At 66.1% G+C, this 57,472-nt stretch carries 49 protein-coding genes (2 of these 49 cut by a window edge); 26 read left to right on the top strand and 23 right to left on the bottom strand.

What is annotated here, in order from left to right; genetic code table 11:
- The 3 genes from AB4Y98_RS03835 to AB4Y98_RS03825 all read left to right on the top strand — a co-directional run.
- Positions 1-504: the end of an ATP-binding protein gene (locus AB4Y98_RS03835; protein WP_442243806.1), read on the top strand. Its footprint begins 1,353 nt before the window's first position; 504 of the gene's 1,857 nt are visible here — the last part of the coding sequence; its start codon lies beyond the left edge, outside the window; its stop codon occupies positions 502-504.
- 51 nt (positions 505-555) lie between these two features.
- A complete protein-coding gene (locus AB4Y98_RS03830; protein ID WP_442243805.1) occupies positions 556-2,862 on the top strand; it encodes a hypothetical protein in 2,307 nt (768 codons plus the stop codon).
- 95 nt (positions 2,863-2,957) lie between these two features.
- Entirely contained in the window at positions 2,958-3,422 is a 465-nt protein-coding gene (locus AB4Y98_RS03825; RefSeq protein WP_442243804.1) for a hypothetical protein, read from the top strand.
- A gap of 108 nt (positions 3,423-3,530) precedes the next feature.
- Here AB4Y98_RS03825 and AB4Y98_RS03820 read toward each other — a convergent pair whose 3' ends face one another.
- Positions 3,531-4,325, bottom strand: a complete 795-nt coding sequence (locus AB4Y98_RS03820) for a cytochrome C assembly family protein (protein ID WP_312111422.1) — start codon at positions 4,323-4,325, stop codon at positions 3,531-3,533.
- A 122-nt stretch (positions 4,326-4,447) separates the two neighbouring features.
- Here AB4Y98_RS03820 and ffh point away from each other — a divergent pair, with 122 nt between their 5' ends.
- The 11 genes from ffh (at position 4,448) to AB4Y98_RS03765 (ending at position 11,954) form a co-directional block, all read left to right on the top strand.
- On the top strand, positions 4,448-5,824 hold the full coding sequence (ffh, locus tag AB4Y98_RS03815) for a signal recognition particle protein (protein ID WP_025873824.1): 1,377 nt from the start codon (positions 4,448-4,450) through the stop codon (positions 5,822-5,824).
- Positions 5,825-5,879: 55 nt separating this feature from the next.
- Positions 5,880-6,314: a hypothetical protein gene (locus AB4Y98_RS03810; RefSeq protein WP_025873823.1), complete on the top strand. Its 435-nt coding sequence runs from the start codon at positions 5,880-5,882 to the stop codon at positions 6,312-6,314.
- 88 nt (positions 6,315-6,402) lie between these two features.
- On the top strand, positions 6,403-7,479 hold the full coding sequence (locus AB4Y98_RS03805) for an NAD(P)H-dependent flavin oxidoreductase (RefSeq protein WP_442243803.1): 1,077 nt from the start codon (positions 6,403-6,405) through the stop codon (positions 7,477-7,479).
- A complete protein-coding gene (locus AB4Y98_RS03800; RefSeq protein WP_442243802.1) occupies positions 7,476-8,258 on the top strand; it encodes an aminotransferase class IV family protein in 783 nt (260 codons plus the stop codon). The genes AB4Y98_RS03805 and AB4Y98_RS03800 overlap by 4 nt, the downstream gene beginning before the upstream one ends.
- A gap of 148 nt (positions 8,259-8,406) precedes the next feature.
- Positions 8,407-8,667 (top strand): 30S ribosomal protein S16, encoded by a 261-nt coding sequence (rpsP, locus tag AB4Y98_RS03795; protein WP_025873821.1) that lies wholly within the window; start codon positions 8,407-8,409, stop codon positions 8,665-8,667.
- A 45-nt stretch (positions 8,668-8,712) separates the two neighbouring features.
- Positions 8,713-9,225: a ribosome maturation factor RimM gene (gene rimM, locus AB4Y98_RS03790; RefSeq protein ID WP_312786069.1), complete on the top strand. Its 513-nt coding sequence runs from the start codon at positions 8,713-8,715 to the stop codon at positions 9,223-9,225.
- A gap of 8 nt (positions 9,226-9,233) precedes the next feature.
- Positions 9,234-9,992, top strand: coding sequence for a tRNA (guanosine(37)-N1)-methyltransferase TrmD (trmD, locus tag AB4Y98_RS03785; RefSeq protein ID WP_312107544.1), 759 nt, complete (start codon positions 9,234-9,236; stop codon positions 9,990-9,992).
- Between the two features lie 152 nt (positions 9,993-10,144).
- The gene (gene rplS, locus AB4Y98_RS03780) at positions 10,145-10,546 is read left to right on the top strand and encodes a 50S ribosomal protein L19 (RefSeq protein WP_223494549.1); all 402 of its coding nucleotides are present in this window, start codon (positions 10,145-10,147) and stop codon (positions 10,544-10,546) included.
- Between the two features lie 81 nt (positions 10,547-10,627).
- Positions 10,628-11,002, top strand: coding sequence for a DUF6404 family protein (locus AB4Y98_RS03775; RefSeq protein WP_442243801.1), 375 nt, complete (start codon positions 10,628-10,630; stop codon positions 11,000-11,002).
- A gap of 76 nt (positions 11,003-11,078) precedes the next feature.
- Complete coding sequence (locus AB4Y98_RS03770; RefSeq protein ID WP_312107548.1) at positions 11,079-11,513, top strand: DUF1801 domain-containing protein; 435 nt, start codon at positions 11,079-11,081, stop codon at positions 11,511-11,513.
- A 33-nt stretch (positions 11,514-11,546) separates the two neighbouring features.
- The gene (locus tag AB4Y98_RS03765) at positions 11,547-11,954 is read left to right on the top strand and encodes a DUF1801 domain-containing protein (protein WP_442243800.1); all 408 of its coding nucleotides are present in this window, start codon (positions 11,547-11,549) and stop codon (positions 11,952-11,954) included.
- An 82-nt stretch (positions 11,955-12,036) separates the two neighbouring features.
- On the opposite strand, the gene AB4Y98_RS03760 is transcribed toward AB4Y98_RS03765, so the two are convergent.
- The gene (locus AB4Y98_RS03760) at positions 12,037-13,509 is read right to left on the bottom strand and encodes an MATE family efflux transporter (RefSeq protein WP_442243799.1); all 1,473 of its coding nucleotides are present in this window, start codon (positions 13,507-13,509) and stop codon (positions 12,037-12,039) included.
- A 62-nt stretch (positions 13,510-13,571) separates the two neighbouring features.
- Here AB4Y98_RS03760 and AB4Y98_RS03755 point away from each other — a divergent pair, with 62 nt between their 5' ends.
- From AB4Y98_RS03755 to AB4Y98_RS03745, 3 genes are all read left to right on the top strand, one after another.
- Positions 13,572-13,811: a hypothetical protein gene (locus AB4Y98_RS03755; protein ID WP_394196071.1), complete on the top strand. Its 240-nt coding sequence runs from the start codon at positions 13,572-13,574 to the stop codon at positions 13,809-13,811.
- Between the two features lie 9 nt (positions 13,812-13,820).
- Positions 13,821-14,228 carry an RNA-binding S4 domain-containing protein gene (locus tag AB4Y98_RS03750; protein WP_223494551.1) on the top strand — a complete coding sequence of 136 codons (408 nt, stop codon included), beginning with the start codon at positions 13,821-13,823 and terminating at the stop codon, positions 14,226-14,228.
- A gap of 213 nt (positions 14,229-14,441) precedes the next feature.
- Positions 14,442-15,638 carry a glycoside hydrolase family 5 protein gene (locus AB4Y98_RS03745; protein WP_442243798.1) on the top strand — a complete coding sequence of 399 codons (1,197 nt, stop codon included), beginning with the start codon at positions 14,442-14,444 and terminating at the stop codon, positions 15,636-15,638.
- 145 nt (positions 15,639-15,783) lie between these two features.
- Here the strand turns inward: AB4Y98_RS03745 and katG are convergent, their stop codons facing one another.
- From katG to mutS, 3 genes are all read right to left on the bottom strand, one after another.
- A complete protein-coding gene (gene katG, locus AB4Y98_RS03740) occupies positions 15,784-18,024 on the bottom strand; it encodes a catalase/peroxidase HPI (protein WP_442243797.1) in 2,241 nt (746 codons plus the stop codon).
- 144 nt (positions 18,025-18,168) lie between these two features.
- Positions 18,169-18,786: a DUF937 domain-containing protein gene (locus tag AB4Y98_RS03735; RefSeq protein ID WP_223494554.1), complete on the bottom strand. Its 618-nt coding sequence runs from the start codon at positions 18,784-18,786 to the stop codon at positions 18,169-18,171.
- A gap of 119 nt (positions 18,787-18,905) precedes the next feature.
- On the bottom strand, positions 18,906-21,527 hold the full coding sequence (mutS, locus tag AB4Y98_RS03730) for a DNA mismatch repair protein MutS (RefSeq protein WP_394196065.1): 2,622 nt from the start codon (positions 21,525-21,527) through the stop codon (positions 18,906-18,908).
- A gap of 136 nt (positions 21,528-21,663) precedes the next feature.
- On the opposite strand from mutS, the gene AB4Y98_RS03725 reads away from it, so the two are divergent.
- Positions 21,664-22,122: a hypothetical protein gene (locus AB4Y98_RS03725; protein ID WP_312786076.1), complete on the top strand. Its 459-nt coding sequence runs from the start codon at positions 21,664-21,666 to the stop codon at positions 22,120-22,122.
- Positions 22,119-22,664: an Imm57 family immunity protein gene (locus AB4Y98_RS03720; RefSeq protein ID WP_442243796.1), complete on the top strand. Its 546-nt coding sequence runs from the start codon at positions 22,119-22,121 to the stop codon at positions 22,662-22,664. The genes AB4Y98_RS03725 and AB4Y98_RS03720 overlap by 4 nt, the downstream gene beginning before the upstream one ends.
- A gap of 93 nt (positions 22,665-22,757) precedes the next feature.
- Here the strand turns inward: AB4Y98_RS03720 and AB4Y98_RS03715 are convergent, their stop codons facing one another.
- Positions 22,758-23,150 carry a ribonuclease inhibitor gene (locus AB4Y98_RS03715; protein ID WP_223494561.1) on the bottom strand — a complete coding sequence of 131 codons (393 nt, stop codon included), beginning with the start codon at positions 23,148-23,150 and terminating at the stop codon, positions 22,758-22,760.
- A 369-nt stretch (positions 23,151-23,519) separates the two neighbouring features.
- On the opposite strand from AB4Y98_RS03715, the gene AB4Y98_RS03710 reads away from it, so the two are divergent.
- From AB4Y98_RS03710 to AB4Y98_RS03685, 6 genes are all read left to right on the top strand, one after another.
- Entirely contained in the window at positions 23,520-25,196 is a 1,677-nt protein-coding gene (locus AB4Y98_RS03710) for a ShlB/FhaC/HecB family hemolysin secretion/activation protein (RefSeq protein WP_312786081.1), read from the top strand.
- Positions 25,197-25,217: 21 nt separating this feature from the next.
- Positions 25,218-36,671: a hemagglutinin repeat-containing protein gene (locus AB4Y98_RS03705; protein WP_442243795.1), complete on the top strand. Its 11,454-nt coding sequence runs from the start codon at positions 25,218-25,220 to the stop codon at positions 36,669-36,671.
- Between the two features lie 59 nt (positions 36,672-36,730).
- Positions 36,731-37,306, top strand: coding sequence for a hypothetical protein (locus tag AB4Y98_RS03700; RefSeq protein ID WP_442243794.1), 576 nt, complete (start codon positions 36,731-36,733; stop codon positions 37,304-37,306).
- A gap of 551 nt (positions 37,307-37,857) precedes the next feature.
- Complete coding sequence (locus AB4Y98_RS03695) at positions 37,858-40,080, top strand: methyl-accepting chemotaxis protein (protein ID WP_442243793.1); 2,223 nt, start codon at positions 37,858-37,860, stop codon at positions 40,078-40,080.
- A gap of 154 nt (positions 40,081-40,234) precedes the next feature.
- The gene (locus tag AB4Y98_RS03690; RefSeq protein WP_025873797.1) at positions 40,235-40,603 is read left to right on the top strand and encodes a glycine zipper 2TM domain-containing protein; all 369 of its coding nucleotides are present in this window, start codon (positions 40,235-40,237) and stop codon (positions 40,601-40,603) included.
- A 219-nt stretch (positions 40,604-40,822) separates the two neighbouring features.
- The gene (locus AB4Y98_RS03685; protein ID WP_442243792.1) at positions 40,823-42,109 is read left to right on the top strand and encodes a hypothetical protein; all 1,287 of its coding nucleotides are present in this window, start codon (positions 40,823-40,825) and stop codon (positions 42,107-42,109) included.
- A gap of 44 nt (positions 42,110-42,153) precedes the next feature.
- Here the strand turns inward: AB4Y98_RS03685 and AB4Y98_RS03680 are convergent, their stop codons facing one another.
- The 5 genes from AB4Y98_RS03680 to AB4Y98_RS03660 all read right to left on the bottom strand — a co-directional run bounded on the left by AB4Y98_RS03680 (position 42,154) and on the right by AB4Y98_RS03660 (position 47,837).
- Positions 42,154-43,281 carry an ABC transporter permease gene (locus AB4Y98_RS03680; protein WP_442243791.1) on the bottom strand — a complete coding sequence of 376 codons (1,128 nt, stop codon included), beginning with the start codon at positions 43,279-43,281 and terminating at the stop codon, positions 42,154-42,156.
- On the bottom strand, positions 43,278-44,465 hold the full coding sequence (locus AB4Y98_RS03675) for an ABC transporter permease (protein ID WP_353100652.1): 1,188 nt from the start codon (positions 44,463-44,465) through the stop codon (positions 43,278-43,280). Before AB4Y98_RS03675 ends, AB4Y98_RS03680 begins: the two co-directional genes overlap by 4 nt.
- Entirely contained in the window at positions 44,450-45,463 is a 1,014-nt protein-coding gene (locus tag AB4Y98_RS03670; RefSeq protein WP_442243790.1) for an HlyD family secretion protein, read from the bottom strand. Before AB4Y98_RS03670 ends, AB4Y98_RS03675 begins: the two co-directional genes overlap by 16 nt.
- Positions 45,456-46,832, bottom strand: coding sequence for a TolC family protein (locus AB4Y98_RS03665; RefSeq protein ID WP_442243789.1), 1,377 nt, complete (start codon positions 46,830-46,832; stop codon positions 45,456-45,458). Before AB4Y98_RS03665 ends, AB4Y98_RS03670 begins: the two co-directional genes overlap by 8 nt.
- Positions 46,833-46,943: 111 nt before the next feature.
- Positions 46,944-47,837 carry a LysR family transcriptional regulator ArgP gene (locus AB4Y98_RS03660; protein WP_394195839.1) on the bottom strand — a complete coding sequence of 298 codons (894 nt, stop codon included), beginning with the start codon at positions 47,835-47,837 and terminating at the stop codon, positions 46,944-46,946.
- A gap of 104 nt (positions 47,838-47,941) precedes the next feature.
- On the opposite strand from AB4Y98_RS03660, the gene AB4Y98_RS03655 reads away from it, so the two are divergent.
- Positions 47,942-48,556, top strand: a complete 615-nt coding sequence (locus tag AB4Y98_RS03655; RefSeq protein ID WP_394195837.1) for a LysE/ArgO family amino acid transporter — start codon at positions 47,942-47,944, stop codon at positions 48,554-48,556.
- Here AB4Y98_RS03655 and map read toward each other — a convergent pair.
- The 12 genes from map to AB4Y98_RS03595 all read right to left on the bottom strand — a co-directional run.
- Positions 48,553-49,335, bottom strand: coding sequence for a type I methionyl aminopeptidase (gene map / locus AB4Y98_RS03650; protein WP_394195835.1), 783 nt, complete (start codon positions 49,333-49,335; stop codon positions 48,553-48,555). The genes AB4Y98_RS03655 and map overlap by 4 nt on opposite strands.
- A 10-nt stretch (positions 49,336-49,345) precedes the next feature.
- Complete coding sequence (locus tag AB4Y98_RS03645; protein WP_025873788.1) at positions 49,346-49,558, bottom strand: ParD-like family protein; 213 nt, start codon at positions 49,556-49,558, stop codon at positions 49,346-49,348.
- Positions 49,559-49,625: 67 nt separating this feature from the next.
- Positions 49,626-49,985, bottom strand: coding sequence for a bleomycin resistance protein (locus AB4Y98_RS03640; protein WP_394195833.1), 360 nt, complete (start codon positions 49,983-49,985; stop codon positions 49,626-49,628).
- A gap of 137 nt (positions 49,986-50,122) precedes the next feature.
- Positions 50,123-51,007, bottom strand: coding sequence for an arginase family protein (locus AB4Y98_RS03635; RefSeq protein ID WP_442243788.1), 885 nt, complete (start codon positions 51,005-51,007; stop codon positions 50,123-50,125).
- Between the two features lie 3 nt (positions 51,008-51,010).
- Positions 51,011-52,075 (bottom strand): GNAT family N-acetyltransferase, encoded by a 1,065-nt coding sequence (locus tag AB4Y98_RS03630; RefSeq protein WP_442243787.1) that lies wholly within the window; start codon positions 52,073-52,075, stop codon positions 51,011-51,013.
- A gap of 32 nt (positions 52,076-52,107) precedes the next feature.
- Positions 52,108-53,508: an aspartate aminotransferase family protein gene (locus AB4Y98_RS03625; RefSeq protein ID WP_442243786.1), complete on the bottom strand. Its 1,401-nt coding sequence runs from the start codon at positions 53,506-53,508 to the stop codon at positions 52,108-52,110.
- Positions 53,509-53,556: 48 nt separating this feature from the next.
- Positions 53,557-54,243, bottom strand: coding sequence for an MtnX-like HAD-IB family phosphatase (locus AB4Y98_RS03620; RefSeq protein WP_363730785.1), 687 nt, complete (start codon positions 54,241-54,243; stop codon positions 53,557-53,559).
- A 152-nt stretch (positions 54,244-54,395) separates the two neighbouring features.
- On the bottom strand, positions 54,396-55,598 hold the full coding sequence (locus tag AB4Y98_RS03615; RefSeq protein ID WP_442243785.1) for a DegT/DnrJ/EryC1/StrS family aminotransferase: 1,203 nt from the start codon (positions 55,596-55,598) through the stop codon (positions 54,396-54,398).
- Entirely contained in the window at positions 55,595-55,993 is a 399-nt protein-coding gene (locus AB4Y98_RS03610) for a DMT family transporter (protein WP_312108830.1), read from the bottom strand. Before AB4Y98_RS03610 ends, AB4Y98_RS03615 begins: the two co-directional genes overlap by 4 nt.
- Complete coding sequence (locus AB4Y98_RS03605; RefSeq protein WP_025873780.1) at positions 55,990-56,349, bottom strand: EamA family transporter; 360 nt, start codon at positions 56,347-56,349, stop codon at positions 55,990-55,992. The genes AB4Y98_RS03610 and AB4Y98_RS03605 overlap by 4 nt, the downstream gene beginning before the upstream one ends.
- A gap of 1 nt (position 56,350) precedes the next feature.
- Positions 56,351-57,187: an alpha/beta hydrolase gene (locus AB4Y98_RS03600; RefSeq protein ID WP_312108833.1), complete on the bottom strand. Its 837-nt coding sequence runs from the start codon at positions 57,185-57,187 to the stop codon at positions 56,351-56,353.
- Between the two features lie 79 nt (positions 57,188-57,266).
- Positions 57,267-57,472 carry the final stretch of a sensor histidine kinase gene (locus tag AB4Y98_RS03595; RefSeq protein WP_312786692.1) on the bottom strand. It continues 1,174 nt past the right edge of the window, so only the last 206 of its 1,380 coding nucleotides appear in the window; its start codon lies off the right edge, out of view; the stop codon is at positions 57,267-57,269.

Raw genomic sequence — 57,472 nt, 5'->3', positions numbered from 1 at the left:
CTGGTCGAACTGGGTACCGAGCAGGGCAATCGCGCACTGTTCCGCACCGACGACAGCCTTGACGATGCGCAGCTGGCCTGGCTGCGCGAACACCTGGGCGATGGCGAACAGCTGCTGCCCGCGCGGTTCAGCCCCGAGGCGCTGCCGGTGGTGGTGGTGCCCGACCGCGAGGCCGAACTGAAGCAGCGCCTGGAAGACGACGAGAACGACAAGCGCGTATCGATGGCGGCACTGCGGCTGGCGCGCCAGTTCACCGCGCGCATCGAGGCGCGTGCGCCGTCGCGGCTGTACCTCAACCTGGACAATCCAGCGGTGCAGGCGTTGCTGCAGGCCCAGCGCGAGGGCCACCCGCAGGCCGGAGCGGCCGCGCGCCTGCTGCGCTCGCTGAAGATCATCGTGTCCGCACAGGGCCGGCCGCTGCAGCAGAGCGCGGCGACGCCGGGCCCCGATCTCAATGGAGCATTTACCGATATTGCCGGTGCCCTGCAGCAGATGCTGCGCTGAGCACCGCTACCCCCTCTCATCCAGCCTTCGCTAGACAGGAGCATTACCCCCATGGATATCTGGAACTGGGTCGAAAAACTGCAGGAAGACCTGCGCCAGGCAGGCCAGGCGCAGAACGCCCACCTGCTGACCCGCCTTGCCGATGAAGTCAGTGAACTGCAGGTCGACCGCGTCGATGCACTGCTGCCCGAAGCGCGCGCGCTGGGCAAGGCGCTGGACAACCCCTGGGTCGACGTCTATGTCGGCCATTGGGCGCTGCGCAACCGCGTCGGCAACCGCGTGGAAGGTGAAAGCGCGCTGGGCGAGTCGGTGGCGCTGTTCGAGCGCGCACACCGTGCCGATACCCTGGACTGCCCGCAGTCGATCTGCGTCACCCAGGATCTCGCCGCCTGCTACGGCAACATCGATGGTCCGGGCTGGGTGCCCGAACGCATCGAGGTCTGCGACGAGACGCTGGGCCGCATCGACCCGAGCTGGGCCTGCTTCCAGTGCCTGAGCTGCGAGAAGGCCGACGCGCTGCTGGACGACGGCCGCGGCCAGGATGCGCTGGATTACCTGCAGGTGCAGGCGGCGGCGATCCAGGCGCGCGGCAAGGAAGTGTTCGACAGCTTCCCTGAAATGCAGATCAAGATCCTGCTGGCCAGCGGCCGTGCGCAGGAAGCGCTGGCGCTGATCGAGAAGCGCGAAGCCGAAGTGGCCGCTGCGGGCGAATACGAGCCTGCCAACTGCACGGTGCCGCGCCGGCTGTCCAAGGCCTGGGCACTGGCCCAGCTGGGGCGCGATGAAGAGGCGCTGCAGCAGCTGGTGCCCTGGAGCGAGCTGACGCCGAATCACTGGCGGTTGTGGGCCAATACGGCTTCGACACTGTGCAGCCGTGATGCCGCCCGCAACACTTGGGATCTGGGAACGCGCTTCAACACGATCATCGAGCACTTCGCCGCTGTCGGCGCGCATCGCCTGGTGATCGAGATCGCCGCGTTGAGCCTGGAGCTGGCCCTGCAGCGCGGTGCACGCTGGGTGGCGCAGCGCCAGCTGGGTCTGGCCCGCACCCATCTGGCGCAGCTGCGTCAGGACCGCGGCGCTGCCGCGCTGGTGGCCGGTCTGGCGGCACGCATCGAAGCGCTGCCGCAGATGGCGCCGCTGCCGGTGCCTGCCGCTGAGCTGCTGGCGTGGCTGGAAGCGCAGGGCGAACAGAACCAGTCGCGCGATCCCGAGCGCGAAGCGCAGTGGCTGCTGCAGGCGCACGCCGAGCGGCCGGACGACGGCGCGCTGGCCGAGGTCGCCGCCTCGGCGCTGCATGCGTGTGGCGCGAAGACCGAAGCGCAGGCACTGCTGTGGGACTTCGTGCGCGGCCACGCACAGGAAGACGGCGCGGCGGCCTACACGCTGATGCGTTGGCTGGCCGAGCAGGGCGATGATGATGGCCTGCGCAGGCTGGCCGCGACCTACCGCGACAGCGTGCCGGTGTTCGCGCACTGGTGCGAGGTGCAGCGCGCACGGCGCGCGTCCGACTGGCCGGCACTGGAACAGGCCGCGCAGGCGTTGCTGGCGTTGTCGCCGGGCTCGAATGGCGCACGCGGGACGCTTGCCCGCATGTACATGGAGACCGGCCGCTTCAGCGAGGCGCAGGCCTGTTACGCGCAGCTGGTGGAACTGCTGGAAGAGCCAAACGGCGCACACTGGGACCACATGAGTGCGGCCAGTGCGGCGCGCGACTGGGACGCAGTGCGCCGCTCGGCAGCAGCGATCGGTATGGAACTGTCCAGCCAGCAGGGCGTGGTCGAAGAGCCATGGGGCTGGGTGATCATCCGCAGCGAAGAGGGCGGCGAGCCGATGGAGTACTACGCCCGCCGCAGCGGCCCGGTGACCGCGCGCATCGTCGAGAACGCACCGGCCAACCGCGCACAGCAGGTGGGGGACTGGGTGGTGTTCGACGCCGGCCTGGTACACCCCGCACCAGAGGACGAAGCGGAGCGCGAGCACTTCATTCCGACCTATGCGCAGGTGCATGTGCTGGAGCGGGGTGGTTTCGCGCGCAGCTGGCTGGTCGACGGCGCGCACCCGGGCGAGGAGGCATGGAACGCTTTCGTGGAGGCAGCCGAGGCACAGGGCTGGAAGGTGTGGTCGCACAGCCGTGCGGACTACACCGTGACCGATCCGGACGCGGAAGACGGCACGCTGCCGGGTCTGTTGTTCACCGTCGCGCAGCCGCAGGACCATGCGCCGCTGGCGCTGCACCGCTTCCTGCAGCAGGCCACGGCGGATTGGGCACATCCACACTGCTGGCTGCGCCTGGCCGAGGCCTGCGACCAGGACCGCCAGCCGCATCTGGACGCGATCGAACGGTACGGGTTGTAATCCGCCGATATCGGGGGTGCCAGCCGCTGGCCGGCAACCCCATGGAATCACGCGTTGCCGGCCAGCGGCCGGCACTACCACCAGGGAATTGGAACATGCGGAAGACAGGGATGTGGGTGATCATCGGCCTGCTGCTGGCCCCCACCGTGCAGGCCGCGCCGGCCTGCCAGCAACCGGCTGACGTGGCGCGGGCCTTCTTCGAAGCGACCACCGGCAAGGGCGACCTGCTGGAGCCGCCGCAGGCACTGGTCAGTGCGGCGTTTGCCAAGGCGCTGCACGGCGAGCGTGCCTGCCAGGTGCGCGAAGAGGGCATCTGCACGATCGATTCCGATCCGTGGCTGGATGCGCAGGACGGGGAGATCGACAGCCCGGTGCGCTACAACTGGAAGCAGGCCTCAGCCACGGCCGGCCAGGTCGAAATGCGTTATCCGGTCTGGGGCAAGGCGTACGTGACCCGCGTGCCGATGGTGCGCAAGGGCGAGGGCTGCTGGCAGGTCGATGACATCCTCACCAACAGTGGTCGCTCGGTGCGCAGGATCCTGGCCCAACCGCTGCCTTGAGCTGGGGCATCCACGCATGGCGTGGATCTACTGTGCTCCGATTGCCGGCCGGCGGCCGGCACTACCAGGTGATGTTGGGGTGGGTGCCGACCGTTGGTCGGCACGCCTCTATCGCGAATGCCCGAACACCAGCTCGATCACGAACTGGCTGCCGAAGAACGCGAGCAGCAGCAACAGCATCGCCGTCAGCGTCCAATGCACTGCCTTCGTGCCGCGCCAGCCATAGCGGCGGCGGCCGATCAGCAGCACGCCGAACACGATCCACGACAGCACGCTCAGCACCGTCTTGTGCACCAGCTTCTGCGCCAGCAGGTCGTCGACGAACAGCACGCCGGTAACCAGGGTCAGGGTCAGCAGGGCGAAGCCGACGGTGATCACCCTGAACAGCAGCGATTCCAGATCGGCCATCGGCGGCAGCGCACGCAGCCACGGACGGAATTCACGGCGCCGCAGCGCACGTTCCTGCAGCCACAGCATGATCGCCAGCAGCGCGGCGATGCTCAGCGTGGCGTAGGCCAGCAGTGCCAGCCAGGCGTGGCTTGCCAGGCGCCAGCCCAGCAGCTTGCTCGGTTCATGGCCGTAGCCGTGGTAGACCACCAGCAGCAGCGCGGCCAGCGGGAACACCACCACGCCCAGGGTGGACATGCGCCCGCGCGCGCCCACCAGCGAGGTCAGCCACGCCATTCCCAGGCCGACCAGCGACAGCGCGGCGAAAAAGTGCATGTCCGGGCCGCCGGTCGTGCGCATCGCCACCAGCACGTGATAACCGCCATGCAGCAGCATCGCCGGCAGCGCAGGCCACAGCCACGCGGGCGAGGTCACCCCGTCGTTGCGACCAAGGGCACGCACCAGCAGGGCGCTGGCGGCCAGGTAGAGCAGGACGGCGATGAGAACGATTGTCATCGTTGAAGTTTCGCATACCCCCGCGGTGCTGGCGACGGGCGTGGCGTCGCAGTCCGGGGAGCGCGATGGACCCGTTATACTGTGGGCCTTATTGTCCCCCGCTTTCAGACAGGTTGCGCCGCATGTTCGAGTCCCTGACCCAGCGCCTTTCCGGCACCATCGAGCGCCTGCGCGGCCGTGGCCGCCTGACCGAAGAGAACATCCGCGAGGCGACCCGCGAGGTCCGCATCGCGCTGCTCGAAGCCGACGTCGCGCTGCCGGTGGTGCAGGCCCTGATCGAGCGCATCAAGGTGCGTGCGGTCGGCCAGGAAGTGCTGAAGTCGCTGACCCCGGGCCAGGCCCTGATCAAGGTCGTGCGCGACGAGCTGACCGCGGTGATGGGCGCCGAAGCCAGCGACCTGAACCTCAACGTTCCCGCGCCGGCCATCATCCTGATGGCGGGCCTGCAGGGCGCCGGCAAGACCACCACGGTCGGCAAGCTGGCCAAGCACCTGAAGGAAAAGCGCAAGAAGAAGGTGATGGTGGTCTCGGCCGACGTCTACCGTCCGGCGGCGATCGAGCAGCTGAAGACGCTGGCCGACCAGGTGGGCGTGCTGTTCTTCCCGTCCAGCGCCGAGCAGAAGCCGGAGGCCATCGTCCGCGCCGCCATCGATGACGCGCGCAAGTCGTTCGTCGACGTGCTGCTGGTCGATACCGCCGGCCGCCTGGCCATCGACGAAGCGATGATGGCCGAGATCAAGGCCCTGCACGCTGCGGTCAACCCGGCTGAAACGCTGTTCGTGGTCGATGCCATGACCGGCCAGGATGCGGCCAATACCGCCAAGGCCTTCGGTGATGCGCTGCCGCTGACCGGCGTGGTCCTGACCAAGACCGACGGTGACGCCCGTGGCGGCGCCGCGCTGAGCGTGCGCTACATCACCGGCAAGCCGATCAAGTTCGTCGGTGTCAGCGAAAAGCCGGAAGGCCTGGACGTGTTCCACCCGGACCGTATCGCCAGCCGCATCCTCGACATGGGCGACGTGCTGTCGCTGGTCGAGCAGGTCGAGCAGCAGGTCGACAAGGACAAGGCGCAGAAGCTGGCCGAAAAGGTCGCCAAGGGCAAGAAGTTCGATCTGAACGACATGCGCGACCAGCTCGAGCAGATGCAGAACATGGGTGGCATCGGCGGCCTGATGGACAAGCTGCCGGGCCTGGGCCAGATTCCCGAGCACCTCAAGCAGCAGGTCAGCCAGGGCAAGGAAGTGCCGCGCATGATCGCCATCATCGGCTCGATGACCAAGAAGGAACGGCGCAACCCGAACCTGCTCAATGGCTCGCGTCGCGCCCGCATCGCCAAGGGCTCGGGCGTGACCCCGGCCGACGTCAACAAGCTCATGAAGCAGTACATGCAGATGGAAAAGATGATGAGCAAGATGGCCGGTGGCGGCATGAAGGGCATGATGCGCAGCATGAAGGGCATGATGGGCGCCATGGGCGGCCGTGGCATGCCGTTCCGCTGAGCGCGCGCTGTATCGAACGCTTGAACAACCCGCGGAATCAATCAAAGGAATGTGCATGAACAAGTCGATCGTGGTGATGGCGCTGGCCCTGGGCCTGGTTGCCTGCAAGGACGACACCTCCGTGTCGCAGAAGGCCGGTAGTGCCATCAGTGGTACCGCTGCCGATTTCGTCGCCGGGCTGGGCGAGGGCGTGGACAAGCGCATGAACGTGACGCTGCAGGCCGATCCGGGCCTGGCCGCGCAGGGCCTCACCGTCACCCTCGGCAAGAGCCGTGGCATGGGCTCCAAGGACGCGGCGGTGTACGTGGTGGCCGACAAGGCGTTCAAGGGCAAGCTGGTGGCGCGTGCGCTGGATGCCGAGGGCACCGAGATCGGTCGCGCCAGCGCCGAGGAAGAGTTTGCCGCTGATGACGCGCGCTATGTGACGTTCAAGTTCAACGAAGAAATGGACAGCCAGCTGGTCCGCACCTACGCGGTGTCTGCACGCTGAGCCAGGCGGGAGCGGATCGCCCGAGGCGACGCTCCCGTCCACAGTGTCTGGCGTATGCTGGCAGCGACTCCTCCCACAGGTGCGTCGCGTGAGCCTTTCGCCGATTCTCGAACGCGCCGACGATTTCTGTCGGCGTTTTTCATTGCAGCTGCCAATCCTGCTGGCACCGATGGCCGGTGCCTGTCCGGTTCCGCTTTCCGCCGCGCTGGCCAACGCCGGCAGCATGGGCGCGATGGGGGCCGTGTTGTCGCCGGCGGCTGATATCGGTCGCTGGATGCAGGACTTCCGGGCCGCTTCCAGCGGGCCGGCGCAGGTGAACCTGTGGTTGCCCGATCCCGCGCCGGTGCGCGATGTGGCCGCCGAGGCCAGCACGCGTGCGTTTCTCGGCCAGTGGGGGCCGGAGGTTGCGGCCAGCGCAGCGGATGCCACGCCTGCCGATTTCGAGGAGCAGTTCAGTGCGCTGCTGGCGGCACGGCCGGCGGTGGCCTCGACCATCATGGGCGTGCTGTCGCCGCGTCATGTGCAGCAGTTGAAGGATGCGGGCATCGCCTGGATCGCCTGCGCTACGACGCTGGCCGAAGCGCGCGCTGCGCAGGACGCGGGTGCTGACGCGGTGGTCGCGCAGGGCGCCGAAGCCGGCGGCCATCGCGGCGCCTTCGATCCGATACGTGCAGAACAGCAGCTGGTCGGCCTGTTCGCACTGCTGCCACGGCTGGCGGACAACCTGAGTATTCCGGTGATCGCTGCGGGCGGAATCGGCGATGGTCGCGGCATTGCTGCTGCCTTGATGCTCGGGGCCAGCGCCGTGCAGATCGGCACGGCCTTCCTGCGCACACCCGAAGCAGCGGTGGCGCCGGCATGGGCCGATGCGTTGGCCCGCAACGAACCCGAAGACACCTGGCCGACCCGCGCTTTCAGTGGTCGCCTGGGCCGTGGCCTGGCCACTGCCTACGTGCGTGCAGCTGCTGCCGAGGGCGCACCCGCGCCGCGCCCGTACCCGGTGCAGCGTGGCCTGACTGGACCGATGCGCAAGCAGGCCACGCAGGAAAACCGGCTTGCTGCGATGCAGGCCTGGGCCGGGCAGTCGGCGTGGATGGCACCGGCAGCGCCGGCCGCTGACGTTCTGCGTGGCATGTGGGAACAGGCGCAGGCGCTGCTGCGATGACGGTGACCTGCAACGGCGCAACGGCGCGGGCCGAAGACCTGCTGCCGGCGCTGACCAACTACGGCCACTTCACCTCGTTGCAGGTGCGCGGCAACGCGGTGCAGGGTCTTGATCTGCATCTGCAGCGGCTGGCCAAGGCAACGCAGGAACTGTTCGGCAGCGTGCTCGATATCGCGCAGGTGCAGGCGTGGATGACGCAGGCGCTGCAACAGGCCGGCCAGGTCGACGCATCGATGCGGGTCACCGTGTACTCGCGCCGTTTCGATTTCCGCGCGCCGCTGGCAAGCGTGCCGGTGGATGTACTGGTTGCCGTCTCCGCGCCGGTCGCGCTGACCGCGCCGAAACGCGTACGCAGCGCGACATGGCAGCGAGAGCTGCCGCAGATCAAGCATGTCGGTACGTTTGGCCTGTTCGCCCAGCGCCGTGCAGCGTTGGCAGCGGGTTTCGACGATGCGCTGTTCGTGACCGCCAATGGGCAGATCAGCGAGGGCACGACCTGGAACCTGGCCGTGCATGACAGGGGACACCTGATCTGGCCGCAGGCGCCTGCGCTGCGGGGAACCGCTGAGGCACTTCTGCGGGCAGGCTGGGTGGGGCCGCAGCAGACCCGGCCGTTGCGGCTGGATGAGCTGGTCGGCATGCGGGCGGCTTTCGCCTGCAACGCCAGCGGGTTGTGGGCGCTGGATGCCATCAATGGTCAGGCGCTGCCGGGTTCGCAGGCCCTGGCTGAACAGGGCAGGGCGGTGTTGGCCCTAGTGCCCTGGCAGTCGCTTTCCTGAATGGAACCGTTCGGGTCAGATCCCTTTTGCTCGGTAAAAGGGATCTGACCCCGGGGTAGACGCCCGGGGTTGGCTCGGCCGAACTCTGCCGCTATAATCGCCCGCTTACCGCGCCATCCTGGCGACTGGGCAATAGGAAAAAACCACCATGGTCAAGATTCGACTGACCCGCGGCGGCGCCAAGAAGCGTCCGTTCTACCACATCATCGTCACCGACGTCCGCAGCGCCCGCGACGGCCGCAACATCGAGCGCGTTGGCTTCTACAACCCGGTTGCACAGGGCGGCGAGAAGCGTATCGAGCTGGACCTGGCCCGCGTTGACCATTGGGTCAAGAACGGCGCCCAGCCGACCGAGAAAGTTCGCAACCTGATCAAGGAAGCGAGCAAGTCCCAGGCCGCTGCGGCCTGATCCTGACGGGCCGCGCCCTGGTGCGGCCCATCTGATTGAACGCAGATGAAAGATAACGAGCGCCGCATCCTGCTTGGCAGGGTTGTCGGCGCTTTTGGTGTGCGCGGCGAAATAAAGCTCGAGTCCTGGACCGAGCCGCGTTCCGCTATTTTCCGTTACCAACCGTGGATCCTGCGCAGCCCCAACGGGCAGGAATCGACGCTTGAAGGCGCCCGTGGCCGGGATACCGGCAAGCACCTTGTGGCCCGTTTTCCGGGCATCGAGGATCGCGACACGGTCGAGGCGATGCATGGCACCGAGGTCTTCGTGGCCCGCAGTGCGCTGCCGCCGCCGAATGCCGACGAGTATTACTGGGTCGATCTGGAAGGCCTGGATGTGAAGACCGTCGAAGGCGTTGCCCTCGGCCAGGTCTCGCACCTGTTCAGTACCGGCGCCAACGATGTGGTGGTCGTACGCGGTGATCGCGAGCGGATGATTCCGTTCGTCGTGCCGGAGTTCGTCAAATCCGTCGACTTCGAGGCCAATCTGGTCGTGGTCGACTGGGACCCCGAGTTCTGAGTGTGAGCATGCGTTTCGACGTCATCACCCTGTTCCCCGATTTCCTCGCCCAGTCCGCTGGGCTGGGCGTGGTCGGCCGTGCGCAGGAAAAGGGATTGTTCAGCCTGCATGGCTGGAATCCCCGTGACTACGCCGAGGGCAACTACCGCCGGGTAGACGATCGTCCGTTCGGCGGTGGCCCGGGCATGGTGATGCTGATCGAACCGCTGCAGGCCTGCCTGCAGGCGATCCGTGAGGCCGATCCGACGCCTGCGCGGGTGATCCATCTCAGCCCGCAGGGCGCGCCGTTGACCCAGGCCAAGGTGCGGGAACTGGCGGCATTGCCGCGCATGGTCCTGCTCTGCGGCCGCTATGAAGGCATCGACGAGCGTTTCCTGGCCGCCAATGTCGATGAGGAGATTTCCCTCGGCGACTATGTGCTGTCCGGCGGCGAGCTGGGGGCGGCGGTGATCATCGACGCGGTGGCCCGGCTGCAGGAAGGCGCCTTGAATGACGCCGAATCCGCGGCGCAGGACAGTTTCGAGGGCGACCTCGGCCTGCTCGACTGCCCGCATTACAGCCAGCCGGCCCAGCATCCGCTGGGTGACGTGCCGGACGTGCTGCGCTCGGGCAACCATGCCGCCATCGCCGCCTGGCGTCGGCAGCAGTCGTTGATCCGTACCGCACAGCGGCGCCCGGACCTGCTGGATGAACAGGCGCTGGGCAAGGCCGACCGAAAGCTGCTGGCCCTGGCCCGCCAGGTCCCGGCGGAAAAGGGCAAGGCCTAGCGCCAGCCCTGCTTTATCGGCTATCATGGCCAATTACCGCCGGCCTCGGCCGGTGCGCAGTACCCAAAACAAACGTGCAGCACAGTCCGGTGACTGCATGAGCCCACGCTGTCGAATGACACGCCCACCCGAACAATGAATCGGTGTAACCCATGAGCAAGCTGAACAAGTCCATCGTCGCGGAATTCGAATCCGCCCAGATCACCCGTGAACTGCCGCAGTTCAGCCAGGGCGACACCGTTGTCGTCAACGTGAAGGTGAAGGAAGGTACCCGCGAGCGCGTGCAGGCCTATGAAGGCGTTGTCATCGCGACCAAGAACGGCGGCCTGAACTCCTCGTTCACCGTGCGCAAGATCTCGCACGGTTACGGTGTCGAGCGCGTGTTCCAGACCCACAGCGCCATCATCGACTCGGTCGAAGTGAAGCGTCGTGGTAAGGTCCGCGCCGGCAAGCTGTACTACCTGCGTGGCCTGGAAGGCAAGGCTGCCCGCATCAAGGAAGATCTGGCTGCTGCTGCTGCCGCCAAGGCTGCCCGCCTGGCAACCAAGGGCTGATAAACAACTTCGGTTGTTGCCGCGACGGCCGCCTTCGGGCGGCCGTTTGCGTTTGTGGTGCCGCCTCGTTAGTTTCAATGGATGGATGAGAGCGACCATCGATACCCGGCGGACATCCAGGTGGCGTTGCGCTTCCTGGACCATTCCGGGGTGCCACGGAGGGAAGCGGCACCCGTGCTGCACCGCATGCTGTGGCGGCTGGGTGTCGCGCTGCCGCCGCCGATACTGGCCGGTTTCCTGACCAATGCGCTGCTGCAGGGCCTGCTGTTTGGCGTCTTCTGGACGGTACTGATGTGGCTGTTGCTGTGGCAGGGCAGGGCCCCGGCGCTGGAACTGCTGTTGCTTGCCGGGGTGGTGGCAGGCGTGATGTTCGGCCTGGTGATGGCCACCCTGATGTGGTTCCTGCGCGGCGCCCGCAAGCTGCCCACCTGGCGGCAGTTCCGCAGCAGCCTCTGAGGCCATGGCGCAGTGCGCCGTGACCGCTGCCGGGCGGCGGCGTACGCTCGGGCCTTCGCCCCTCATGGCCCCTGCGATGCCCGCCAAGCGATCCGCCAGCAGTGCCGCGCCGAAGCTGCTGTCCGGCGGTAACCCGCAGATCGCCAAGGGCGAGGGCGATGCGCCTGTGCAGGCGTATATCGCCGCCATGCCGGACTGGAAGCGGGCTGTCGGTGCACGTCTTGATGCACTGATCAAACAGGCCGTGCCCGGCGTGCACAAAGCAGTGAAATGGAACTCGCCGATGTACGGCATCGCCGCCGGTGAGGGCTGGTTCCTCAGCTTCCATTGCTTCACCCGCTACATCAAGGTCGCGTTCTTCCGCGGTGCGCTGTTGCAGCCTGTTCCGCCCGAACCATCCAAGAGTGCCGACACGCGCTACCTGCACATTCTTGAGGATGGGGTACTGGACGAGGCGAGGTTCCTCGACTGGGTGCGGCAGGCCAGCGAGCTGCCCGGCGAACGCATGTGATCTCCCAGGTTCTTTCCCGTACGAGACCAAGCGATGGCCACGCAGAAGTCCGATCCCGCAGATGCTGCTCTCTCCGCTGCCACCCTGATTGACGCCCGCATTGCCGAGCTTGCTGATTGGCGTGGTGACATCCTTGCCCGCGTCCGCGCGCTGATCCACGAGGCGCTGCCGGACGTGGAGGAAACCTGGAAGTGGCGCGGCACACCGGTGTGGGAACACAACGGCATCCTGTGCACCGGCGAAACCTACAAGCAGGCGGTGAAGCTGACCTTCGCCCACGGCGCAGCGTTGCCGGACCCGAAGCGCCTGTTCAACGCCAGCCTGGAAGGCGGTACGCGCCGCGCGATCGACATCCACGAAGGCGAAATGCCCAACGCTACGGCGCTGAAAGCACTACTGCGCGCCGCTGCCAGGCACAACGCGAAAAAGAAAAAGCGGTAGTGCCGGCCGCTGGCCAGCAACTGCGCGATGTTTGCGACGTCCATGTAGTTGCCGGCCAGCGGCCGGCACTACCGGTGCATGTTCAACGCGGGGGGCTGGTTTCCAGCGCCGCATCCGGGTCGGCCACCGGCGAGGGCGGACAGGCGGGAATCTCCGATGGCGTGGCGAGTTCTTCGGCATGCACCGGTGTACTGATCATCCTCGCCTTGCGCCAGCCACCCCAGCGGTAATACGCCAGCGACAGCAGCATCGACACCAGCGAGCCGGCCGGGAAACTCCACCAGATCGCATCGGCACCCCAGTACGGCTGCAGGAATTCGGCGAACGGCACGCGCACGCCCCACAGCGACGCGGCCAGGATCAGCAGCGGCGGCAGCACCGCGCCGGTAGAGCGCACCACGCCGGAGATCACGAAGCTGACGCCGAAGAACAGGAACGAACCGATCACGATGTGGTTCAGGTGCCGCGCGATCTGCAGCGATTCGCTGCCCTGCGGCAGGAACAAGGCCAGCGAGTACTGGTCCAGCAGCACCAGCGGCAGGATCAACGCGCCGGTCAGCAGGAAGTTGAACGCGATGCCCTGGCGTGCGGTACCGCGCACGCGATCCCAGCGCTGCGCACCGACATTCTGCGCGGCCATCGACGAACACGCCGCACCGATCGCCATCGCCGGCATCTGCACGTAGTTCCACAGCTGCAGCGATGCACCGTAGGCTGCGCCGGTGTCGGTACCGTACTGGTTGACCATGGTCATCAGCATGATCACCGACAGCGAGATCAGCACCATCTGCAGGCCCATCGGTACGCCCTTGACCACCAGCGCGCGCAGGATGGTCATGTCCAGCTTGAACAGGTGCATGTCGGCGCGGCCCAGCCACAGCGTGTGCCGCTTGTGCCGCATGTACAGCAGCAGGCCGGCCAGCGACAGCGTCTGCGACACCAGCGTGGCCCAGGCCGAGCCGGCGATGCCCAGTTCCGGGAACGGCCCCATGCCGAAGATCAGCACCGGGTTCAGGGCGATGTCCAGCACCACCGAGACCAGCAGGAAGCGGAACGGCGTGCGCGAATCGCCGGCACCGCGCAGCGCCGCACTGAGGAAGGCGAAGGCGTACAGCGTCGGCATCGCCAGGAAGATGATGCGCAGGTAGGCCTCGGCCAACGGCAGCGAGGCGGCAGGCGTGCCCATCGCCGCCAGCAGCGGGTGGGCCAGGAACCAGCCGGCGATGGCGATGATGACCGACAGGCCGATGAAGAACGTGGCGCTGGTGCCGACCACGCGTCGTGCCTGGGCGATGTCGCGCGCACCGATGGCCTGGCCGATCAGGATGGTCGAGGCCATGCCGAAGCCGAACACCGAACCGATCAAGAAGAACATGATGTTGTTGGCGTTCGCGGTCGCGGTCAGTGCCGCTTCGCCAAGGAAGCGCCCCACCCATACCGCGTTCACCGAGCCGTTCAGCGACTGCGCGATGTTGCCTGCCAGGATCGGCAGCGCGAACAGCAGCAGGTTGCGGCCTATCGGGCCGGAGGTCAGGTCAAGCGGCGCTTTGGCCATGGAGTGGTGATCGATTCCCGGGAGGCGCACACTAGCATCAAGCCGGTTTGCAGGATGTGGCAATGCATCAATCACAACAGGCGATGCGGATGATCGTGGCGGCCTTGATCGCAGCGGCGCTGGCCGCATGTTCGTCAGGTGACCGGCTCGGCGATACCCAGGTGCGGCCGACCGACCGCCCCGAGTGCCTGGTCGGCAGCCAGCGCCAGGACCTGGCGGCCGGCACACCGGCATTGATCGGGGGTAGCGGCTGCCGCACCGACCCCGACAATCCGCGTCCCCTGAACAAGCGAACGGAGTAGTCCCTACCGATGTCCGAGCTTTCCCCGTTGGCGCCCAGCGTCCGTCTGGACATCTGGTTGTGGGCGGCCCGCTTCTTCAAGACCCGCAGCCTGGCCAAACAGGCGATCGAGACCGGCAAGGTATCCGTGGCCGGGCAGCGCCCGAAATCCTCACGCGCAGTACGCGTGGGAGAGCAGCTGCTGGTCGATCGCGGTGAAGAACACTTCGAGATCCAGGTGCTGGGCCTGAGCGACCAGCGCGGCCCGGCGCCGGTGGCGCAGCAGCTGTATGCCGAGAGCGAGGCCTCCAAGGCGCGCCGCGCCGAACAGCGTGCGCTGCGCATTGCCGCGCGTGATGGCTACCAGGCACCGGAGCACAAGCCGGACAAGCGCGCGCGCAGGTTGATCCGCGCTCTGGGTGATCTCGACGCGCTATGACGCAGTGACCGGACTGAACCGGCTCGCGCTCCGGTAGCCGTCCACCTTGGTGGGCGCTTTGCCATGCGCCGACCAAGGTCGGCCCCTACCGTATCGTGGGTCTGGCTCGCGCTCTGGTAGCCCCCCACCTTGGTGGGCGCTTTGCCGCCTACGCTCAGCCACCGTTCGGCTTGCGCCCCGCACGTTGGATCGTCCTCCTCATGGAAGCCCACCATGTTCCTGCGCCGCAGCCTGCTGTGCCTGGCCCTGTCCGCCGCCGTCCCGGTGTTCGCCGCCGACATCACCTTCTGGGATACCCCGCAGCGCGGTGGCAACAGCTTCAACGAAACGCCGCCCGACCGTGCCTACTTCCAGGGCCTGCGTGACACCGGCGCCACCTGGGTACGACTGACCCCGGACAAGTGGCGCAGTGCCGGCGGCCGCGATTTCCTGATGGGCGATGCCGACCACTATCAAGGACTGGTCGATGCCGACGTGGCCACGCTGCGTCGCGCGCTGGATGACGCCAATGCCGTGGGATTGAAGGTGGTGCTGGTGCCGCTGTCACTGCCGCTGCTGCGCTGGAAACAGAAGAACGGTGACGTGGTCGACCAGCGCCTGTGGCAGTCCTTCGACAACCACGCACCTGCGCAGCGCTTCTGGCGTGATCTTGCCGCCGCGCTGAAAGGGCATCCGGCGCTGGCCGGCTACAACCTGATCAACGAGCCGGCGCCGGAATACGGCACCACGCTGGCCGAACACGCCTCCCGCGAGGACATGCTGAAGTGGTATGCGGGCGTGCAGGGCGGACCGCGCGATCTGCGCCAGCTGTACACGGAACTGGTGGCCAGTGTGCGCGCGGTTGATGCAGACATGCCGCTGATGCTCGACGCTGGTTGGTACGCAGCGGCCGATGCCTTCGATTACTGGCCGGCGCCCCTGCAGGACACGAAGCTGCTTTACAGCGTGCACATGTACGAGCCGTACGCGGCCACCAGTGCGCCGAACCAGAAGCGCAGCAAACCGTACCGCTATCCCGCCGAAGTGCCGTTTGGCGACCGCAGCGAGCGCTGGGACGCCGCGCGCGTGCGCAGCTACCTGCAGCAGCCGATGGACTGGGCGAAGACACATGGCATTGGTGCCAACCGGATGGTGATCGGTGAGTTCGGCTGCATGCGCCGCTGGCCGGACTGCGGCCGCTACCTGCGCGACGTGCTGGACGTGGCCGAGCAGCAGAAGGTGCACTGGGCGTTCTACGCATTCCGCGAAGACGGTTGGGATGGCATGGACTACGAACTGGGCGACAAGCCGCTGCCGGGATCGTACTGGCAGGCTATCGAAAAGGGCGAAGCAGCGCAGCCGCCGCGTTCGATGCAGGCGCCGCTGTTCGCGCCGATCCTGGAGCGGTTGAAGGAAGGGGCGCCTCGGTAGTCGCCCACCTTGGTGGGCGTTGTGTCCGGTGCCAACCAAGGTTGGCATCTACCAAGTCATGACCCCGCGGTAGCGCTTTGGTAGTCGCCCACCCTGGTGGGCGCTTTGCCAGGTGCCAACCAAGGTTGGCACCTACCATATACGGTCAACCGTGCAGGTCGTAGCGGTCCAGTTCCATCACCCGCGTCCAGGCGGCGATGAAATCCTGCACGAACTTCTTCTCGCCATCGGCACTGGCATACACCTCGGCCAACGCGCGCAGCACGGCGTTGGAACCGAACACGAGATCCGCACGGGTGCCGGTCCAGCGCGCAGCACCATCGCTGCGTCCACGGCCTTCATAGCTTTCGCGACCGGTCGCCTTCCAGGTGGTGCCCATGTCCAGCAGGTTGACGAAGAAGTCGTTGCTCAGCGTGCCGGGACGGCTGGTGAACACGCCGTGCCTGCCACCGTCGGCATTGGCGCCGAGCACGCGCAGGCCACCGACCAGGGCGGTCATTTCCGGTGCGGTGAGGGTCAGCAGCTGTGCCTTGTCGATCAGCAGCGCCTCCTCCGGCACGCTGTAAGCGCCCTTGAGGTAGTTGCGGAAACCATCGGCAGCCGGTTCCAGCACCGCGAACGATTCGACGTCAGTCTGTTCCTGGCTGGCATCGGTGCGGCCCGGGGTGAACGGCACACTCAGGTCATGGCCGCCGGCCTTTGCCGCCTGCTCGATGCCGACGCCACCGGCCAGCACGATCAGGTCGGCCAGCGACACCTGCTTGCTGCCCGTGCCGTTGAACTCGGCCTGGACCTTTTCCAGCGCGGCCAGCACCTTGGCCAGCTGTTGCGGCTGGTTCACCGCCCAGTCCTTCTGCGGTGCCAAGCGCACGCGTGCACCATTGGCGCCACCGCGCTTGTCCGAACCGCGGAAGGTCGAGGCCGAGGCCCACGCCGTGGACACCAGCTCGGCCACGCTCAGGCCGGTCGCTGCGATCTTCTGCTTCAGCGCGGCGATGTCCTTGGCGTCGATCAACGGGTGCCTGGCTTCCGGCACCGGGTCCTGCCAGATGAATTCCTCGGCTGGAATCTCCGGGCCGAGATAGCGCGCACGTGGGCCCATGTCGCGATGGGTCAACTTGAACCAGGCGCGGGCGAAGGCATCGGCGAACGCCTGCGGATCAGCAAGGAATTTCCGCGAGATCTTTTCGTAGGCCGGGTCCATGCGCAGCGACAGGTCGGTGGTCAGCATCGTCGGGCGGTGCTTTTTCGACGGATCGTGCGCATCGGGAATCACCGCATCCGCATTCTTGGCGACCCACTGGTGGGCGCCGGCCGGGCTCTTGCTCAGCTCCCATTCGTTGCCGAACAGGATCTCGAAGAAATCGTGGCTCCACTGCGCGGGGGTGCGGGTCCAGGTGACTTCCAGGCCGCTGGTGATGGTGTCGCCACCTTTGCCGCTGCCGAAGCTGTTGGCCCAGCCCAGGCCCTGGCTTTCCAGGCCCGCTGCTTCCGGTTCCTTGCCGACGTTGTCGGCCGGGCCTGCACCATGGGTCTTGCCGAAACTGTGGCCACCGGCGATCAGGGCGACGGTTTCCTCATCGTCCATCGCCATGCGGCCGAAGGTGTCGCGGATGTCATGCGCGGCCAGCACCGGATCGGGATTGCCATCCGGGCCTTCCGGGTTCACATAGATCAGGCCCATCTGTACCGCGGCCAGCGGGTTTTCCAGTTTGCGCGAGTGCACATCGCCATCAGCGTCGTCATCGGACACCAGCACGCCGTGGTCCTCTTGCACGCCCTCCGAGCCGTGCTTGTAACGCACGTCGCCGCCGAGCCAGGTGGTTTCGCGGCCCCAGTACACGTCCTGGTCCGGCTCCCAGGTATCGGGACGGCCGCCGGCAAAGCCGAGCGTCTTGAAGCCCATCGACTCCAGTGCGACGTTGCCGGTCAGGATCAGCAGGTCGGCCCAGGAAATGGCCTGGCCATATTTCTGCTTGATCGGCCACAGCAGGCGCCGTGCCTTGTCCAGGCTGACGTTGTCCGGCCAGCTGTTGAGCGGAGCGAAGCGCTGCTGGCCGCGACCACCGCCGCCACGGCCATCGTCGATTCGGTAGGTACCGGCGCTGTGCCACGCCATGCGGATGAACAGGCCGCCGTAGTGGCCGAAGTCGGCTGGCCACCAGTCCTGCGAGTCGGTCATCAACGCCTTCAGGTCGGCCTTCAGGGCGCTGTAGTCCAGCCCGTTGAAGGCCTTGGCGTAGTCGAAGCCCGCATCGAGGGGATTGGAGCGCGTGGAGTGCTGGTTGAGCAGGTCCACGCGCAGCTGGTTCGGCCACCAGTCGCGGTTGGTCGTCGCATCACCGACGACGGCATGGTTGAACGGGCACTTCGCTTCGCTTTTCATGGGTCTCTACCTGTGGGCTGGCGAATGAGGGAATCAGATCGCTTACCCACCATAGGCATCGCCTAATGATGGGTAAATTCGATTGATTCAACCGATGCGATAGTGGCCGCCTATGGCAGGCGGCGCTTGCATCGTTGTGCGCGATCAGCGCTTGAGCAGGCCCGCGCCGAGCTTGAACAGATCGCTGGCGCCGAACTGGCCATCGCCGTCCTGGTCGAGCGCACCGCCAAGCAGGCTGCCGATGCCGCCGCCGGATTGCTGTGCTTCCTGGCCGAGGGCCTGGCTGAGCTGGCCTGCGTTGCCGCTCTGGGCAAACCGCTGGGCCAGGAACGACATGACGATGGGGGCAAGGATCGCCAGCAGCTGGCTGGACTTGCCGCTGTCCAGGCCGGTCTTCTGGCCCAGCGCTTCGGCCGCCTGCGAGGTCTGCCCACCGAATACGTGGCCGAGGATGCCGGCACCGTTGGTGGCGTTGCCGCCGGCACCGCCCATCACCGCGCCGAGGATGCTGCCGAGGTCGAAACCGCCACCACCGCCGCCGGCCGAGCCAAGGTGGTCGCGCTGCAGGGCATTGAGGAGGGACTGCGCACCCTGCGGCTCACTGGCGTTCTGGCCCATTGCGCCGAGCAGCAGGGGCAGGGCGCTGCCGACGGCCTGGGTAGCCTGGCTGCTGTCCAGGCCGAGCTGCTGCGACACCTGCTGCAGGCCTTGGCCCTGCTGCAGCTGCTGGAAGAGGGATGCAGCGAGGGATTCGGTGTTCATGGCGGTCTCCGGTCTGTGAAGGACGAACCGCCCGAGCATAACGCCGTGTACACGACGGCAATGCGAAGGCTTCATGGCGGGCGTCCGCCGGGCAGGGCCGGCGGAACATGCGGCCTGCCTTACAGCAGCGCCTTCAACCGGTACAGCGCTTCCAGTGCCTGCTTCGGGGTCAGCTCGTCCGGGTCGATCGCGGCCAGCGCCTCCTGCGCCTTGTTCGGCGGAGCGGCAAACAGCCCGAACTGCTGCGGGGCATCCAGCGCCTGCGGGGCGAGTTCGGCGGCATGGCTTTCGCCGCCGCGCTGTTCCAGCTCGGCCAGGCGTCGGCGCGCCTGTGCCACGGTGGCACGCGGCAGGCCGGCCAGGGCGGCCACCTGCAGGCCGAAGCTGCGGTTGGCCGGGCCGTCCTTCACTGCATGCATGAACACCAGCGCTTCGCCGTGCTCGACGGCATCCAGATGCACGTTGGCGATGCCGCTGCGGCCGCCCTCGTGCTGTTCGTCGGCCAACGCGGTCAGTTCGAAGTAATGGGTCGCAAACAGCGTGTAACAGCGGTTTTCGTAGGCGAGGTGGCGCGCTACCGCGTCGGCCAGGGCCAGGCCGTCGTAGGTGGACGTGCCGCGGCCGATCTCGTCCATCAGCACCAGCGAATGCGCGGTGGCGTGGTGCAGGATGTAGCTGGTTTCGGCCATCTCGACCATGAAGGTCGACTGCCCGCGGGCAAGGTCATCACCGGCGCCGATGCGGGTCAGGATGCGGTCGATCGGGCCGATCAACGCGCGGCTGGCCGGCACGAAGCTGCCGATGTGGGCCAGCAGCACGATCAGCGCGTTCTGCCGCATGTAGGTCGATTTACCGCCCATGTTCGGGCCGGTAATGACCAGCATGCGACGGTCCGGGTGCAGGTCCAGGTCGTTGGGCTCGAACGGCTGGTCACGCACCGCTTCCACCACCGGATGGCGGCCGCGCTCGATCTTCAGGCACGGCTCGGCCTGCAGTTCCGGGCGCGCCCAGTCCAGCGCCTGCGCACGCTCGGCGAAGGCGGCCAGCACATCCAGTTCGCTGAGTGCGGCGGCGCACTGCTTGAGCGGCTCCAGCTGGGTGCCCAGCGTGTCCAGCAGCTGCTCGTAAAGGTACTTTTCGCGCGACAGCGAACGGTCACGCGCGGACAGCACCTTGTCTTCGAACGCCTTCAGTTCTTCGGTGATGTAGCGCTCGGCGTTGGTCAGTGTCTGGCGGCGGGTGTAGTGCACCGGCGCACGGTCGGACTGGCCCTTGCTGATTTCGATGTAGTAGCCGTGCACACGGTTGTAGCCGACCTTCAAGGTGGCGATGCCGCTGCTCTCGCGCTCGCGCTGTTCCAGGTCGACCAGGAACTGGTCGGCGTGCGTCGACAGGCGGCGCAGCTCATCCAGCTCGGTGTCGAAGCCATCGGCCAGCACGCCACCGTCGCTGAGCTTGAGCGGCGGCATGTCGGCGATCGCGCTGGCCAGCAGGTGGGCGCATTCGTCGTGTTCGCCGAGCGCGGCGTGCAGGGTCTGCAGGCGCGGTGAATCCAGCGGTGACAGCACCTCGCGTACGGCCGGCAGCAGGCCGAGGCCATCGCGCAGGGTGGAGAAATCGCGCGGCCGTGCCGAGCGCAGGGCAACGCGGGTGAGGATGCGTTCAAGGTCGCCGAGGCGGCGGAACTGTTCGCGGATATCTGCGTCCGCGCCACGGTCGATCAGTGTTTCCACCGCGTGGTGGCGCTGCACCAGCACCTCGCGCAGGCGCAGCGGCCGATGCAGCCAGCGGCGCAGCAGGCGGCCGCCCATCGGCGTCACTGTGCTGTCGAGCACGCCGAGCAGGGTGTTGCGGGTATCGCCGTCGACGCGGGTGTCCAGCTCCAGATGGCGACGCGTTGCCGCGTTCATCGCGATCGCTTCGCTGGCGGTCTCCATCGAGATGGACGTCAGGTGCGGCAGGCGCTGCTTCTGGGTTTCCTCGACATAGCCGAGCAGGGCGCCGGCAGCGGCCGTGGCGCGCGGCTTGTCATCGATGCCGAAGCCGCTGAGGTCGTGCAGCTTGAAGAAGTTCAGCAGCTGGCGGCGACCACTGTCGGCGTCGAACAGCCACGGCGCGCGGCGACGTACGCCGCTGCGCTGGCGCAGGAAGTCGGGCCAGTTCTCTTCATCCGGAACCAGCAGTTCGGCTGGCTCCAGGCGGGCCAGCTCGGCCTCGAGTGCGTCGTCGTTGTCGACTTCGTTGACCAGGAAGCGGCCGCCGGCCAGATCGGCCCATGCCAGCCCATAGCCGCTCTTGTTGCGCGACAGGGCCATCAACAGGGTGTCGCGGCGCTCGTCCAGCAGCGCCTCGTCGGTAACGGTGCCCGGGGTGACGATGCGCACCACCTTGCGTTCGACCAGACCCTTGGCCAGTGCCGGGTCGCCGATCTGTTCGCAGATCGCCACCGATTCGCCCAGCGCCACCAGCCGGGCCAGGTAGCCCTCGTAGGCATGCACCGGCACGCCGGCCATCGGAATGGGCGCGCCGCCGGAGCTGCCGCGCTGGGTGAGGGTGATGTCCAGCAGCCGCGCCGCCTTGCGGGCGTCGTCGTAGAACAGCTCGTAGAAGTCGCCCATGCGGAAGAACAGCAGCAGGTCCGGGTAGTCGGACTTGGCTGCGAAGAACTGCTTCATCAGCGGGGTGTGCTCTGCACTGGCCTTGGATGAGGACGTTTTCGTTTTTGAATCAGTGGTTTGCAAGAGAGCTTCCTACGGGTTGTAGCGATCGACCCGGGTCACTGACCGCGAGTGACGGGGTTCTTCGTTGCGCTGCGGTTGCGCCGGTCACTCAAAGAGGATCAAATCGATGTTGCGACGGACACACGGCGGATCGACCATGGATACGGTTGTTGCGACGCAGGCAGATGCCCCGCGCCGCCGAGGCACCAAGTTTAAGCTGACCTGCCACCAAATCTGCGAACTGAGCGTGGCCAAGGCCCCGGTTGAAGGAAAACAGGGGAGGGCGGTCATAGCCTCGCGGCCGCCGGCAGAGGCGGGCAAGCCTTGCCGCGTGCTGGGCGGGAACCGAGGTGCTCCGACGGGCTTTGGGTTCTACGTGGGCCCCACCCGCACCACCTACGAAGTCGTAGTCCGAGGCCCAGTTGGGGTTCGGCGGTTCTCATTGGGCAGCGTCACCGACATCGGTCCCGAACAAGCCTACGAGCTGGCCCGTCAGAAGTTGGCCGTGGTCCGGGAAACCGGCCAGCATCCCTCCACGGAAGAGGTCCGAGCCGAATATTTGGTCGAGTTGAAAAGGGCCACGCTGGCGGACTGCTCGATTCTGGTGAGCCGATGAAAACCACTGCGCTGATTTCGTGCTTCGTCCTTTGTGTTCTATTTGGGTCCTCGGTGTCCGCCCGGCCGCTGGCAGAAAGACTCGCGGCAGACATGGAGATGGCCGAACACTCTATTCTTGCCTCGCTGGTAGTGCACAAGAGTTCCGAGAGCAAGTCACTGTGCTCTCAGACGCCATATGCTTGTGTAGGAGCTGACGGTGCTGAGCTTGGTCTTGCCTTGATAGGGGGAAGTAGGAGTCCGGCTGCCCCTCGGAACTTGGTTGAACTGTCCCGCTTCCGTATGGACGGAGCGCTCTCCGAAGACTACAAGTGCTACGTCGCCGCGCAGGGCAATTCAATGGTTCAGGCTGCGTCGAGGCTGGATGCCAGGAAGCTGGCAGGTCAATGCCTCTCCGAACTTGCTGCTTTCAAGCGTCGGGCGGGCGGGGCGAAATTCGACGTGGCGCCTGAAAACATCTGTAGCTCAGTCGCGGACATCCAGAGTTCCCTGCGTGACGTGGTCAGGCTCGCCAAGGCCGGTAGTGACTGCGATGGCGTCTGAATCGGTCGTTTGACATGTACTACCACAACCGGTCGCGCTGTAACGGTTGGCGTGTTCCGCAGGCGGGATGCCGCAGGGGGGAGGGGCGCCACTTCAGGCGCACACCAGTGCAACGTTCGGGTGGCTGGCGAAGATCTCCATCACGATGTCGAAGTAGGTCTGCCCCTCGCCACGTTGCAGGGCGTCCAGCTGGCGGCCGATGGTTTCGGCATTGAACGTACCCGGCTGCCGCAGCTTGTCTTCCAGCCACGCGCGCGTGGTCTCCAATCCCAGTGCCTCGCGGCTGTGGTCGATGTCGCGCCAGACCAGCGTAGCGGTTTCGTGCCCGGCCAGCGCGCCATAACCGCCGTACAGCAGATCGTCCAGTCCATCGAGACTGGGCCCGAGCTGCCAGGCTTCGCCGGCCATGAATACCCGGTTGATCTCCGCATAGAGGCTGGGGATATCAACGATGGTGGTGCCTTCGATCTGCAGGAATACGGTCATGCGCCGACTGTAGCGTGGGCGGGCGAAAGGCGTTGTGCTGAACGCCGTTGCTTTGCGACGTGGCGCGTGCGTACGCATACTCTGGATCTCTGCCTGCGGTGTTCTGTCCCGTAGTTCTGGGCATTTGAAAATTTCCCTATAGAAATCCTTCGGGCGGCCGATAGCCTATGCGCCACTTCGCGTCGGGCGCGGTGGCATGCCGTTGCATACCCCCGGCGAACCTCGATTCAAGCCATCGGGTTGGCCCTTCTCCTTTCCGGGAGCAGGACCGCTGACGCGTGGCATCAACACGTGGAATTGATTGTGCAAGCAAGGAAGATGTCTGTGCGCGGTGCGCGCCGCAGTGGTGGAGGGTTGGTGCTTCTGGGCATGGCCTTCAGTGTTGCTGCCCAGCAGGTGGGTGACCCGGGCGCGCAGGAGCTGCTGCGCCAGCAGGAACGAGAACGCGTGCTGCGCGAGCAGCAGGAAAGCCGGCCCGATGTACGCCTGGAGAGCAGCCAGGGTGAACAGGGGGAGCGCCTGCCGACGCAGGAGCAGCCCTGCGTGCGTATTGATCGCATCGTGCTGGACGGCGAGGGTGCCAAGGGCTTCCAGTGGGCATTGGCCGCAGCCGATCCGCGCGAAGATCCCGCCAGCGGCCGCTGCCTGGGCACTGAAGGCATCAACGTGGTGATGAAGCGCGTACAGAACGCGATCATCGCGCGTGGCTATGTCACCACCCGCGTGCTGTCGGCTCCGCAGGATCTGAATACCGGCACGCTGACACTGTCGGTGGTGCCCGGGCGATTCCGCGAGGCGGTGTTCACCGAGGCGGATGGGCGGCATCCGGCCATCGCCAATGCGCTGCCGATCCGCAGTGGCGGCCTGTTGAACCTGCGCGACATCGAGCAGGGGCTGGAGAACCTGCAGCGCGTGCCCACCGTCACTGCTGACATCAAGATCGCACCTGCAGACGGCGAAGGCGCCGCGCCCGGGCAGAGCGACCTGAACATCGACTGGAAACAGCGTTCGCCGGTGCGTGCCAGCCTGACCCTGGACGATGCAGGCAGCCAGGGCACCGGCAAGCTGCAGGCCAACGCCACGCTGTCGTTGGACAACCCGCTGGGCCTGAACGAGCTGTTCTACGTCAGCGCGGGGCGCGGCGTGTTCAATGGCAAAGGCAAGGACACCAACAGCTGGACCGCGCACTACGACGTGCCCTACGGCTACTGGCTGTTCGGCGCCACGGCCAGTGCCTACGACTACAGCCAGACCGTGGTGGGCGCGTACGAAAGCTATGACTACAGCGGCCGCAGCGGCAACGCCGAGGCACGCGTGGATCGCCTGCTGCTGCGCAATGCCAAGACCAAGCTGGGCATCTACGGCCGCGGCTGGCAGCGCACGTCGAAGAACTACATCGACGATACCGAGATCGAGGTGCAGCGTCGCCGTACCTCGGGCTGGGAGCTCGGCCTGACCCACAAGCAGTTCATCGGCGCGGCTACGCTTGATGCCACGCTGGCATACCGGCGCGGCACCGGCGCCTTCCATGCACTGCGCTCCCCGGAAGAGATGGCCCAAGCGTGGGATCCAACCCTGCCGTTGGAAGGCACCTCGCGGATGAAGGTGATCACGGCTGACGCGCAGTTGAGCGTGCCGTTCCAGCTGGGCAAGCAGCGCCTGCGCTACACCGCCGCCTGGCGCGCGCAGTGGAACCGCACACCATTGTCGCCACAGGATCGCTTTGCGATCGGCGGCCGCTACACGGTGCGTGGCTTCGATGGCGAAAGCTCGCTCAGCGGTGAGCGCGGCTGGTCGCTGCGCAACGACCTGTCGCTGGGCATCGGCGGCGGCCAGGAGTTCTACGTCGCCGCCGACTACGGCCGCATCGGCGGGCCATCGGCGCAATGGCAATCCGGCCGGGATCTGGCCGGCATGGCATTGGGCCTGCGCGGCGGCTGGCAGCAGCTTTCCTGGGACGGTTTCGTGGGCTCGGCCCTGCACAAGCCCTCCAACTTCCCGACTGACTACACCACCTTCGGCTTCAGCCTGGCGTGGCGCTACTGATCTGGCACAAGGATTCGTGAAATGAACAGCATCTATCGCCTGGTTTTCAATCGCGCGCTGCGCGTGTGGCAGGTCGCTTCGGAACTGGTGAAAGGCGGTGGCGGCCTGGTCGGCCAGGTCGCCGGCCGGCAGACGGCAGCCGTGTCGCCGCTCGGCTTCGCACTGATGTGCGCGTTGGGATGGGTCAGCCTGGCGCCATTGGCGCAGGCGCAGTCGGGTGGCCACATTGTGTCCGATCCCAACGCGCCCGGCCGTGAGCGCCCCACGGTGGTGACCGCGCCGAACGGTGTGCCGATGGTCAACATCACCACGCCGTCGGCCGGTGGTGTCTCACGCAACCGCTACTCGCAGTTCGATGTCGGCCGTGAGGGCGTGATCCTCAACAACGCGCGTGGCCAGGTGCAGACGCAGTTGGGCGGTTGGGTGCAGGGCAATCCATGGTTGGCCACCGGCAGCGCACGGGTCATCCTCAACGAGGTCAACGGCCCGGCCAGCCGACTCAATGGCTATGTGGAAGTGGCCGGACAGCGCGCCGAGGTCATCATCGCCAATCCGGCCGGTATCCAGGTCAACGGTGGTGGTTTCCTCAATGCCAGCCGCGTCACGCTCACCACCGGCACGCCGGTGTTCAGCGGCAGCGGTTCGCTGGAAGGTTATCGGGTCAGTGGTGGGGCAATCGAGGTCAACGGCGATGGCCTCGATGCCAGCCGCGCCGACTACACCGACCTGATCACCCGATCGCTGAAGGTCAACGCCGGCATCTGGGCCAACCAGCTGCAGGCGACCCTCGGCAACAACGTGGTCAGTGCCGACCACAGCCAGGTCAACGCTGCGGCGGCCAGCGGCGATGCGCCGACCTTTGCACTGGATGTGGGCGCGCTGGGTGGCATGTTCGCCAACAAGATCTGGCTGGTCGGCAATGAACACGGTGTGGGCGTGCGCAATGCCGGCAGCATCGGTGCCCAGGCCGGCGAACTCGTGGTCACGGTGGATGGCCGGCTGGAGAACACCGGCGCGCTGCAGTCACTGCAGAACGTGCGCGTGCACGCGAGCGGCGATCTGGCCAATGCCGGCACCATCGCTGCCACGCGTGAAGCTGCGATCACCTCCGGTGGCACGCTGGACAACAGTGGCGGCAAGCTCAATGCACAGCGCCTGCAGCTGCAGGCACAGGCCCTGCGCAACCATGGCGGCGCCATCGAGCAGACCGGCGTGCAGGCGTTGAGCCTCAACGCGGGCAGCGTGAGCAATCGCAGCGAAGGCCTGATCGGTGCGCTGGATGCGGTGGCGTCGGGCGGCTCCGGCGGTACCCCCAGCAGTGGCACCTCGCCGGGAAGCGGCGGAACGCCAGGTACCGGTGCGCCCGGAACCGGCACGCCCGGTACGGGTACTCCGGGTACACCGGGTACCGGCACTGGCGGCGGTACGCCGGTGACGCCGGCTGTTCCGTTGGCCGCAGGTGTGCTGGACATCGCCGGCACGCTCGACAACGACGGCGGCAGCATCAGCAACGGCGGTCGTGTTTCGCTGGTTGCGGGCAATGGTCTGGACAACAGCGGAGGCCGCCTTGGTGTGGCCTCGCTGCGCGCCACGGGCGATCTGAACAACGATGGCGGCACACTGCAGGTGCACGGTGACGCTGCGCTGCGGCTGGGCACGCTATCCAACCAGAAGGGCGCGCTGAGTGTGGCCGGTACGCTGCAGCTGCAGACACAGTCGCTGGACAACCGGGCAGGCGAGCTGCGCCATGCCGGCAGTGCCGAGTCGGCATGGACAGTGCAAGGCGCGTTCAACAACGAGGGCGGCCTGCTGGCGACCAATGCCGAGCGCCTGACGCTGGGGGCAGGTCGGGTCTTCAATGCCGGTGGCCGCATCGAGCATGCCGGTAACGGCGGCCTGTTGCTGACCACGGGCGACTGGACCGGTGCCGGCGGTCGCCTGAGCACGCTCGGTCGCCTGGACTGGACGGTGGGCAATGCGGACGTGCGCAATGGCACGCTCACCGCAGCGCAGTTCCAGATCGTCGCCGGCACGCTGGACAACCGCGGCGGCAGCCTGCTGTCGCTGGGCAACCAGGGCAGCATGCTGCGCGCCGGTACGCTGGACAACAGTGCCGGTGGCACCGTGGCCGGCAATGGCGAGCTGCACCTGACAGCGACCACGCTGGACAACAGCAAGGGCCTGCTGCAGCAGGCCGGCAACGGCGCGTTGCGTGTACACGCCGATACGCTGCGAGGCAGCGAAGGCCGCCTGCTCAGCAACGGCGACCTGTCGCTGACCGGTGGCCAGCTGGATGTGAGTGGCGGCATCACCTCGGCGCAGAGCGTGCAGATCCAGGCCGACGGCCTGCGCAACGCCGGTGGCCAGATCGTGTCGCTCGGCAATTCCGAGTTGGCGCTGGAGTTAGGTGGCACCTTCGACAACCAAGGCGGGCAGGTGCTTGGCAATGCGGGCCTGCGCATCGATGCGGGCCGCATCGACAACCAGAAGGGCACGCTGCAGTCGGCCGGTAGCCAGGGCGCGACACTGACCGTGCGCGACGATCTGGACAACAGCGCCGGTGCGATCTCTGGCAACGGCCAGTTGCAGCTGCACGTCGGCAGCCTGCTCAACCAGGGCGGCAAGGTGCTTGCGGCGGGCAGCGGCTTGTTGCAGGTGCAGGCCCGCGAACTGTTGGACAACAGCAACGGCGGCCGCCTGGCCGGCACGGGCGACGTGCTGCTGCAGGCGGCGCGGCTGGACAACCGCAGCGGTGCAATCGAGCACGCGGGCAGTGGCACGCTGCAGATCCGTGCCGATGCGCTGCAGGGCGCGGCGGGCCGGATTCTCAGCCAGTCGGCGCTGACGCTTGAGGGGGGCGAGCTGGTACTGGGTGCCGGCAGCACCACCCAGGCCGAGCGCATCGCGATCAATGCCGAGCGCCTGGACAACGCCGGCGGCAACCTCAGCGCCACCGGCAGCGACGCACTGCAGCTGCGCGTGGCGCAGGCCGTGGACAACAGCGGCGGCACGATTGCTGGCAACGGCGCGCTGGACGTGCAGGCCGGTGAACTGCTCAACCGCAAGGGCACGCTCAGTGCTGCCGGTGCAGCCGACAGCACGTTGCAGGTCAACGGTACGCTGGACAACCATGAAGGCACCATCGCCAGCAATGCCAACCGGCTGACCCTCACTGCCGCACAGCTGGACAATACCGCCGGTGCCATCCGCCAGGCCGGCAACCAGGGCCTGGATATCACCACGGCCCGCCTGGATGGAAGCAAGGGCACGCTGGTCTCTGCGGCGACGCTGACCCTGCGCGCGGATGAGGTAGACCATCGCGACGCAACGCTGGGGGCTGATCGCTTCGACCTCGAGGCCGGAACGCTGGACAACACCGGCGGCCGCATCATCGCAAGTGGCGAGGGTGCCAGCCGCATCCATGCCACCACGCTGGGCAATGCCGGCGGTACGCTGGCCAGCAATGGTGACCTGACGCTGCAGGCGCAGACGCTGGACAACAGCGCAGGCAAGATCCAGCACGCCGGCAGCGGCCAGTTGCAGGTGCTCGCACAGACCCTGCTGGGTGCGGGTGGCAGCGTGCTCAGCAATGGCACGTTGGTGCTGGAGGGCAAAACGCTTGACCTGTCGAAGGCGACCACCTCGGCGCGCCGCATCGACGTCACTGCCGACAGCCTGACCACCGCCGGCGGTGCGCTCACTGCCACCGGCGAAGAAGCGCTGCGCCTGCGGGTGCAGGGGCTGCTGGACAATCGCGGCGGGTCGCTGGCCAGCAATGGCGTGCTCGACGTTTCCGCGCGGCAGCTGATCAATGCGCAGGGCACCCTGCAGGGCGCCGGCAGCCGCCGTTCCACCCTGGCCATCGGCGAGGCACTGGAAAACCAGAGCGGGCGCATCCTGCTGGGTGGCGCGGGCACGATCAATGCCGCCAGCCTCGACAACCTCGGCGGTACTGTCCATGCCGGCGGCAGCGACCTGGTGCTGGGCATCGACGGTCGTCTCGACAATGGCAGCCAGGGCCTGCTGTCCAGCACTGGTTCGATGACGCTGGACGCTGCCAGCCTCGACAACCGGCACGGCACGGTGGTGGCAGGCAAGGACCTGCTGCTGACCACGGTTGCAGGCGTGGACAACAGCGATGGCGCGATGCAGGCCGGCGAGCTGCTGCAACTGAAGGCCACTGGCCTCGACAACCAACGCGGCACGCTGCTGGGGGGGCAGCTGACCGTCGATACCCGCGGCCAGCGGCTGGACAACAGCGCAGGTACGCTGGGTACGCAGAAGGGTGCGCTGACCGTGCACAGTGGCGCGCTGCTCAACCAGGGCGGCCGGGTGCAGTCGGCCGCCGATCTGCTGATCGATACCGCAGCGCAGACCATCGACAACCGGGACACCGCCAGCAGTGGTGGCCTGTTGGCGGCGGGCACACTGCAGCTGGACGCTGGTGCGCTGGACAACCGAGGTGGCACGCTGAACGCACAGGGCGATGCGCGGCTGGTGCTGGCCAGTGCCGACAACAGCGCCGGCGGTACGCTTGCCAGCGCGGCGGGCCTGTCGCTGCAGGCGACGACGCTGGCCAACGGCGCCGGGCGCGTGCAGGCCGGGCGCAATCTCGACCTGACCCTGAGCGGGCACCTGGACAACACTGCCGGCGCGATCGCCGCCGGCCAGTTGCTGACCCTCACCGCAGCCAGCGTCGACAACCGTAATACCCGCGGCGGCGATGGCACCCGCGGCCTGCAGGCAGGCCAGCTGCAGTTCGGAACGCAGTGGTTGGACAACAGCCAGGGACAGATCGTCACCGATGGCGGCGCGCGGTTGCAGGTCAACGGCCAGCTGCAGAACAACGGGGGTGTCATCACCACCGGCGGCAACCTCGACAGCAGTGCCGACAGCGTTGCCAACAGTGGCGGCCTGCTGCGGGCCGATGGCAGCCAGACCCTGGTGGCGCGCGCGCTCAGCGAGGACGGCCAGGTACACGCCCAGCGCGACTTGAGCCTGACCCTGCAGCAGGGCCTGAGCAACCGCGGTGAATGGGTGGCCAACGGCACGCTGGCCCTGCATCTGTCCGGCGACCTGGACAACCAGGGCGTACTGCGTGGCGGCAACCTCGATCTCAACGCGCAGAACATCACCAACGCGGCCAACGGCGAGATCTCCAGCGAAGGCATCACCCATCTCAATGCACGCGGCCAGCTGACCAATCGCGGCCTGATCGACGGCAAGGTGACCCACCTCGAAGCCGACGTGCTGGACAACCTTGGCACCGGCCGTATCTATGGCGACCACGTGGCGATCTCGGCCGGCGTGCTGAAGAACCATGCCGAGGATGCCAACGGTGCCACCCGCGTCGGCACCGTGGCCGCGCGCGAGCGCCTGGACCTGGGCGTGCGCGAACTGCAGAACACCGGCAAGGGCCTGATCTACAGCGGCGGCGATGCGGCCATCGGTGGATCGCTCGGGGCTGATCGCATTGCTGCGGGCACGGCCGGCAGGATCGACAACATCGGTTCGATCATTGATGTGAGCGGCAACCTGGCGATCGATGCGGGCGTGATCAACAACATCCGTGAGAACGTGGTCATCACCCAGACCACCACGGTGAACGCGCCGGTGCGCATGGATCGGCCGGCATGGTGGCGCAACGGCAAGAACGGCACCGAGAACATCCGCAGTACCAGCCACTACATCGCCCAGGAGGTCTATTACCTCAACCCGGCCGATATCCTGGAAGATACGCCGCACATCACCCCCGACGGCTTCACCGTACACCGGGCGGTGGTGCGCCTTACCGCGCAGACCAGCGCGTACTTCTTTGGACGTGGTGGCCTGTATGCCGCGCTGGGTGAGCGTTCGCGCCTCAACCTGCAGGATGGCACCGTGGTGCTGTACTACGTAGGGCGCCAGGACAACCAGGCCAACCCGGACCAGGCCGGCAGTGGCGCCGACGATCCCTTTGCCGAGCTGACCCATCTGCACCCGGATTCGCCGGCATTCCGCTATGTCGATGACAAGCTGACCTATTCACCGGCCTATGGCACCTGCACCACCAACTGTGTGCAGCTGTGGACCTACAAGGACTATGCCCCGGACCAGCACCTGACCAATCCGCGCGGTTCCGGCGGCAACAACGTCAGCAGCAACGAGCAGTACCGCATCGCCACGCAGACGGTGACCGAGGATGTTCTGGGGCCAGGCGTAGGCGCCGATGCGGTCATCCGCTCCGGTGGTGCAATGCGATTGCGTACCGATGATCTGCGCAATCACTACGGCAGCATTGCCGCCGGCGGCAATCTCGACATCGTTGGCCTGGGTGGCACCGCCAAGGTGGAGAACCTGGCTGCGACGCTGTATCGCACCCATGCTTTCAACAACGTGGGGCATACCTTCTCCGGCGACCTCGTCACCTGGAGCAACCCGGCGATCTCCGAAGTGACCGGGAAGATCGGCGGCAGCATCACCAGTGGCGGCACCCTGACCATCGACGTTGGCGATCTCAGCAACCTCAACCAGGGGCGCAACGCACCCAACGTGCAGGATGGCGCGGCAATGGCCAACCTCAACGTGCAGGGGCCGAAGACGCTGCCGGACGGCCCTGGCCATAACGGTGCGCAGGGACCGGGCCACAGCGTAGGGACGGGGGCGGAACGCGCGCTGGCGCAGGTGGCCGATGCCGCCGGCACGCAGCAGGGCGGCACGGTCGGGGGTATCGCCGGCAGTGGCGCCGCATCCGGGGCGCGCGTGGTCGCCGCCGCCGGCGGCTCGCCGGACCGCATTGCGATGGGCGCGCCGGACACCCGTGCACCCACGGCCAGCCTATTCAACGTCAACCGCAACGGCGGCAACTATCTGGTTGAAACCGATCCGCGCTTCACCGACCACAAGACGTGGCTGAGCTCGGACCATCTGCTGGGGCAGATGGGCTACTCGCCCGATACCGTGCAGAAGCGGCTGGGTGACGGCTACTACGAACAGAAGCTGGTGCGCGAGCAGATCGGCGAGCTGACCGGCCGCCGCTTCCTTGACGGTTACGCCAGCGATGAGGCGCAGTACCGCGCGCTGCTGGAAGCCGGCGCTACCGTAGCCAGCGAATGGGGCCTGCGCCCGGGCGTGGCGCTGACCGAGGCGCAGATGGCGCAGCTGACCAGTGACATTGTCTGGCTCGTCGAGCAGACCGTGACCCTGGCCGACGGCAGTACCACCACCGCACTGGTGCCGCAGGTCTACCTGCGCCTGCGCCCGGGTGACCTGGATGGGCAGGGCGCACTGCTGGCCGGTGCCAATGTCGATATCAAACTGGCCAATGGCCTGGTCAACACCGGTGACATCGCTGGCCGCAAACTGGTGACCATCGATGCCGGCAACATCGAACACCTGGGCGGCAGCATCTCCGGCCAATACGTCGGGTTGGCGTCGGACAAGGACATCCGCATTGCCGGTGCATCCGTGACGGCGACCGATGCGCTGTCGGTGCAGGCGGCGGGCAATATCACGGTGGCCTCCACGGTGGAAACACAGCGGGGCGGTGGTACCTACCAATACGAGACCAACCGCATCGATCGCGTCGCCGGCCTGTATGTGACCAACCCCAGCGGCGACGGCATGTTGTCGGTGGTTGCGGGCGGTGACATCAGCCTGCAGGCCGCGCAGATCCGCAATGCCGGCAAGGATGGTTCCACCCAGTTGGCTGCCGGTGGCAATCTGGATCTGGGTGCGCAGACCCTGAGCCGAAGCACCGACAGCACCTTTGACAACCGCAACCACACCCGCACCAGCCAGACGACCCATGCGATGACCTCCATCGAGGGTGCGGGCGACGTAGTGCTGGTCGCCGGCAAGGACATCAACCTAGCTGCGACCCAGGTGAAGGCTGGTGGCGACATGGCGTTGCAGGCGGGTGGTGACATCAACAGCCACGCGCTGGTGGACAGCGAGAGCCGGGATTTCGCCGGCGCCGGCAAACGCAGCTCGCTGCAGACACGCCAGAGTGATGAAACGGTGCGCGGGAGCCAGCTGCAGGCGGGGGGAGATATCGCGCTGAGTGCAGGGCGCGACGTCACTCTGATCGCAGCAAGTGCCAGGAGCGATAAAGGCACGATCATCATCGGCGCGGAGCGGGACGTAAACCTGCTTGGCGCCAAGGAATCGCATGCGTGGGAAAGAGACGCGCAGAGCAAGAAGCGTGGGCTGACATCAAGCACACGAACAGCGACGCATGACGCCACGCAGGATGTGCTGGCAGTTGGCACCACGCTCTCTGCAGAGAAAGTCACCGTTGGATCCGGTCGCGACATCCTGGCAGAGGGCGCCAAGGTGGCCGCAACCGGCGATGTAGTGATGGCGGCCAAAGGAAGTCTCAGCATTGTCGCGGCGGAGTCCACACATTCCGAGCAACACAGCAGCGACCGCAAAAAGTCCGGGCTGTTGAGTGGAATGAATGGAAGCATCGGAGTGACCTTTGGCAGTCGAAGCAGCGGCAACAGTACCTCGCTGACTGAAACCGTCGCCGAGGGCAGCCTCATCGGCAGTGCACTTGGCAGTGTGACCTTGTCTGCAGGTGAAACGCTTCATCTGGGCGGGTCTGACGTTCTCTCCAGAACGGGGACGACGATGCTCGGCAAGGACGTCCTCATCGATGCTGCCGAGCAGCAGACGAGATATACAGACAACAGCTACTTCCGCCAGTCCGGCTTGAATGTTGCGTTGGGTGGCGCGAGCGTTGATACGGTGCAGAGCGCAAGGGCGGTCTATGCGACCGCCAAGAGAGCAGGTGACGTCGAAGACGATCGTCTGAAAGCCCTCTATGCGTACAAGGCGGCGCAGGGAGCGATAGCCGTCGCCGAAGCGGCCGGCCAGCAGTCGGGCAACGGCGAGGGCGGTGCCGGCCTGAATGTCAGAGTGACGGTTGGCAGCCAGCGGTCGCGCTCCGAAAGCGTGATGGAGCAGACGACGCATCGGGGCAGCCTGCTGAAGAGCGACGGCGACGTGGTTGTTGCTGCGACCGGCGGTGACCTGACGATCGTCGGTAGCCAGGTCTCCGGCCGCAATGTTGATCTGGCTGCAGTCAATGACCTGATCATCCGCAGCAGTGAAGATCGTTACTCCCAAGAGAGTCGAAACCAGTCACTGGGCGGGGAGGTGGGCGTTGCTATCAGCGGCAGCAGTGGCGGTGGCGCTGCCATCGGTGTCTACGTAGGCGCGAATGCTGCGCGCGGTAAAGCGGACGGCGAGGGCACTCTTCACAACGAGAGCGTCATCCAGGCCGGCGACAGGTTGACGTTCACCAGTGGCGGCAACACCACCTTGCAAGGCGCACAGCTGCTGGCCGATCAAGTCGTCGGACGTGTGGCCGGCGATTTGACGTTGCGCAGCGAGCAGGACACAGACCGTTACAAGACAGAGCAGTTGGCCGCGAAGGGCGAGGCGACGATCGGCTACGGCTTTGAGGGCAGTGCCAGCGGTAGTGCCAGCATGATCGACAGCGACTATCGCAGTGTTCGCGAACAGACGGGAATCGCAGCGGGTAGCGGTGGATTCCAGCTGCAGGTGGGCGGCAATACCCACCTCGCTGGTGCTGTGATCGCCAGCACGGGTGATCCGTCGAAAAACCTGCTCTCCACGGGCAGTCTGACTGTTGAGGAACTCAAGAATCGAGCCGAGTTTCTTTCTGCTTCGGTAAGCGGAGGCACCAGCGGCGGTGGCAACCCCTCCGATGGCCTGTCCTTCGATCCGTCGCTGGCCCCAGGCTTGCCAACCGGTGACAGCAAGAGTTCCACCACCCGTAGCGGTCTGGCCGAGGGTACGGTTGAGATCCGGAATGGCGACCTTTCCGCATTGGAGGGTGTGCAGCGTGGTGTGACCGGGTTGGATGGTGCCAACGGATTCTCACCGATCTTCGACGAAAAGAAAGTGCAGGAGCGGCAGGAACTGACCCAGATGTTGGGGCAGATTGGATTCCTGGCTGCCGGCAATCTGGCAGAGCGCAAGCGCGCGCAGGCTTCCGCCGATCTTGAGATCGCGCGAGCCAACGGCGATGCCGAGTCCGAAGCCGATGCTCTTCGCCGCATCGACCAATGGGGTGAAGGTGGGCGCAACAAGGTGCTGCTGCATGGCCTGACTGGCGCAGCCGTAGCGGCCCTCAGTGGCGGGGATCTCAGCAATGCGGCCACCGGAGCGGCCGGATCAGAGCTGGCCAAGGGGGCGATGATTCGCTTCCTGACTGGGCAGGGACTGAATCCAGACAGCGGTGAGTTCAACAGTCTGATTGAGATCGCCAGCGCTGCCCTGGGTGGCGTGATAGGTGGCAGTGATGGTGCAACGACCGCGTTGCTGGGAGACCGGTTCAATCGTCAGTTGCATCCCGATGAGGTGGTGTGGATCAACACGCACGCGGCAGCGTTCGCCAAGCAGGAGGGCATCAGCGAGGCGGAGGCGATTCGCCGGCTCACAGTGGAAGGGGCTGCGCGGGTTGATGCAAAAATAAACAACATCGTGGGCAACGAGAATGTGGATGCCGCAGCCACCGCGTTCCTGAGCACCATGGGCGGGAAGTACGGGTTCGGCGCGACGGAAGCTGAGTACAACAACTTCAGTCTCTACGGGAAGGAGTTGCTCAAGGACGACTCGCTGTACAGGCAGGTCTTCAATTCTCTGCTCGGCTCGGGTGTCCACAGAGATGATTTGAACCTTCCCTATTTCGGTCTGAACAGCCTGCGCGCTACGATGGTGCGCGGTCGCGATGGCCAGATGATGCTGGAAAACTTCAGTGGCGATGTTGGGGCTGCCGGCAGTCTGATTGCCAGCGTATCGCGCGGTGATGGCAACGGTGCCGCAATTACCGCCGCAACGTTCTTGATTCCGATACGTATGCCGGGAGCAAAGATCGTTGGTGAGGTGGGCGTGGAGATCGCAGGATCTGCCACGAGAGAGGCTGGGCGCCGATCGAACGAGATCCTCAAGTCAGTGGAGACCGCGACCGCTGACACGGTCCTGAAGCGGGGTGGTGCGGCGTCGGAGGTGCCGGCTCGATCACTGGACCAGCTGCTTCCCGATGGGAAAGTTCCCAGTGTTCGAAATGGAGAATTCAACCGTTGGTTCGACGAGCTTTCTTCGAAGGAACTGGAAGTGCTTTGGGAGAACAAGAGGACCCGAGACGCGATCGAAGCCCGCATACGTCAACCCGGTGGGTTGCACGAATGGTGCATGGTCTGTCGAGCCCCTGATTTCAAGGGGTGGGGTGTTTCGATGGATGAGATCAAGAGGTTCAGAACCAAGACGAAAGATCTGAAATGGACCAATCCTGCTGATGGAAAGCCGGGCGGTCATGGTGGTCACGGCTCCGGTACTTTCCACAACGAGCTGGGCCGGATAATTGACGAAAGCAAGTCGCTCGAAGAATTCAATTCGGGTATTATAATTCTGAGGGATCGCTGGAAGATTGATCCCGCCCTGCTTCCGCCGCTCCCAAAATCTTGAGGGATATAGATGTGAGGACTCTTCTGTCCGATTGGTGTGCGTTCTGTGAAGGGTCGGCTGTGTTTGATAAGTCCCATTTTTTGGGGTTGTTGAAAGAGCACGGAACCGATGTCGAGCTCCGGAAGATATTTGGTTATTTTCCATCTTCGTTGGATTTGCATGCGAAGGCTGTCAAGGTTATTTCTTCCGGTAGCCTGGACGGTTCGTTGTACCTGCGTCCGCGATTCTCAACGTCACGCGAAGAGATTGTCAGGCTTGGAAGTGAGTGGCTGAGGGGGCAGGAGGAGATATGCGGAAAGATAGGTGATGTTGAGATTGAAGGAATCTGCAGGCGCGCGAAGGTGGTTTTTGCTGCCGAGAGTGATCTGGATTCCGCGCTTCAGCGTGATATTCCTCATCACTGGCTGTTCGATGGAATTGGTGATTCGCTGAGGGCGAGCAGGATATCCGAGTCTGATCAGGTGTATGCGTTGCTTGAGGCGCTTTATGGGTTGGCTGCCGACTATTATTTGGCATGGTATATCGGTGGCTCCTTGTTTGAGTTGGATGTGGATTTCGGTCCTTATTTTGAATTCTGGCGCGTGGGTGGGCGGTGCGCATTGACTGAGACGGAGTTTCTGATTTCCAATCAGTAACTGGTTGCCGCGCATGCATTCATTTCTGCTGCCGCTCGCTGCCCGGTAGTGTGCTGGTGAAGGCGCCTGCAGCGCGTGTGCATGGCCACCACGGAGGGCAACATCAGCCTGACCGCAACCAACATCGCGGCCGAGAACGATGTCAGCATCCGCGGTGTCCTGGGCAAGGCCCACGTCGACCACTTCCGCGAGCACGCGTGACCCTGTCTGCATGATCGAACCGAACCTGATTCCGTGCGGATGCGTTGTCGATGCAGGTGTCATGAAGCCGTGAACCCTCGACGAAGCACAGCAGGAGGTTCTGCTGCAGGGCATCGGACAGACTGACGTTACCGTTGAGGGGAGCAGGGCTTCTTCTCGATGCGGGCGGTCATTGGCCTGGATGGATAATATTGAGGATTACCCTGCCTGCGAGGCGTTCGGGCCCGATATATATATCAAAGAGTGTTTGAACGGATTCACTTTGATGAGGATTCGAAGCGTAAAACTTCCTTAAAGTTTCCCCCCGTCGAGCCGCCATCGAAAGTAGGGCCACAATCAAGGGAATTGAGATGCTTGCCTTACGCAACCTCCGTGTAGGATCCCGGCTTTCTGCCGGCTTCGGTCTGCTGTTGCTGTTCATCCTGGCCATTGTCGGCCTGGTGTTGTATGGAAACCATCTGAAGTCCGCCCAGTTCGAGAAAGTGGTGGGCGTGAACATGGTCAAGATGCGGTTGTTGAACGACATGCTCGATACCAACAACGCGGTGCTGATGCATCGTCGCCTGATGGTGATCAAGCGCGGCGAGGAGTTCGACAAGGATTACCAGCGGGCGCAAGAACTGAGCCGCACCTACGACGGTATCTGGGACAAGTACGTCAAGATTCCCCGCGATGCCACCGGCGATACGCTGGTGGCGCAGATCGCGGCGGCGCGCAAGGCGACCGACGTCTCCACTCAACAATTGCACGAGCGGATGAAGGCGGGCGACTACGACGGTGCAGCTACCGAGCTGCTGGCCGAGCACGGTCTGGCCACCGCCTGGAATGGAGCGATCTCCAGCCTGCTGCGGCACCAGGAGACCCTGACCGAACGCAGCCGTGAGGAATACCGCGCCACGGAAGCGTGGACGGGAACCCTGTCCATCGCCTTCGGTGTGCTCAGCCTGATTCTCGGCGCACTGGCCGCGTGGGCGATCACCCGCAGCCTGACCCGCCCCTTGGCGGGTGCGGTGAAGCTGGCCGATGGCATCGCCAACGGTCGCTTGGACAACGTCATCGATGCTTCGGGCAATGACGAGGTGACCCAGTTGCTGAAGTCCATGCAGCGCATGCAGGGGCAGCTGCAGGCGGTGATGGCCGCGCAGGGCGAGATGGCGCGGCAGCATGATGATGGAAGCCTGGGTTATCGCATGGACGAGAGCGCCTTCCCCGGCGACTACGGGCGCATGGTGCATGACACCAACGCGCTGGTGGGCTCGCACGTGCAGGTGCAGAACCGCTTGATCGAGGTGATGAAGCACTACGCGCGCGGCGACCTGTCGGTGGACATGGATCGTCTGCCGGGCGAGAAGGCGGCGATCACCCAGGCCATGGACGAGACCAAATCGAGTCTGTCGGCCATCAACGGCGAGATCCGCCGGCTGGCCACAGCCGCGGCCGCGGGCGACTTCAGCCTGCGCGGTGACGAAGCACGCTTCGAGCATGATTTCGGCGAGATGGTGACCGGCCTCAACCGGTTGATGCAGACCACCGATGAGAACCTGGTGCAGGTGTCGAGCCTGCTGCAGGCGATCTCGCGCGGAGACCTGACCGTACGCATGCAGGGCGACTTCCACGGTGTGTTCGCCCGCATGCGCGACGACTGCAACGCGACCGTCGAGCAGCTGACCCAGATCGTCGGCCGTATCCAGGCCAGTGCATCCAGCATCAATCTGGCAGCGGGGGAGATTGCCTCGGGTAATACCGATCTGTCGCGGCGTACCGAGCAGCAGGCGGCCAACCTGGAAGAGACGGCAGCGTCGATGGAGGAGCTGACCTCCACGGTGAAGCAGAACGCCGAACACGCGCGCCAGGCCAACCAGCTGGCGATCGGTGCACATGGGGTGGCCTCGCAGGGCGGCGAGGTGGTCGGCCAGGTGGTGACCACTATGAGTGCGATCGAAGCGTCGTCGAAGAAGATCGCCGAGATCATCAGCGTGATCGATGGCATCGCCTTCCAGACCAACATCCTGGCGCTCAACGCCGCCGTGGAAGCTGCGCGTGCGGGTGAGCAGGGCAGGGGTTTTGCTGTGGTGGCCAGCGAGGTGCGCACCTTGGCACAGCGCTCGGCGGGTGCGGCCAAGGAGATCAAGGGCCTGATCGAAGAGTCGGTGGGCAAGGTATCCGACGGCTCGGCGCTGGTACGTCAGGCCGGCACCACGATGGGCGAGATCGTCGCGTCGGTTCAGCGGGTGACCGACATCATGGCCGAGATCTCGGCGGCCTCGCAGGAGCAGAGTTCCGGCATCGAGCAGGTCAACCAGACCGTGATGCAGATGGACGAAACCACCCAGCAGAATGCTGCGCTGGTGGAAGAGGCCAGCGCTGCAGCACGTTCGATGGAGGAGCAGGCCAACCTGCTGGCCGAGGCGGTATCGGTGTTCCGCACCGGGGCTTCGGTGGCGGCGGCAGCAGTCCGTCCGATGTTGGCAGCGGTCGCTGCAAGCGTGCCGCCGGTGCGTCGCGTGACCGGCGTGCCGCCGCGCATCGCGCCCTCGCTCGCGGCCAACACGGGTGGGTGGGAAGAGTTCTAAGCCGGGTGGGAGACGGCGCCCATCGCGATGCTGGTCGCGATGGGCGCATTTTTGTTTCCTGAATCGATGATGGCCGCTCAACCTTCGGAGACGTGGATTTCACCTGCAGTTGCCACCGGCAGGCTGACACTTGCGTCATACCGGAGCACAGGAGATGGCCATGAAGACCTCGACCCGATTGATGGTGCTGGGCACCCTGCTGGCGGCCTCGTCCGTCGCTGGCGCACAGAATTACGGCCCGCGTGATGAAGGGCGCAAGTTCAACGATGGCAGCCGCGTGGTCTGCAAGAACGTGGAAGTGCAGCGCAATACCCGCGATCCCAACCGCATCACCGGTACCGCCACCGGCGCCGTGGTCGGTGGCCTGCTGGGCAACCAGGTAGGCGGCGGCAACGGCAAGAAGCTGGCAACTGTTGCCGGTGCCGTGGCGGGCGGCGCAGCCGGCCGGCAGATCCAGGGCAACCATCAGCAGAAGACTGGTGATCGCGTGGTCGAGCGCCGTTGTGAGCGCGTCTACCGCTGATCCCCCATGCGATGACCCCTTCCACACTGCTGTACCCCGAACGCCGGCCCTGTGCCGGCGTTCTTCGTTTCCGGTCCCGTTCCGTGAAGCGGGGTGGATGCCTATACTGCGCCGACCTCCAGGGATGAATCGCCAGTGAACGAGTCGAGTGCTGTAGACCGTCGGGAACCGTCCGATGTTGCCGATGCAGTGCCTCGCACGACAGCCAGCTACTCCCGCGTGCGCGACCGCACCGACGAGCTGGAGCTGTTCATTTCCGGCCTGCTTGCCTTCGCGCTGCTGGCCGTGCCGGGTTACCTGTTCGATGCCTGGGCGCGCAGCAGCCTGCATACCGAAGGGGTCTATTTCCAGGCGCTGTGGTTCGCCTTCAGCATCGGCGTCGGCATGTGCTACGTGCTGGCGGTGGCCTTGATCATCCACCTGGCGGTGCGCGGCTACTGGATCGGCCTGATCGGCCTGAAATCGCACTTCCCCAAAGGCATCGACTGGGATCGGTTGACGATGCTGGGGCCGTTCTCGCGTGCGTTCCTGAAGCAGCGCGACGGTGGGCTCGACGGCACCATCGAACGCGCAGACCGGCTTGCCACCATGCTGTTCTCGACCACGCTGCTGTGCGTGCAGACTTTGGCCGGCACCTTGGTGGTGGCCACTGTCTCGCTGGGCGTGGCGATGGCCATCGGTGCCGCCTTCGGTGATGTCGATCGCATCACGCTGGCGATCGTTGCGGTGCTGATGATCTTCCTGCTCGGGCTGGCGATGGTGCCGATGCTGCTGGAGAAGTCGATTGCGCGGCGCCACGCGCGGGGCCTGGACACCACACGGCAGGAGAAGCGGCTGCAGTCGGTGCTGGCTGGCCTGCAGCGGGTGCCGATGCTGCGCCTGCTGCAGACCATGCAGTGGACCCTGCAGAGCAACCTGCGCAGTCGCTCGTTCACCGTGATCTATATATCGGCGGTCATGCTGGCGATGATGCTCGCCGCCCTGCAGGTGTACGGCTCGTTGAAGTTCTCGCTGTTCAACCGCTACAGCGTGATGACCGAAGAAGCGGTGGACCATGGCATGCTGGGCGCGCACTACGAATCGCTGCGCTCGGCGCACGACCAGCTGCTGCCCTATCCGATGATTCCGGCCGATACCATCAGTGCATCGCGGTTGCGGCTGTTCATTCCGCACCGTCCGCAGCGTGACAATCCGGTAGCACGGCAGCGCTGTGCCGGTGGTGCCCGCAACGAAGCGCAGGGTGCACAGGCGGCGACAGCGGCGGTGAACTGCATGGCACTGCTGTGGACGGTGCAGCTCGATGGCGGCAAGGTCGACCTGCATGATTTCGTGCCGATGGAGCGCCGCGACCTGGACATGCGCGGACTGGTGGGCTACTTGCCGATGGCGGACCTGAAACCGGGCCGGCATGACCTGCGACTGGTCTGGAACGCCGACGGCGGCGAACGTGGGCCCAGCCGCCGTCGCGAATACAGCATCCCGTTCTGGTACGCACCGGAACCGTAAAAAGGGACGGAGGGGATCAAGTCGGTTTCTCCCCTTCGCGCCGATTACGACTTGATCCCCTCCGTCCCCTTTTTGCTGTGCAGGCGCCAGAGGGCGAGGGCGCTGTACAGCACCAGCAGGGCGGTCAGGGTGATCAGCTCGTGGCTGACCTCAGCCAGGCTGGCGTCCATCTGGTTCAGGCGCACCATCAGGTTGATGCCGGAAGTGGTGGGCAACAGTTGCGCCAGCCACACCAGTGGGCGCGGGGTCATCACCGCCGGCCAGGACAGGCTGGCCAGGAAGAACAGCGGGATCGAGGTGGCGATGATGTACTGGAAGGCGCGCTCGCGGGTGCGGAAGAAGCTGCCGACGAACAGGCCGAAGGCTACCGTCGCAGCGATGAACAGCGTACCGCCCAGCAGTTGCCCGAGTGGGTTGCCGCCACGCGGATAGTCCTGCACCCAGGCGGTGAAGCCGGCGTACCAGAACAGCCCGAACAGCCCGATCAGGCCGAAGCCGAGGGCCATGCCGGTCAGGGTGGGTAGGTCGAACTGCAGGCGCCGGCCCAGCACCAGGCGGCGACCGCCGAGCAGCACGCCGATGCCCATCAGCAGCGTCTGGTGCACGATCAGTTCGGCCACGCCGGGCACGATCGCGCTGCCATAGCCTTCCTGCGTATTGAACAGCGGCCGCTGCACGAGGGTGACTGGTGGTGCCTGAGGCGCGCCCATGAACGCGGCCTGGGTGACCGCTGCTTCGCGGCCGAACGCACCCAGTGCATCTGCCACGCTGCCCAGCACCCAGCTGGCGCGGCCGAGATAGGCGCCATTGCCGAGCAGTACCAGCTTGGCCGGATGGCCACGCAGGATGTCGCGTTCCAGGTTGGCCGGGATAAGCACGATGCCTTCGGCATGGCCGGTTTCCAGCTGTGCGCGCGCTTCCTGCAGGTCGGCCGGTTGCCCGACCACATGGGCCACGCGCAGCGAATCGAGCTTGCGCAGCAGTTCGCGGCTGGTCGCGCTGTGGTCTTCATCGACCACCAGCACGGGCAGGTTGCCGGCCACCTGGTGGCGATAGGCGGCGGGGTAGAAGAACGAGTACAGGATCACCGCGCCGACCATCACCACGATCGCATAGCGGTCGCAGAGCACGGCCAACAGAGTCTGTCGCAGGCTGTGCCAGATCCTGCTCATGCGCCGGCCCCGGCGGGTTGCGCGGCCTGCGGCGTGCGTGCGAACGCCAGCAGGCGCCAGCCGCCGATGCCGCCGGCGACCACGATCATCAGCAGCAGCGTGGCCAGCGGCCACAGCGAAACCACGAGTGGCGAGCCGATGAACTGCTGCTGGGTCTGCAGCTTGATGTAGGCGCTGAGTGGCAGCAGCAGGTGCCAGACGCGGGTGAACAACGGCGCGTCGATCACCGGGAACGTGGCGCTGGAAAAGGCCAGCGCGGTGCCGATGCTCAGGCCCACTGCGGACAGGGCGGTGCCCATGTCGCGGGTGACGCCGACGAAGAACAGTGCATAGGCCGCGGTGGCCAGGTAGAACAGCGGCTGTGCGAGCAGCAGCAGAACCACATTGCCCGCGATGCCGTCGCCGCGCAGCCAGGCAAGGTAAGCCGCGCCCAGCGCGCCGTATAACGAAAACAGCAGGACATAGGGCAGCACCTTGCCGGCAATGGCCGACCACGGCGCGTGGCCCAGCCAGGCGGGCAGGGTGCCGTCGCGGATCTCGCGGCCGAGGCTGCCGGCCACCGCCAGCGCGAGTACCAGCGACAGCACCGCCGGGAAGATCAGCGGCAGCAGGAACAGCTCGTAGCTGCGCGCCGGATTGAACAGGATGTCCGACTGCACCGCTATGGGCGCGGCACGCAGCTTGCCCGGCCCGACCTGCAGGCCGATGCGTTCGCGCAGCAGGCGCGCATTCCATGCCGATACCGCATCGCCGATATCACGCGCGGCGGACTGGCCGGTGGTCATGTAGGTGGCGTTGTAATAGGAAAACACGGTGCCTTGCTGGCCGCGCAACGCCTGGCGGGTCACATCGCGCGGTACCAGCACCACCGCGAACACTTCCAGCCGGCGCAACTGCGCGCGTGCCTCATCCATGCCTGCCGGTTGGCTGGCGATGCGCACACCAGGGCTGGCATCCAGCATGCGCAGCAGCAGGCGGCTGTCGCTGCTGTGGTCCAGGTCGACCACGGCAATCGGCACATCGCGCATCACCGATGCGGAGAACATCCAGGCCATCACCACCAGCATCAACAGCGGCAGCACGGTGACCAGCGCAAGGTCTGCACGGTTGCTGCGCAACCGGCGCAGTTCGCGCTGCCATGAGCCGCCGAAGCCGCCGCGGTCGGTATTCAGTGCTGCGGCCATGCGAACAGCACGCTCATGCCGGGGCGGAAGCCCTCGATGCGGCGTACCGGGCGCACCCGCACTTCAAAGCTGCGCACGTCATAGCCCGATGACTGACGGGTGGTGCGCCAGGTGGCGTAGTCGCCCGCGGGATTGATGAAATAGACCTCGAACTCGCCGTCCTTGCCGAGCGCCGGCACGCTGCCACGCAGCTTGCTGCCGACCTTCAGGCCCTGCATCTGCGATTCGCGCAGGTTCATCGAGACCCACATGCGGTCGATATCGACCAGGGTGAACACCGGGTAGCCGGCCGGGACCAGTTCGCCCGGGTCGGCCATGCGCTTGTTGATCTCACCGGCCACCGGTGCGCGACCTTCCACTTCAACGCGTGCGGCGTTGACTTCCGCCACCGCGCCCTGTGCCTGCTGCACCTGCCCCTGTGCGGCACGCTTGTCCTGCTCGCGCGCACCGGCCAACGCCATGTCGTACTGGGCGCGGGCGGCGCGGGCCAGCTCGCGTGAGCTGGTGGCCTGTGCAGCCGCTTCGTCGCGCTTCTGGCGTGTCATCACCCCTTCGTTGAACAGGTTCTGCACGCGCCGGTAGGTGGCTTCGGCGAGGGTGGCACCGGCTTCGGCGCGCTTCCAATTGGCTTCGGCCGCGCGGATGTCTTCGCTGCGTGCGCCGTCGTTGGCCTTGTCGGCCACCGCCTGCGCCGCGGCCAGCGCGCCGTGCGCCTGCTGTTCCTTGGCCGCCACTTCGGGGCTGTCGAGCAGGAACAGCACCTGCCCAGCCTGCACGCGATCACCCTCGCGCACCTTCAGTTCGGCCACGCGCGCGGTGATCTTGGCCGACACGTTGAGGGTGTCGGCGTCGGCCATGCCCTGGATCTGGTCGGCGGGGCTGCGCCAGGCCAGCCACAGGCCCAACACCACCGCTACCAGCAGCACCACCAGCAGAATCGGCCCCAGCCGGCGCTTGCCCGGGGGCGTCGTTGCTTCGTCGTGCAACACATCATTCATGATCGATCACCTCGTCTGCACGCCGCCGATGGTCTTCGAAGCGGTCCATCTGTCCACTCACCTCAAGCAACTGGGCCAAGGCGATATCGTATTGGTAGGCCGCCTGCGCACGTTCGACGCGGGCGCCGCCGAGGCCGAGCCGCGCATCGATCACGTCGAGCGAGGTGGCCTGGCCTTCGCGGAAGGCCAGCTCCTGCAGGCGCAGGTTCTCGTCGGCCTGGGCGATGCTGCTGTCCAGCAGCACGAACTGCTGGCGAGCGGTTTCCAGCTCGTTCCAGGCCTTGCGCACACCCAGTGCCACCTGGTTCTCGGCCTCGCGCAGGCCGGCCTCGGCCTGCTCCTGCTGCGCGCGCGCAGCGCTGATCTGTGCCGGCCGTGAGTTCGGCGACAGGAAGGTGTACTTCAAGCCGATACCAAACGCCCAGTCCGGATCGGTCAGCATTTCGTCGCGGCGCCGGAAGTCGTACTGGCCGAACAGGAATACCGTTGGCTTGAGCTTGGCCTGCTGCACGCGCACGCCCTGTTCGGCCTGCGCGACGATCGCCCGCAGGCGCGCGATCTGTGGCTGCCGTGCCTGCGCGGTGCGCTCGAAGGTGGTGACCGGTTCCAGCGGGGTGCGCTGCACGAACAGCGGCGACAACGGCTGCACATCACCGCCACTGCGCAGCAGGGTGGCCAGAGCAGCCTTCAGCGTGGCCAGATCATTGAGCGTCTTCTGGTATTCGCGCTCGGCCTTGTCGCGGGCGACGGTGGCCTGCAGGCGCTGTGCGCGGGTGGCGAAGCCTTCGCGTTCCAGTTTCTCCGCATCGGACAGGTGGCGGCTCAAACCATCGCGCACATCGCGGCGCACGACTACGGCCTGTTCTGCCAGGCGCTGGCCGAAGTAGGCCTGGGCCAGCTGCACGGTCAGTGACTGTCGCTGCGCTTCGCGCTCGGCGCTGGCCTGTTCGCTGGCCGCGCCGGCAGCACGCTGCGCGGCGGGAATCAGGCCGCCGGTGTACAGCGGCAGCACTGCGGTGACCACCGGCCGCGTGCGCCAATCGCGTTCGGTGAACGACAGCGGCGAGTCGATGCCATAGGCCTCGGCCACCGGTGCCAGTGAGCCCAGCGGCAGGGTCAGTGTCTTCTGGAACTGCAGGCGGCGCACTTCGCCGGTGATCTCCGGCAGGCGCAGCAGGCGGGTGGCTTCCTGCAGCTCTTCCTTGTTGCGCACGCCGGCATCAGCAGCGGCCAGCGCGTCGGAGACCTGTTCCAGACGCTGCCGCGCCTGTTCCCATTCCAGTGCGGGAGGCGCGCTGGTCTGCGCCGCTGCAGCCAGCGGCAGGCTGGCCAGCAAGGCCAGGCCGGCAGCGCCGAGCGCGCGATGCATCCTTGTCCGTGGGCAGCTCAGGCGCATGCCGTTCCTGTAGTGAAGAAGTGGGCAAACGGTAGTGGTCCGCGCGTGAAGCCGGGGTCTGCGGTGGTCTGGATCATGCTCTTTTCAACGTAGGGTATTGCCCGCGGCGGTACGCAGCGCGTGGGTGATGTGTTGCAACGTGCTCGAACGCACGGCGGCATGCTGCCAGAACAAGGGTACGTCGAGCCAGCGATGCGGTTCCAGCACAACTATCTGCCCGGCCTCTGCCGCTGGCGTGACCAGGGCCTCCGGTGCCAGGCACCAGCCCAGCCCACGCGCGGCAGCATCGACGAAGCCGGTGGAGGAGGGCAGGTAGTGTACGGGCGGTTGCATTCGCGCGCGGGTGAGCCTGCGCAGGAAACGCCATTGCAGTTCATCCTTGCGGTTGAACACGATCATCGGCACCGAGGCCAATGCTTCGGCCTGCATGCCCGCGCTGAAGTGGCGACGCGCAAATGCCGGTGAGGCGATGGCGCGGTAGCGCATCGCGCCCAGCGGATGCACGTTGCAGCCCTTCAGCGGTCTGCGTTCGGCGGTGACCGCGCCAAGCACGCTGCCGTTGCGCAGCAGTTCCAGGGTATGGTCCTGGTCGTCCATGCGCAGGTCGAACAGGTAGCCGTGGCGCTGGTGCAGTTCGGCGATGGCGGCGACGAACCAGGTGTCCAGCGAATCGTCGTTGACCGCCACCGGAATCGGCGTACGGGTGGCATCGCTGCCGCGTTCCGGCAGCAGTTCGGCAAGCGCTTCGGCCTGCAGCGCCTGCATCGGCCGCACCCGCCGCAGCAGCACTTCGCCGGCAGCGGTAGGCCGGCACGGGGCCTGGCGCACCACCAGCACCTGGCCCAGCCGGTCTTCAAGCGCCTTGATCCGTTGCGACAACGCCGACGGGCTGATCGACAGGCGGCGTGCGGCGGCCTCGAAGCTGCCTTCTTCGAGCACGGCGGTGAAGGCGCTCAACTGCGGATGTACCAGGTCCACGCGGTGCCTCTTCAGTTTTTCTGCACAGGATAAAGAAAAACCAGCTGGCCTTAACGGGTTGGTTCGTCGCACCCTGCGTCTCCTTTCAAGGTGGAGAGCGTCGGATGTGGATTGCTGCGGCTCTGGCCGGCCTGTTTGCGGGCGCCGGCCTGATCATCGCCATCGGCGCGCAGAACGCCTTCGTGCTGCGCCAAGGGCTGCAGCGCCGCTACGTGGGCATGGTGGTGCTGGCCTGCATGGGCGCGGACATCGCGCTGATCCTGGCCGGGGTGGGCGGCATGGGGGCGCTGGTGCTGCAGTGGCCGTTGCTGCTGCAGGTGCTGCGCTTCGGCGGGGCCGCCTTCCTGCTGTGCTATGGGCTGCAGGCCGGGCTGCGCGCGTGGCGCGGTGGCAGCGCGCTGGCCGCTGCCGATGCCAGTGGTGGCAGCCGGCGGCAGGTGCTGCTGGCCTGCCTGGCGTTCACCCTGCTCAACCCGCACGTGTACCTGGATACGATGGTGCTGCTGGGCGGCCTGTCCACGCGCTACCCGGGTGACCTGCGTTGGGTGTTCGCAGCGGGCGCCTGCGCGGCCAGCGTGCTCTGGTTCTGCGGGCTGGGGTTCGGCGCACGGTTGCTGCAGCCGGTGTTCCGCAACGCGGCAGCATGGCGGTTGCTGGATGCAGGCGTGGCGGCCTTCATGCTGTGCCTTGCGCTGCTGTTGCTGCTGCGCCCGCTCTAGGCCGCGTCCACCGCGCACAACGGGGTTTCGCCGGGGCGCAGGGTCAGCACGCGCACGCCGCTGCCGGTCACGGCCACCGTGTGCTCGAACTGTGCCGACAGCTTGCCGTCACGCGTGTACACCGGCCATTCGTCGGGCTGCTGGCGGATCGCCGGCTTGCCCTGGTTGAGCATCGGCTCGATGGTGAACACCATGCCTTCCTGCAGCTCCATGCCGGTGCCGGCATGGCCGTAATGCAGGATCTGCGGCTCCTCGTGCATCTCCTGGCCGATACCGTGGCCGCAGTACTCCTTGACCACGCTGTAGCCATGGCTGCGGGCGTGGCGGGCGATGGCGTGGCCGATATCGCCCAGGCGCGCGCCGGGCCGCACGGCGGCGATGCCTTTCCACATGGCCTGGTAGGTCACCTGCACCAGCTTGCGCGCGGCGTAGTCGGCATCACCCACAACATACGTGGTGCTGGAATCGGCAATGTAGCCGTTCTTCTCCAGCGTGATGTCGAGGTTGACGATCTGGCCATTGCGCAGCACGTCATCGGCCGACGGCATGCCGTGGCAGATGACGTTGTCGATCGAGGCGTTGAGCACGTACGGGAACCCGTACTGCCCTTTGCTGGCGGGCCGTGCCTGCAGGTCGTCGACGATCATGCGTTCGACGATGTCGTTGATCTCCAGCGTGCTGCGGCCCTGCAGCGGCAGCGCGTCGAGCATGGCGAAGACCTGAGCCAGCAGTCGCCCGGACTCGGCCAGGCGGTCGATCTCGTCGGGGCGCTTGATCATGGCCATCGGCTCAGGCCCGCCCGGGGGCAAGCAGCTGCGGCTGTACACCGGCGGCACGCAGTTCGCTGGCGACGACGTCCTGGAAGCTCAGGGTCGGGTTCATCTCGCACAGCATGCCGACCCGGATCCAGAACGTGGCCTGGGCGTTGATCGAGCGGTTGGAGACGGTGCAGGCACGGCGCAGCTGGTCGTGCAGGGTGTCATCGATGTTGACGATGCCCATGGGCGTTCTCGATTGGGAATATATGAAGCGTATATGAAACGTATACTCCCGCTCAAGCGCGTGGCATTCAGCCAGCGTCGGTGGCGAAGCGCAGGCGGTTGCCATCCGGGTCGACGATCAGCATCTCGCGGCTTCCCCAGTCGGTATCGTGTGGCGGCTGCTCGATGGATACTCCCGCAGCGCTGAACGCGCGGTGCAGGCCATCGACGTCGGTGACGATGAAATACACCGCACCGCCCACCTCGCAGTCGCCGGTGTGTTCGGTCAGGAAGATCGTCTGGCCCTCGCGGGTGAGCTGGGCGAACAGCGGGAAGCCGGGTTCGAAGCGATGCTCCCAGTCGACGAGGAAGCCCAGGCCCTGCACGTAGAAGGGCAGGCTGGTATCGGCATGGCGCATGCGCAGCTGCGGGATGACGGTCTGGGGCATGACGGCGGCTCCGGGGGCGAGAGCCCAGTGTAGAGCCGAGCCATGCTCGGCTATCGCCTTTTGTAGAGTCGAGCCATGCTCGACTCAGGGGACCGCGAACAGAAGCCGAGCATGGCTCGGCGCTAAAAAAAAAGCACTCAGCAGGCAGTCGGCACTGCGGCCATCGCCGCCAGCAGTTCGCGGTTCACCTGCTGGTGCTGCTGCTGCCATGCCGGCAGATCATCGGCGCCGATGTCTGGCTGGCCATCCAGCGACGACAGCCAGCGTTTGAAACGGCTCTGGTAGTTGGGCAGTGATACCTCGCCAGTGATATCGCTGCCCACCAGTCCACCGGTGCGCAGGGCCTCGATCACCATCAGTGCGTGTTCAAGCTGGAAGCGGCCCTGGTCCCAGTTGCTGCGTGCTACCTCTTCAGCGAACACGTCCTTGTCGATCGACAGGTAGGTTGGCTGAGGGGCCTGCGCCTGTTCGGCGGCGAACGCGGCGACCAGGGCCTCGGGATGGYCGAAGCGGCGGAAGGCATCTGCCATGCCCATGCGACCGGCCCAGCCCACATCCACATCCATGCACCAGTAGGTCAGCCGCCGCCCCAGCAGGGGCCGCCAGTGGTTCTCCCACGCGTGGCCCAGGCCGATATCGGCGGAGGTGATGCCCAGCACATGCACATGCGATACCTGCGGCAACGTGGAGGCGGCATTCACCCAGGAACCGCAGTGCATGCCGAAGGGAAAGCGCATGTTGTCCGGATGGTTGTCCAGCACCACCAGCTGGAACGGGGCACGCGTGCGCAGGCGCTGCAGCAGCGGCAGGCTGAGATGGTGGAAGTCGCCGCTGCCGAGCATGACCGTGCCAAGCTGTGCCGGCAGCGGCCGAAGAACTTCAGTGGCGAAGCGTGACAGCGTGGCGTTGCGGCAGGCAAAGCGCAGCGGGTCATGCCAGTGCTGCAGCGCAAGCGTGCGTGCCTGCGGCAATGGCAGGACGCCACCGTCGAGGTCGAGGATCAGCGGCGGACGCAGTTGCATCGGTCAGCCTCCTCCATCCGGCTCAGCCTGCAGGTGCGGGGCCAGCCTGCGCAGAGCGGCGCGCAGCAAGGGCGAACGCGCATGTACCGCGTGTACGGTGGAGGTGAAGCGGGCACCCAGTTCGGCCTTGATGCGTGAATCGGTCCAGCCGGCAACGTAGTGGCTGAGGCCGTGCTGCAACGCGTATTCCAGGTTGTGCATCCAGCTGACCGAGTACAGGTTGTGGTCGCGCGACTGCGGATAGGACAGGCCGATGTACTTGTCCACCAGCTTGCCGGCATGCACGTAGCACAGGTTCCAGCCGATCAGCTCGCCGTTGTGGCGGTAAAGGAACAAGCGCCCCTGTCCCTGCGTGTCTGCCAGCAGGTGCTGGAAGAAGGGCAGGTCGAGCCGGTCGAAATGCACGGCGCTCTGTGCATACACCTGCAGGTACAGCGCATGCAGTTCAGCCTGCAGCCGCGGTTCGGCAAGGGCAGGGTCTCCGGTGGCGATGCAGTCGATCTGCAGGTTGCTGCGTGAGCGCAGCTTGCGCCGGATGTTCTTGCGACGCCCTGCGGATAGGCGTGCCAGATAGGCGTCGATGCAATCGAAATCGATCGCCACCCATGCCAGCGGCATGCCCTCCAGCGGGATGAAGCCGCGTGCTTCCAGCGCCTGCAGGAAGGCGTGGCTGTGTGCGTTGGCGGCATCGTCCAGCAAGGGCGAATCGATCGCCAGATCCTTGACCACCAGCAGCCGGCTGTCACCGACGCCATGGCGCAGCACGTCGTCGGCCAGTGCCGCCGCCGACACATGCGCCGGCAGCGGTGTGTACTCGGTGCTGGTGGCACCGATGAACCGCGTCTGCCAGGTCAGCCACGGCCGCCACAGGCGCGACAGCGGCAGCCCCAGCAGGCGCGTGCGCAGTGCATCGTCCAGGGTTGTGGTCAGATCCAGTGGCGCACGGAAACTGGGCAGGCCGCTGGGCAGGCGGCTGGCATCGAACCCCAGGGGTGGGTGGGCCAGGAAGCCCTCCAGCAACGCGGCCGGTTCCAGCGCGGTGCTGGATACACGCGGGATCATGTCCATGCGGGGCACGGGAACCGGCAGCGCATTCCCGCTCAGCCCTTGGCCTTGGTCAGCAGCTGGTCCAGCAGGGTGATCGCCAGGTCGATCTCTTCGTAGCTGATGTTCAACGAGGGTGCGAAGGTGATCACGTTCTTGTACCAGCCACCCACATCGAGCACGAGACCCATGCGCTTGCCGTCGTGCAGCAGGTCGCCGGCCAGGCCGATGTCGACCATGCGGTCCAGCAGTTCACGGTTCGGGGTGAAGCCATCGGCGGCGCAGATTTCCGCACGCAGTGCCAGGCCGAGGCCATCGACATCGCCGATTTCCGGATGGCGCTTCTGCAGGCCGCGCAGGCCGTCGAGGAAGTAGGCGCCCTTCTCCGGCACGGTGCGCTCGTAGTCCATCTCCTTGCCCAGCTTCAGCACTTCCAGGCCCAGGCGCGTGCCCAGCGGATTGGAGTTGAAGGTCGAGTGGGTGGAGCCCGGCGGGAACACGGTTGGGTTGATCAGCTCTTCGCGCGCCCACAGGCCCGACAACGGGTTGAGGCCATTGGTCAGCGCCTTGCCGAACACCAGCACGTCCGGGGTGACATCGAAGTGTTCGATGGCCCACAGCTTGCCGGTGCGCCAGAAGCCCATCTGGATCTCGTCGACGACCATCAGGATGCCGTACTTGTCCAGCACGCGCTTGAGGCCCTTGAAGAAGCTGCGCGGCGGAATGACGTAGCCGCCGGTGCCCTGGATCGGCTCGACGTAGAACGCGGCGTACTCGGCCTGGCCGACCTTGGGATCCCACACGCCGTTGTACTCGCTTTCGAACAGGCGCTCGAACTGGTGCACGCAGTGGTCGGAGTATTCGTCCGGGGTCATGCCCTTCGGGCGACGGAAGGGATAGGGGAACGGGATGAACATCGCGCGTTCGCCGAAATGGCCGTAGCGGCGGCGGTAGCGGTAGCTGGAGGTGATCGACGAGGCGCCGAGGGTGCGGCCGTGGTAGCCGCCTTCGAAGGCGAACATCAGGCTCTTGCCGTTGCGCGCGTTGCGGACGATCTTCAGCGAATCCTCCACCGCCTGCGCACCACCCACGTTGAAGTGCACGCGGCCGTCGAGGCCGAACTTCTCGTGCATGTCCACCGCGATGGTCTTGGCCAGCTGCACGCGCGTCGGGTGCAGATACTGGCTGGCGACCTGCGGCAGGGTATCAATCTGGTCCTTCAGCGCATTGTTCAGGCGCTGGTTGGCGTAACCGAAGTTGCACGCCGAATACCACATCTGCAGATCGAGGTACGGGGTGCCGGCGGCATCGAACATGTAGCTGCCTTCGCAGCGCTGGAAGATCTTCGGCGGATCGACGTAGTGCACGGTGTCACCGAAGGAGCTGTAGCGGGCTTCGTCTGCCAGCAGCTGCGCATCGGTGATGGCGGCATCGGCGTTCTTGTCAAAAATATTCATCGGTTCGGTTCCGGAGAGGGCATTCGAAGGAAGCAACGGGCGGAGCGATCAGGCGGTGGCGAGCAGCCGCGGAAGCGAGGGTTGAAGCAGGCTGCCGTCGAGCAGGCGCGGCAACAGCGCAGTGGCGTCGTGGAAGGTGTCGATGGCGGCGTGGGGGATGCCGGCGTTGGTGCAATGGGCGATCAGGCGACGCTTGGCGAACACGAAATCGGCGTGTTCGGACACGCAGAAATCCGAGGCGCCATCACCGATCATCAACACGCGGGGAGCTTCGTCAGCACGCGCCTGCGCCGCGCAGGTGCACTTGCAGGTGCCGCTGCGGCAGCCTTCGGCCTGGTAAGGGGATTCCAGCTGCCAATGGCCGTCACACCAGCGCAGGTGGTTGGCCACCACAGGCAGCGGCGGCAGGCCGTGGTTGGCGAGGATGCGATGGATTGCGTAGTCCAGGCCGTCGCTGACGATGCGCAGTGGCAGGCCCAACGCCTGCGCGCGATTGACGAAGGCGGCGAAGCCCGGATCGATCCGTACCTGGTCCAGGTGTGCATCGAGGGTGGCCGGATCCAGCTTCAGCAGGCGGACCTGGCCCTGCATGCATTCACGCGAACCGATCTCGCCGGAGCGCCACTGGTCTTCCAGCTGTTGCCAACCGGGCTGGCCGAAGTTTTCCAGCAGTGAATCGATGACGTCCTCGAGGCTGATGGTGCCATCGAAGTCACACAGGATGCTCCATTGCATGGGCAGCTCCGTCGATGAAGAGAGGCCTTGGCACGATGCCGGCGACGGGGCCAATGTAGGCAGGCCGTCTTTCTCGTTCCTTTCCACCTGAAAGCCCGAACGAAGGCACTCGGGAAGCGTTCAGCCAGTAGGCGCGAAGCAGGCTTCGGCCACTACTGGCCTGCCAGCACCTTTACGATCTCGCGCGTGTCTTCGTGGGTCAGCCAGGGGCTGTTGCCCACGGTCAGGGAGCGGGCGGCGAAGTCGCGGGCATTGGGTACGTGCGCGTCTGCAACGACGCCTCGCAGATAGGCATAGTCCGGCAATGCATGGATGAACATGCGGCTGACACCCAGGCCGCGCTGCCACAGCGATGAAAGCGCTTTGTCACGCGCACGTTCGCTGGGCAGCAGCAGCATCAGCATCGGCCAGGTGCCCTGGGTGCCAGGCATTCCGTCCACCACTTCAACGGCGGGAAGCGACTCCAGCTGCATGCGCAGCTGCAGCGCACGCAGACGGGCGGCCTGCAGGAAATCGGGCAGGCGCTGTGTTGCGCGTGCACCGACGCTCTGCCGCCAGCGGCTGACGTGATGCTGCGGAATATCCAGTGGAAATACGTCACCCACCGCGGCTTCCAGGTCGCCGCGGCGCAGGGCACGCCGCAGCGGATTTCCATACACCAGCGACAGCAGGGAAGGGCGGTAGCAGGCCGCCAGGCCCAGCAGCTGCAGGCTGCGGGTCAGTTCCCAGCGCGGCTTGAAGGGCGTGTGTCCTGCGGCCTGCTCGATCAAAGCCGCACGCAGTTCTTCATCACGCGTCAGCAGCAGACCGCCCTCATGCAGGCTCAGGCCCTTGCCGGCGGCCAGGCTGAAGAAGCCGATATCGCCGCGCAGGCCGACGCTGTTGCCGGCCACGCGTGCACCCAGTGCCTGTGCGGCGTCCTCGATCACCCACGCACCGACGCGGTGCGCAATGGCACATGCGCGATCAACATCGGCGATGCGCCCGCCCAGATGCGTGGGAATGATCGCCAGCGTGCGTGCATCGGCTGCGGCGTGCAGCATCGCCGGGTCGAAATCGAAATGGTCGCGGCGGGTATCGCACAGGTGTATGCGCAGGCCGAGGCTGTGCACGGCAATCGGTACGAGCGGACAGGTATAGGCCGGCAGGATCACCGTATCGCGCTGCGGCGCGCGCCTGCGCAGGGTGCGCAGGGCGATCAGCAGGGCATGGGTGCCCGAGCAGGTCAGCTGCAGCGGCGGCGTGCCCAGCTGCCCGGCAAGAATCGTGCACAGGTCACCGCCACCGGGAAGGAAATCGCCGGCCTGCAGGGGCAGCCCAGCGGTGGGAGGCAACTCGCGCGACAGCAGGCTCACGGGGTTGCTTCGGTAACAGCATGCGGATCATCCGCCTCGGCGCGGCCCAGGCAGATGATGCCGGCCACGATCAGCACCGCACCGATCAGGTGATGCAGCGTCAACGGTTCGTGCAGCAGCCACGCCGACAGCAGCAGCACGCTGATCACTTCGAGGTGCGAGGCCGCGAACGCAGGGCCGATCGGCGCGTGCCGCAGAAGGCTCATCCAGGTGAAGAACGCGCCGACGTAACCGAGCATCGCGCCGTATACCCAGGGCTGTGACAGCACGCGCAGCAGCCATGCGCTGTTGGCCTCGACCGGCAGCGCGGCGTCGCCGGCGTACTTGAAGCACAGCTGGGCGAGGGTGTCGAAGGCCATCAGCAGCGGAAACCCGACCAGGTACAGCCGCCTCATGTTCCGGCTCCGACCACGGCAACGCCGGCGCTGACCAGCAGCATGCCGGTCACCCGCAACGGCGTCAGCCGCTCGCGGAACAGGATGCGGCCGGCCACCATCAGCGCGACGATGTTGATCGAGCCGAGCAGCACGCCCTGCGACAACGGCACCAGCGACAGGAAAGCGATCCAGGCGACGAATTCAAGCACATAGCAGGCGATGCCCAGCCACAGCCAGGGACGGCCGAACATGTGTTTCCAGCGCTGCAGGCCTTCGCCGTCCTGCGGGTCGCTGGCGGCAGCCTTGAAGGCCAACTGGCCGCCGGTGTCGAGCACCACGTTGACCAGCCACAGCAGGGTCGCAAGCGATCCCATCTCAGGCGACCGCCTGCAGCACGCCCGCACGTTCGCTGATGTCGCTGAAGAAGCGCGCGCTGCGGCGGATCACCTCGCGCCGTTCGCGATCGATGGTGATCATGTGGTAGCTGTCTTCCAGCACCACCAGTTCGGTCGGGCCGCTGACGCGCGAGATCACCAGTTCGGCATTGCCCATGCTGGCCACGTCGTCCTCGCGGGCATGCATCACCAGGCATGGTGCCGTGACCTGGTGCAGGTGACGCCGTGTCCAGGTGCTCAGTGCACGCATTTCGGCCAATGCATGCCACGGGTTGCCTGGCAGGCCGGCAGCGGCACTGTCACCAGAGAGCATGGCGGCGCTGACCTGCGCACGCAGGCGCTCGTCGCGCAGGCCGTACGGCGGCTCTTCCATGAACATGCGGTCGCGGCCGATGCCCAGGCGCTTGAACCACGGCAACAGGAACGAGAAGCGTGCGACCGCCGGAATGTTCCAGCCGTCGTAGCGGAAGGTGGCGCCGTACACCCCCACGCCGGAGACCCAGTCCGGCCGCCGCGCGGCCAGCGCCAGCGCCAGCACCGCCCCCATCGACAGTCCGCCCACGAACAGCTGGTCGACCTTGCCACGCAGGTCCGCCGCCGCGTCTTCCACGCCCTGGTACCACTGTTCCCAACGGGTCTGCAGCAGGTCCTCGACGCTGCCGCAGTGGCCGGGCAACTGCACGCCATGCACGCTGAAGCCCGCGTTGTTCAGCCCTTTGCCCAGCATGCGCATTTCGGCGGGCGTGCCGGTCAGGCCATGGATCAGCAGGACACCCTGTGGGCCACCGGGAAGAAAGAACTCATGGGATGCAGGCACCAGTCGGCTCCAGCGCGGCAGTCGGGAAGGTCAGCATCGCAAGCGCGATTTTCGGCAACCTTTCAACGGTCCGTCTGGATCAAGGGCCCTTCAGCAACGGTATGGTGATGGACACCTTCAGGCCACCGCCGGGGCGGTTGAGGTAGCCCAGGCGTCCGCCCAGGTGTTCGACGGCCTCATGGGCGATGGCCAGGCCCAGGCCGGTGCCGCTGGCGGCAGTGCCGGGCGCGCGGAAGAAGCGTTCCCCCAGCCGCGACATCACGTCCTCGGGTACGCCTGGGCCGT

The sequence above is a fragment of the Stenotrophomonas sp. 2YAF26 genome (assembly GCF_052114625.1).
Taxonomy (GTDB): domain Bacteria; phylum Pseudomonadota; class Gammaproteobacteria; order Xanthomonadales; family Xanthomonadaceae; genus Stenotrophomonas; species Stenotrophomonas indicatrix.
Note: the sequence above shows the minus strand (reverse complement) of the source record. Positions and strands in the feature narration are given on the sequence as shown.

What these genes read in the sequence shown, in the direction of transcription:
- AB4Y98_RS03830 (WP_442243805.1), top strand. Translation starts at nt 556, where the DNA reads ATGGATATCTGGAACTGGGTCGAAAAACTGCAGGAAGACCTGCGCCAG.
- AB4Y98_RS03825 (WP_442243804.1), top strand. Translation starts at nt 2,958, where the DNA reads ATGCGGAAGACAGGGATGTGGGTGATCATCGGCCTGCTGCTGGCCCCC.
- AB4Y98_RS03820 (WP_312111422.1), bottom strand. Translation starts at nt 4,325, where the DNA reads ATGACAATCGTTCTCATCGCCGTCCTGCTCTACCTGGCCGCCAGCGCC.
- ffh (WP_025873824.1), top strand. Translation starts at nt 4,448, where the DNA reads ATGTTCGAGTCCCTGACCCAGCGCCTTTCCGGCACCATCGAGCGCCTG.
- AB4Y98_RS03810 (WP_025873823.1), top strand. Translation starts at nt 5,880, where the DNA reads ATGAACAAGTCGATCGTGGTGATGGCGCTGGCCCTGGGCCTGGTTGCC.
- AB4Y98_RS03800 (WP_442243802.1), top strand. Translation starts at nt 7,476, where the DNA reads ATGACGGTGACCTGCAACGGCGCAACGGCGCGGGCCGAAGACCTGCTG.
- rpsP (WP_025873821.1), top strand. Translation starts at nt 8,407, where the DNA reads ATGGTCAAGATTCGACTGACCCGCGGCGGCGCCAAGAAGCGTCCGTTC.
- rimM (WP_312786069.1), top strand. Translation starts at nt 8,713, where the DNA reads ATGAAAGATAACGAGCGCCGCATCCTGCTTGGCAGGGTTGTCGGCGCT.
- trmD (WP_312107544.1), top strand. Translation starts at nt 9,234, where the DNA reads ATGCGTTTCGACGTCATCACCCTGTTCCCCGATTTCCTCGCCCAGTCC.
- rplS (WP_223494549.1), top strand. Translation starts at nt 10,145, where the DNA reads ATGAGCAAGCTGAACAAGTCCATCGTCGCGGAATTCGAATCCGCCCAG.
- AB4Y98_RS03775 (WP_442243801.1), top strand. Translation starts at nt 10,628, where the DNA reads ATGGATGAGAGCGACCATCGATACCCGGCGGACATCCAGGTGGCGTTG.
- AB4Y98_RS03770 (WP_312107548.1), top strand. Translation starts at nt 11,079, where the DNA reads ATGCCCGCCAAGCGATCCGCCAGCAGTGCCGCGCCGAAGCTGCTGTCC.
- AB4Y98_RS03765 (WP_442243800.1), top strand. Translation starts at nt 11,547, where the DNA reads ATGGCCACGCAGAAGTCCGATCCCGCAGATGCTGCTCTCTCCGCTGCC.
- AB4Y98_RS03760 (WP_442243799.1), bottom strand. Translation starts at nt 13,509, where the DNA reads ATGGCCAAAGCGCCGCTTGACCTGACCTCCGGCCCGATAGGCCGCAAC.
- AB4Y98_RS03755 (WP_394196071.1), top strand. Translation starts at nt 13,572, where the DNA reads ATGCATCAATCACAACAGGCGATGCGGATGATCGTGGCGGCCTTGATC.
- AB4Y98_RS03750 (WP_223494551.1), top strand. Translation starts at nt 13,821, where the DNA reads ATGTCCGAGCTTTCCCCGTTGGCGCCCAGCGTCCGTCTGGACATCTGG.
- AB4Y98_RS03745 (WP_442243798.1), top strand. Translation starts at nt 14,442, where the DNA reads ATGTTCCTGCGCCGCAGCCTGCTGTGCCTGGCCCTGTCCGCCGCCGTC.
- katG (WP_442243797.1), bottom strand. Translation starts at nt 18,024, where the DNA reads ATGAAAAGCGAAGCGAAGTGCCCGTTCAACCATGCCGTCGTCGGTGAT.
- AB4Y98_RS03735 (WP_223494554.1), bottom strand. Translation starts at nt 18,786, where the DNA reads ATGAACACCGAATCCCTCGCTGCATCCCTCTTCCAGCAGCTGCAGCAG.
- AB4Y98_RS03725 (WP_312786076.1), top strand. Translation starts at nt 21,664, where the DNA reads ATGGATACGGTTGTTGCGACGCAGGCAGATGCCCCGCGCCGCCGAGGC.
- AB4Y98_RS03720 (WP_442243796.1), top strand. Translation starts at nt 22,119, where the DNA reads ATGAAAACCACTGCGCTGATTTCGTGCTTCGTCCTTTGTGTTCTATTT.
- AB4Y98_RS03715 (WP_223494561.1), bottom strand. Translation starts at nt 23,150, where the DNA reads ATGACCGTATTCCTGCAGATCGAAGGCACCACCATCGTTGATATCCCC.
- AB4Y98_RS03710 (WP_312786081.1), top strand. Translation starts at nt 23,520, where the DNA reads ATGGCCTTCAGTGTTGCTGCCCAGCAGGTGGGTGACCCGGGCGCGCAG.
- AB4Y98_RS03705 (WP_442243795.1), top strand. Translation starts at nt 25,218, where the DNA reads ATGAACAGCATCTATCGCCTGGTTTTCAATCGCGCGCTGCGCGTGTGG.
- AB4Y98_RS03695 (WP_442243793.1), top strand. Translation starts at nt 37,858, where the DNA reads ATGCTTGCCTTACGCAACCTCCGTGTAGGATCCCGGCTTTCTGCCGGC.
- AB4Y98_RS03690 (WP_025873797.1), top strand. Translation starts at nt 40,235, where the DNA reads ATGGCCATGAAGACCTCGACCCGATTGATGGTGCTGGGCACCCTGCTG.
- AB4Y98_RS03680 (WP_442243791.1), bottom strand. Translation starts at nt 43,281, where the DNA reads ATGAGCAGGATCTGGCACAGCCTGCGACAGACTCTGTTGGCCGTGCTC.
- AB4Y98_RS03675 (WP_353100652.1), bottom strand. Translation starts at nt 44,465, where the DNA reads ATGGCCGCAGCACTGAATACCGACCGCGGCGGCTTCGGCGGCTCATGG.
- AB4Y98_RS03670 (WP_442243790.1), bottom strand. Translation starts at nt 45,463, where the DNA reads ATGAATGATGTGTTGCACGACGAAGCAACGACGCCCCCGGGCAAGCGC.
- AB4Y98_RS03665 (WP_442243789.1), bottom strand. Translation starts at nt 46,832, where the DNA reads ATGCATCGCGCGCTCGGCGCTGCCGGCCTGGCCTTGCTGGCCAGCCTG.
- AB4Y98_RS03655 (WP_394195837.1), top strand. Translation starts at nt 47,942, where the DNA reads ATGTGGATTGCTGCGGCTCTGGCCGGCCTGTTTGCGGGCGCCGGCCTG.
- map (WP_394195835.1), bottom strand. Translation starts at nt 49,335, where the DNA reads ATGATCAAGCGCCCCGACGAGATCGACCGCCTGGCCGAGTCCGGGCGA.
- AB4Y98_RS03645 (WP_025873788.1), bottom strand. Translation starts at nt 49,558, where the DNA reads ATGGGCATCGTCAACATCGATGACACCCTGCACGACCAGCTGCGCCGT.
- AB4Y98_RS03640 (WP_394195833.1), bottom strand. Translation starts at nt 49,985, where the DNA reads ATGCCCCAGACCGTCATCCCGCAGCTGCGCATGCGCCATGCCGATACC.
- AB4Y98_RS03630 (WP_442243787.1), bottom strand. Translation starts at nt 52,075, where the DNA reads ATGGACATGATCCCGCGTGTATCCAGCACCGCGCTGGAACCGGCCGCG.
- AB4Y98_RS03625 (WP_442243786.1), bottom strand. Translation starts at nt 53,508, where the DNA reads ATGAATATTTTTGACAAGAACGCCGATGCCGCCATCACCGATGCGCAG.
- AB4Y98_RS03620 (WP_363730785.1), bottom strand. Translation starts at nt 54,243, where the DNA reads ATGCAATGGAGCATCCTGTGTGACTTCGATGGCACCATCAGCCTCGAG.
- AB4Y98_RS03610 (WP_312108830.1), bottom strand. Translation starts at nt 55,993, where the DNA reads ATGAGGCGGCTGTACCTGGTCGGGTTTCCGCTGCTGATGGCCTTCGAC.
- AB4Y98_RS03605 (WP_025873780.1), bottom strand. Translation starts at nt 56,349, where the DNA reads ATGGGATCGCTTGCGACCCTGCTGTGGCTGGTCAACGTGGTGCTCGAC.